The following is a 56,638-nucleotide window of genomic DNA, read 5'->3' on the forward strand; positions in this document are numbered from 1 at the left end:
CGAGGGGGTCTGGTCGTCGACCTCGCCGACGCTGTTTTTCTGTCCTCCAGCGCCATCACCAACTTGGTCCAGACGTCCGAGCATCTGCCGCAACGGGCGGTGGCGCTGGTTTGCGACGCGACCGGTCGTGCTGCGTCCGATCGAGCTCAGCGGCGTAGATCGCTTGATGCAGGCCTTACCTGATCTCGCTTCCGCGATCGCGCACGGCAGCGGCCGGGGGACGAAGCGACCTGATGACCGAACGCAACTCCGATCACCTCGACCGCAGTGGGAACCGCCGTATCGATGACCTGGGCTCTTGACAGAAAGTCGATCGGGCGCACACGCGGTCGGTTTCGAACGTGTGGAACGGGGTGCACTGGACTGTAATTGTGCGGCCGGGTTTCGGTTCTCTTGCTTGATTCTCATGTCATTCGTCGGCGTTCGGTCCGAAAAGTGCCGCTTGGTTCTTTTTGCGGCATGCTGACAACTCGAACATTGTTCACTCGACGAAGAGGATTGCGATGCGATCGATCAACCGGTTCCTGCTCGGTGCATGTGTCTGCGCCCCCGTGCTATTGGCCATTCCCGCGACCGCGTCGGCGACGGGAGCATCGGATGTAACCTACCAATTCGCGGTTGACGGGTCGACGGTGACCAACACGATCACCAACAATTCCGGTAGCACTCTGACTTGCGCTACTTCGCTGGCTGCCGCACCAGGCGGTGTACTACCCCCGGTCTGGGAGATCGTCGGCAGCGGTCAAACGCTGTACTCGAACGAGGACGCTGGACAGAGCGGAGTAAGCACGCAATCGGTCACCGGCATTCCCGCAGGCACGTACGTTGCGCTCGCCACATGCGCCACGGAGAACGTAGACCCCGCCACAGTCTGGGTTTCCGACTATCCCGGCCTCGCAGAGGTCCTGGCCACCACGCCGTGGGTCTCCTACACCGTGCAGCAGGCTTCCCCCATCGTGACGATCGGAGATCCGGCACCGACGGCACCGGATCTCGGTGCACTCCTCGGCAGCGGCAGCGCCGGCTGACGACCTCCGAGCGCTCATGCGGCCGTGAGGTGGCGGATCCCTCGTCGTGCGAAGTCCGTGGGAATCATTGGGCGCAGCAACCGATTACGCGTATCCGTCAGGTGGGCACGCGAGTGCGATGAAGTACGCGCAGCCGTATGACCCGCACAGTGCAGGTGGAGATGAGTTTCGTCTGCCTGTTCTACGGGGGCACCGCTGTCGGCGAGGGTTTGCCTGGGTGAGGTGGTGATCGAGCAGCACGGTCAGGTGTTGCTCGACGTCGTCGAGTGCTGTGAGCGATCGTCGTGCCACGATGCTCAGTGGTGTGCACGCCGACGGGACCATCGTCGGGCTAGATCTGGTCGCCGATATTTTCTTTGCGTCGTAGGGCATCATGAGGCGATGAGCGATCTCGAATACCTGGCCACATTGCTTGCTGGACTGGATGCGGAGATTGCGCGAGTCGCTGCTGCCGAGTCGGGCTCCGATGAAAAGTCGTCTGCCATCGACGACGCGGCCGACGCGGTCCTGCGGTTACGTGCGAAGGTCAAGGCCGGTTACCCCGGCAAGAAGGCCTACTACCTCGCGGCGTCGACCGACCCGAATGGCATCCGGGTCGAGGGCATTTCTGCCCTGCAGGGCAAACGCGCCCACGAACTGGTCCGCGACGGTGGATGGATGCACGTGGATTCCAGCACGGTGCTCGATCTTCTCGACGACGACCAGATCAGTCGGTACCGCGCCGTCGCGGGACGCGGCGTGACGCAGACATTTCGAGACGCACGTGAATACCTCGCAGCAGCAACGGGTCTCGCCGGCAAATAGACTTCAGCAACGTAGATCTGGTCGTCTGCCGCGTTCTGTAGCGTCAGTTTTCGCGATGCGCGAGGATGTGTCGACGTAGGTAGGTCAGGTGCTCGATGATCGCGACCTCGCCTGCGTCGGCATCCTGGTTCTTGATGGCGCGCAGGATTGCTGCGTGCTGTCTGACGGTGTCTCTGCCGACTTCCGGGGAAAGGTCGAGGTAGTGCACCGGCTCGGTGGCGTGGTGCAGTGTGGCGACGAACGAGGCCAACACCCTGTTGCCGGACGCCTGGGCGATGTGCGTGTGAAACTGTCGGTCGAGGTCGGGAATCTCGGGATCGTCGACCGAGGCCGACTTCTGGCGTGCGACTATGTCCGACAGTCGAGCCAGGTCCTCGCTGCTGCGGTTCGCCGCAGCAAGCCGCACGGCGGGTACCTCGAGCTGTTGCCGGACGTCGGCGACCTCCTCGAAGCGGATGCTTCCCAGAGTCATGAGGTTGTCGACGGCTTCGGTCATGACCGTTCCCAGGGATCGGAAGTCGACGGACTGGACGAAGTTTCCGCCGCGAGCGCCGGGCACCTTGAGGATCAGGTGCTGCGAGGACAGGACTCGAAGTGCTTCTCTCAACGTAGTTCGGCTGACGTTGAACTGACGGGCCAGTTCGGCTTCGGGCGGCAGCATCTCGCCGCTCTTGAGGTCGCCCGACAGGATGGCCGATTTGATCGTCTCTTCGACCTGTTGGCGAGGCCGCAGGACTGCTTGCCCTATCGGCTTGCGTGCGACTTCACTTTCGATCGGCATCCGTCAGTTCCCCTTATGCCACTACGGTTAATGTTGGACGTTGGCATCCGTGACGCACGTTACCATTCATCGACCCCATCATTAGGCAGAAGTCCGTGCATCGGCGGGGAACGCAGTATCGCCAGGACGCTGTGGGACATCGTTCGGCACGTGTCGTCGATCGACAGGCCCTGTCCGAATCTGAAGTCCAAGTAGACGCGCTCGTCGAACACCGTGGCCCACAGCAACAGTGCCGTCGGCCGATTCTGGTCGGGGACGATCCCCAGTTCGATCAAGTTCGTCAACACTCGCTCGAACAATGCGTAGTGCTCCGCGATGGCACCGTCGCCTTCGTTGAGCCTCTCCAGGTAACCACGCGAAGACCTGACGACCGACGCAGGCCGTGCCCACGTCTCGTAGTGCTCGACCACCCGTGCGCACACCGCGTAGTACAGGCGAAACCCGGCCGAATTCTCGGCCAAAGCGTCCAATTCCACCAGCAGTCGTGACACGGCGCGCTCGTAGAACTGCCGTCGAAGTTCGATCAACGCGTCGAAATGTCGATACACCGTCGCAGTACTCACCCCTGCCTCGCGAGCGAGGTCCGGCAGCGAGAAGTCCAGCCCTCGTTCCTCGATGAGGCGTCCTGCGGCGTCGAGAAGACGGTCCCGCGTTCGTTGTGTGTCGGCCCGAAGTTTCTTGTCCATGCACCCTCTCGGAGCTTGTGTGGCGTCGGACCTCTTGGTGGCGACCCGACGCTCGCGACCCGCAATGTACCGGTGATTCTCATGTCGGAGCATTCAGTCGGACGTATCGGTCCGAATCGACCCGCAAGATGACACGATGATCTCGTCTTCCGGCGTAACTCGTCAGGCAGGCCGCGAAAACCTGCGGTGGTGGTGTTGTACATATTCGTAAATGTTGGACCTTGCACAATCGGTCTCCTTACGTCTAACGTGACAGCCGTCACCGAATAGACGCCGTCGCGGCCACCTCACAGTGCGGCGAGGCAATCGGCCCCGGAAGGAAATCAATGAGCACCACTTCGCCACCGCCGAAGGCATCGATCACGAAAGTTGCCACGGCGAGTCTGGTCGGTACGACGATCGAGTTCTTCGACTTCTTCATCTTCGGCACGGCTGCCGCCCTCGTCTTCGGCAAACTGTTCTTTCCCGACCTCAGCCCGCTGGTCGGGACGCTGGCGTCGTTCGCGACCTTCGGCGTCGCCTTCGTGGCGCGCCCACTCGGTGCTCTGATCTTCGGACACTTCGGCGACCGGGTCGGACGGAAGCAGATGCTGGTCACCAGCTTGCTGCTGATGGGCGCCGGTACCGTGGCCATCGGTGTGCTTCCCACATTCGACCAGGTGGGAATGTTGGCGCCGATCCTGCTGGTCCTGTGCCGTCTGCTTCAGGGCCTCGCCCTCGGCGGAGAATGGGGCGGTGCAGTCCTGATGGCAGTGGAACACGCACCCAAGGGCAAGCGCGGCTTCTACGCAAGCTGGCCGCAGGTCGGGGTCCCGCTCGGCTTGGTTCTGGCGACCGGCATGTTCTACTTCGTCCAGCAGCTTCCGGAGGAAGACCTGCTTTCCTGGGGATGGCGTGTTCCGTTCCTGCTCAGCTCGCTGCTGGTGCTCACCGGTCTCTACATCCGTCTGAAGATCGAAGACTCACCGGCGTTCAAGGAACTCAAGAACAGCAAGCAAGAAGAGCGTTACCCCGCCGCCGTCGTGTTCCAGCGTGCAGGAAAGGGCGTTTTCCTCGGAGCGCTTTCGATTGCCGCAGCGAACATTCCGTTCTACATGGCGACCGTCTTCGCGCTCACCTACGGAGCAGACGAGGGAGTGGGGCGCAACACCGTGCTCGGCGCAGTCTGCGTTGCCTCGTTCATTCAGATCTTCACGATTCCTTACGTCGGCACCCTCTGTGACCGCTTCGGCCGTCGCCCGATCATGATGGTCGGCGCCGCTGCGACAGCGCTCATGGCATTCCCCTTCTTCTGGCTGCTGGACACGCACAACACGCTGGCGATCTTCTTCGCACTGTTCTTGGCGCTACCGATCTGCCATGCGCTCACCTACGGGCCGCAGGCGAGCTTTCTGCCCGAGATCTTTCCCACCCAGCTGCGCTACAGCGGCGCCGGTATCGCGTACACCATCGGTGGCCTGGCCTTCAGCGCTCCTGTCCCGTTCATTGCCGCGGCACTGCTGGATCACTTCGATGCAGCATGGCCACTGTCGATCTACATCGCCATCGGCGGTCTGCTCACCATCGTCGCCGTCGGACTGTCGCGAGAGTCCAAGAACGACGAAATCAACTGGGTGGAAACACCTGGTGACCACGACCGGGCCGGCTCGGCCAGGGCCGCGACGACCGACAGCGATGTCGCACGCAACGTGTGATCTTCGGAGCCCCAGTGCGCCACGTCGCCACCGGCGTGGCGCACGGCGTCGAACACGTTCGATACACGAAGGACAGATATGAACCTCGAGAACCAGGGCCCGTTGCATGGAGTGACCGTGGTCGACATGACCACTTCGTACGCCGGCCCGACGGCGTCGATGTACCTGGCGGACCTCGGTGCGTCCGTCATCAAAGTCGAGCGCCCAGGCCACGGTGACGATGCGCGGGGGTGGGGGCCGCCGTTCGTCGACGGGACCTCCGCCTGGTTCGCATCGGCCAACCGCAACAAGAAGTCGTTGGTACTCAACCTGCGGACCGAAGAAGGACGCGAAGTCCTCTTTCGTTTGCTCGACAACGCCGATGTCTTCCTGCAGAACATGAATCCTGCGAAACTGGAGCGCATGGGAATCGACGGAGAATCCCTGCGGGCACGCAACTCCAGGCTGATCTACTGTGCGATGTCAGGATTCGGGTTGACCGGTCCGGACAGTAGCTTGCCCGGTTATGATCTTGTTGCCCAGGCGCGTTCGGGATTGATGTCGGTGACCGGCGCAGCGGGTGGGAGCCCGCAGCGCGTGTCCACGGCACTGTCCGACGTCGTCACCGGAATGTGCGCATCCATTGCGATCAACGCGGCACTCGTGCGGCAGGCGCGGACCGGTGAGGGCGAAACCATCGACGTGTCCTTGCTCGACACCGACCTTGCGTTGATGGCGCCGAGGATCGCCGCGTTCCACGCAGGTGAGCCCGAGCCTGCCCCGAGCGGTGGAACCGACTCGGTACTCGCCGTCTATCAGACGTTCGAGGCGTCGGATCGCACCATCGTCGTCGCGATCGGAAACGACTCGATGTGGCAGAGATTCTGCACGGCTCTGGGATTGACCGATCTCGCCGCCGATCCGTCGCTTGCCGACAACGCCGGGCGTCGTGCCGGACGCGCGAGAATCACCGAGCAGGCCGCGGCGAAGCTCCAGGGCCGGACCGCGGCGGAGTGGCTTCGAGTGTTCGGTGAGATCGACGTTCCGGCATCCCTGGTCCAGACGTTGTCGGAAGTGGTCAAGGATCCGCAGGTCGTTGCGCGCGGCTCACTGATGAACGTGCCGGACTCCGCGGACCAGCTGGTGACGGTGCACAGTCCATTTCGGCTTGCGACGGTCCCCCCGCGGAACGAGCGATTCCCCGATCTCGGTGAGCATTCACGGGAGGTCCTCCTCGGGCTCGGTTACGAACCCGACGAGGTCGACGCCTTGATCGCCTCCGACGCGGTTGTCGCTGCATCCACAGCCAAGAAAGCACAGACCATCTCATGAGCGTTGTCACGACCGAGCGATCCGGCTCCGTCACCACATTGACCATCGACCGCCCGGAGGCCTTCAACGCTCTGAACGCGGACGTGATCGGTGCGCTACTGGCCTCCATGAGCGATGCCGCGGCCGATCGCTCGACGCGTGCCGTGATCGTGACGGGCTCGGGCAAAAAGGCATTCAGCGCCGGGGCCGATCTCAAAGAGCTTGCCGGCATGACGCCGGATACGGCGCGGCGGACGATGACCGACGGTCAGCGAGCGTTTCGTCTGATCGAGCAACTTCCGATACCGGTCATTGCCGCAGTCAACGGGCTCGCGCTCGGCGGTGGATTCGAGCTCGCCCTCACCGCGACCTTTCCCGTTCTGTCGACATCGGCATCGCTCGGGTTGCCCGAGTCCGGACTCGGACTCATACCGGGATACGGCGGTACGCAGCGGCTGCCTCGTGCGATCGGTGAACGCACCGCGGCGTACATGATGCTGACCGGTGCCCGCCTGAGCGCCGCGCGAGCGTTCGAGCTGGGGCTCACCCCGATACCGCCGACCAGTCCGGACGACCTTCTGCCCACTGCACTCGACCTGGCGGAGAAAATCGCTGCGCAAGGACCCGACGCAGTACGCAGCATCCTCTCCGCCGTCGGGGCGGGTCGTGACTCCACTCTCGACGCAGGCCTGGCCATCGAAACCGGTCTGGCCGCACTGGCCGTGGCCGGCGACGAGTCCACCGAAGGAATCGGCGCATTCCTCGAGCGCCGCCCGGCGCGGTTCGACAACCCGGAGGCATAGACGATGAGCATCGATCTACTGGCAATGGACACCGATCCCAAAGCCTATGTTGCACTGCATGCACTGCTCGACGAGCCGGCTGCGGACATCTCACTGACAGTGCGTGAGCGCGACATCCGTGCACTCACTCGCGAGGTGGTATCGCGTGAGGTCGCGCCTCGCGCTGCGGAGTTGGACGCGACGCATACCTTCGCGCACGACAGTGTGCAGGCGCTCGCGGCGGCGGGGCTCTGCGGACTGATCTTTCCCGAACACCTCGGCGGCACCGGCGATACCAACGTCGCGTACGCCGTTGCGATGGAGGAGATCACTGCGGGGTGCGCTGCGACCAGTCTCGTGTTCATGACGCAGATGCACGCGGCGTATCCGATTTTCATCGCCGGTTCGGAAGAGCTGCAGCAACAGTACATTCCGGGTCTGCTCGACGCGTCGGCCTACGGCTCGCTCGGTATCACCGAACCCGACGCAGGGTCCGATGTGGCCAGCATGACCACCACCGCGACTCCCACAGCCGAGGGGTGGTCGTTGACGGGACAGAAGACGTTCATCACCACCGGCGATCGAGCCGATGTGATCATCTGCTTCGCCACCGTCGACCGTGCCCGCAAGCGCGATGGCATCACCGCGTTCGTGGTCGAGGGCGGGTGGGACGGTGTGACGGGTGGACAGCCTTTCCACAAGATGGGAATGAACGGTTCGAGTACCGCAGAACTGTTCTTCGATCATGCCTCGATTCCGCGCCGCAACCTTCTCGGAGAAGAGGGCAAAGGGTGGTCGGTGGTGATGGGGTCGGTCGTCAAGAGTCGTATCAGTGCGGCTGCCCAGGGAGTCGGTATCGCACGGTCGGCCTACGCGCGAACGCTTGCATGCCTGAAAATGCTCTACGGCACCAAGATTCCCGACGAGCATGTCTTCGCTCTCGCAGATCTGCGCGGGAAGATCCTGCAGGGTCGGCTGCTGCTGCACTCCACTGCGCGTCTCGTAGACACCGACCCCGGTGTCACCCCGGGGCAGATCGGTGTGATGAAGCAGTCCTGCACGGACCTCGGATTCGAGGCATCGGTCGAGGCCGCTCGAATCCTCGGGCCATACGGGGACCTGGCACACATCGGCGTCGAGCGATGCCTACGCGACGCCAAGATCACCCAGATCTACGACGGCACCAACGAAATTCAACGTCTGCTGATCGGACGCGAAACAACACGCTCGCTGAAGGAGTTGTCATGACCACCACCCCGTTGGCAGGCAAAGTCGCCATCGTCACCGGAGCCGGCCGCGGTCTCGGTCGATCGATGGCCCACGCACTCGTCGACGCAGGAGCTTCGGTGTCGGTTGCCTCGCGGACCGTCAGCGAACTCGACAGCTTCGTCGACGGCGTCAAAGCCGAAGGTGGGCAGGCGCTTGCGTGCCCTACCGATATCACCGACGAGTCGTCCGTCGAACGTATGGTGGAGGCTACCGTCGAGACCTTCGGTAGGGTCGACATTCTGGTCAACAACTCGGGAATCGTGGCATCGACTCCGCTGATCGATCAGTCGGCCGACGAGTGGGATCGCGTCGTCGCCACCAACCTTCGCGGTACCTTCCTGGCAACACGAGCGGCCGGTCGGCATTTCGTGGCGCAGCGTTCCGGCAAGGTCGTCAACATCGCGTCCAACTTCGCGCTGCAGGGCGTTGCCAACCACGGTGCGTACTCGGCGTCGAAAGCCGGGGTCATTGCCTTCACCCGTTCGATGGCAATCGAGTGGGCGCGCCATGATGTGCAGGTCAACGCCATCGCGCCCGGATATTTCGCGACCCCGCTCAACGCCGACATGCGAGAGGATCCTGATTCTCTGGCCCGCGTGGTTCGCGCGATTCCGGCCCGCCGGATGGGACAACCCGACGAACTACGGCCGTGGCTTCTCCTGCTTGCAGGTAGCGAATCGAGCTTCATGACCGGCGAAGTCATCGTCATCGACGGTGGCCAGAGCGTCCGATGACAGACCCAGGAGAAGCAATGAACAACGAGAGCAAGACCGTAGCTGTACTCGGCGCCGGAACCATGGGGTCGGGTATTGCGACCGTCATGGCGCGCGCGGAACACCGAACGATCCTCTTCGACATCGATTCCGCGAACTTGCAGCGCGGCATCGATACGGTGCACGGGTTCTTCGACAAGAGCATCGCGCTCGGAAAGCTCGACGCCGAGACCGGGCAGCGCGCCAAGGACAGGATCGTGGGAACCACCGACCTGAAAGACCTGGCGCCGTGCGAGGTGGTCGTGGAGGCCGTCTACGAGAGCCTGGAATTGAAGAAGGATCTCTTCGCCTCGCTCGACGACATCGTCTCGGAATCGACTCTGTTCCACACCAATACGTCGACACTGTCGGTCACCGGTATCGCCTCGGGGTCGAAGCATCAGGAACGAGTGGTCGGGACGCACTACTGCAACCCGGCGCCGCTGATGAAACTGGTCGAGGTCGCCGACGGACGCCACACGGCGACGTGGGCGCACAAGGCGACGATCGAGTTCATGGCGTCGCTGGGCAAGACCAGCGTGGTCACCCAGGATCGTCCGGGCTTCATCGTCAATCGGTTCTTGATTCCGTGGGAGAACTCGTGCATCAGAGCTCTCGACGCCGGTCTGGGAACCAAGGAATCCATCGATGCGGCCGTGCTCGGATCGCTCGGGCACCCGATGGGCCCGTTCCGTCTGCTCGACATCGTGGGAATGGACATTCATCAACAGGTCGCAACGAGGTTGTACGAGCAACTCCGTGACCCGAAGTTCTTCCCGCCCCCGATGGTCGAACGCATGGTCGCCGCAGGCGATCTCGGCCGTAAGACCGGACGTGGATTCTACGACTACGACGACACCCGACTTTTCGGATCCTGAGGAGCAGCAATGAGTGAGTCAACACCGGAATTTCCCACGATCGGCGTCCTCGGGTTCGGCACCATGGGGGCGGGAATCGCCCAGGTCTTCGCGGCATCCGGCCGCACGGTCATCGTTCTCGAGACCGATCGCGAGCGCATCGACGCCGGGTCGGCCTCGATCGCACAGTTTCTCGACGGAGGCATCGAACGCGGCAAGGCCACCGAATCCGAGAAGGACGCTGTTCTGGGGCGGATCGCCGGTACCACGTCGATCGCGGACCTGGCCGAAGTCGACCTGATCCTCGAATCGGTGAGCGAGAACCCCGACGTCAAGAAGGGGCTCCTCGCTTCGGTGGCGGACGTCGTCGGGCCCGCCGTTCCGATTCTGACCAACACCTCGGCATTGTCCGTGACCGACCTCGCTGCAGGCCTTGATAACCCGGAACGGGTCGCCGGATTGCACTTCTTCAACCCGGCGCCGGTGATGAAGACCGTCGAGGTCGTTCGGGCGCTGCAAACCGACGACGATCTGATCGACCGGCTGGTCGAGCTGGTGCACTCGCTGGAGAACAAGAGCCCAGTCGTCGTCAAGGACAGGCCGGGCTTCCTGGTCAATTCACTTCTGTTGCCGTACCTGAACGACGTCATCGGAGAATTCGACAACGAGTTGGCGACCGCGGAGGACATCGACGTCGCCCTCGAGCTCGGCCTCGGATACAAGACGGGCCCGCTGAAAATGCTCGACATCATCGGCCTCGACGTCCATCTGCACGCCACGCAGGCCGCCTACGACGCCACCCTGGACGAACGGTTCGCGCCGCCGCCGCTGCTGCGGCAAATGGTGGCCGCCGGGCGCCTGGGCAACAAGAACGGCCGCGGATTCCGAACCGACGACACGACCCCGAAGGGCCACTGACATGACATACGAAGACATCCTCACGACGGTCGACGGCCCGGTCCTGACGATCACCATCAATCGGCCCGAGGCGGGAAACAAGTTCCGTCATCAGACCTGCCTCGAACTGTTCGACGCAATGCAGAAGCTACGTCTGGACAGATCGTTGCGTGCGGCTGTCCTGACCGGAGCGGGGGAGAAGTTCTTCTGCATCGGTGGTGAGCACGATCCGGTCACCTCGCTGGATCAATCGCAGGTCTTGCCCATCATCGATGTCTACCAAGCCATCGACACCATCCCGAAGCCGATAATCGCCGCGGTCAACGGATTTGCAGTCGGCGGCGGCAACGTCCTGCACACGGTGTGCGACCTGACCATCGCCTCGTCCAATGCGCTGTTCCGGCAGGTCGGACCGATGGTCGGCAGCTTCGACGCCGGCTACGGCAGCTGGTACCTCGAAGACACCATCGGCCGTAAACGTGCCAAGGAGATGTGGTACCTGAACAAGAAGTACACCGCCGATCAGGCGTTGGGAATGGGCTTGGTCAACGAGGTGGTGTCAGCGGAGGAATTGTCCTCCCGTGCCACCGAAGTTGCTCAGGAGATCGCGACGCGCAGCCCCCTCGCCATCGGCGGTATGAAGGGCGCGTTTTCGGCACGCCACAACGGCGTGTCCGGACAGGCCCGGATGGCTCACGATCAGCATCTGAGCCTGTACTTGCAGTCTCAGGAGGCACACGAGATGAGCGAAGCCTTCGGTGCTCGTCGTCAGCCCGACACCGAAAGATTCTGGTCGTGACCGTCAAGAGCAGTTGGTGGGGTACGGAACTGGGGCCCGACGAACTGGACCTTCAGGCCATGCTCGATGCGTTCTCTCAGGCACATGACCTCGTCCTGCACGACGATACGACGACCGTTGCGAACCTGGTCGGTGAACTTGCCGCCCTCGGCGTCTGGACGCTGGGTACAGCCGAGAATGCCGGCGGAGGCGGGGCCGACCGCGTGACGACGTCCGTGGTGTTCGAGCGGCTCGGCCGCTCGTGGCCTGCGCTCGGATGGGCGTCGGTTCAAGCACACGCCGCTGTCGACGTGTTGGCGGGCGACGAACGATTCACCGACCTGTGCACCCGTGTCCACGAAGGATCCGCGGCTGTCGCAGTCGTCGACGAGATGTCGGTGCACGTGCGACTCGGACGCGACGGTGATGGGTTGTCCGGCAGTATCGCCCGTGTGGACGCTGCCCACGAGCACCCCTACGTGGTGGTTCTCGGGACAGAGGACACCGCGCTGGTGATCGAACCCACGGCAATCGACGCCGAGCCATTGCGCCGAACGGGTCTGGGTGGCGCCTTCACACGTGCGCTGGACATCGACGCGGGCGCGGGCGGGTGGCACGAGATCGCAGGCGCCGATGTGGCATCGGCTCGCTCTCGGCTGCGGTGGGGCGCGGCAACTGTCGCCGCCGGCTTGGCAGCGGGCGCAGCGCACGACGCGCTCGAGTACGCGACCGAGCGACGCCAGTTCGGAGACGCGCTGACTGCCATTCCGACTGTGCGGCAGTCGATTCTGGACCAGGCCGCGCACTCGGCGGTCTCTCTTCTCGCGGCGCACGGTGCGGACGGTGAGCTGGCGGTGCTGGCCGCGCTACGAGCTGCGTGTGACACTGCGATCGACGTGGCAGCCAAGGCGCTGCAGTCACACGGTGGGTACGGGTATCTGACCGAGTACAGCGCCGAACGCAGATTGCGTGACGCTGTATCTCTGCGAGCCGCAGCAGATTCGAGCGGCGCAGCTTTGTTCACAGCCAGAAGCCTGGTCGGACTCGCGCCGGTGGCCTCTGCACTACGAAAGGACGCGTGATGAGCGCGGATACGTTCTCGCCGATCGCAGACCTCCTCGACGGTCAATACACCCCGATCGACGAGGAAACAGCAGCGCAGTGGCGCGAGGCCGGGTGGTGGGAGAACCGGTCGATTCGATCACTGCTCACCGACGCCGCATCTCGGTACCCGGACCGCGAGGCTCTCGTCGGACGCAGATCCGACGGTGACCGCGTCACCCGTTCGTACACAGAGTTCGACGCGAACGCCACCCACGCCGCCAGCGTCCTGTCTTCCCTCGGCGTCGGTGTCGGTGATGCAGTGGTACTGATGTTGCCGAACTGGGTCGAGTACGCGGAGTTGGTGTTCGGGATCAACGAGATCGGCGCCATCTACGCCGGCATTCCTGTCGCCTACGGAGAGCAGCAGGCCGCGGCGATCCTGCGACGCAGCAAAGCCAGAGTGCTTGTGATCCCGCGTCGGTGGCGCAGTACGGAGCATCTCGAGCTCTCCCGAGTTCTGCGTGAACAGATTCCGACGCTCGAACACGTCGTGATCATCGACGACGACGCGAGCGATCTACGCGCGGGGGAGTCCCTCTGGTCGTCGTACGCCGACATTCCGACTCGGCGGTTCGCGGACCCGGAGCCCGGCCGGTTGTGCTACCTGGGGTTCACCTCGGGTACGACCGGAGAGCCCAAGGGCGCCATGCACAGTCACGACACGCTGATCTACTCGGCTCGTCGACAGGCCGAGCACGTCGGTGCCGACGTCTGGGGTGATCCGATGGTGCAACTGGTGGCATCGCCGGCCGGGCACCATACCGGATTCGAATGGGGCATCGTCCTGACGACGTTGCTGTGCGGAACCGCAGTGCACGTCGATCGCTGGGATCCGGTGTGGGGTGTTCAGGTCATCCGCGAGGAAGGCGTCACGAGCTTCTTCGGAGCCCCGACCTTCCTGCAGGACATGATGCGGACCAGCCTCGCGGGCGATCCGGACTGTCCGCTGAAGTGCATCGTGGTCGCAGGATCGTCGGTACCACGAAATCTACCCGCCCAGGCGCAGGCTGCACTGGGTGCCTACATCTGCCCGGCATGGGGGTTGACCGAGTGCAGCATCATGAGCTCGTGCACGCCCGATTCACCGTCCGAGATTCAGCGCACCGACGGGTCGCTGTTCGCCGGATCGGCGGTCAAGGTCGTCGATCCCGACGGTGTCGAGGTCGGAGCCGACGAGGTCGGGGATCTGTTGATGCGGGGACCGGGTGTCGTTTTCGGTTATTACGATCGCCGTGACGCGACCGAGGATTCGTACCTCCCGGGGCTGTGGTTTCGTACCGGTGATCGGGCGAGTGTGGACGGCAACGGTTGGTTGTCCCTGCGCGGCCGCACGAAGGACATCATCATCAGGGGCGGGGAGAACATCCCCGTGACCGACGTGGAATCGGCCATTTTCGATCACCCCGAGGTGCTGAACGTCGCGGTCATTGGCATTCCCGACGAGCGACTCGGTGAACGGGTGTGCGCAGTGATCGTCGTCAAGGACGGGTTCGCCGACTTCACCGTGGAGACCCTGTCGGCGTACCTCCTCGAACAGGGCATGTCCAAGCACTACCTGCCCGAACGCGTCGTCAGCATGCCCGAGTTGCCCATGACACCGAGCGGAAAGATCCAGAAGTTCAAGTTGCGGGAGATGGTTCTGTGACCGACACCGATCTGCCCCTCGACGGGGTGAAGGTGCTCGACCTGTCGACGCTGTTGCCCGGCCCGCTCGCGACGCTGTTTCTCGCCGAGGCAGGCGCCGACGTGGTCAAGTTGGAGCGACCCGGTCGCGGTGACGAAATGCGCTCGTACGAGCCGAAATTCGGTGACGCCAGTGCGAACTATGCTGTCCTCAATCGAGGTAAGCGCGCGTACGGTGTCGACTTCAAGGACCCCGCTCAACGGGACCGCGTCGTCGAGCTCGCTGCCGAAGCCGATGTGGTGATCGAGCAGTTCAGGCCAGGTGTCGCGGATCGCCTCGGCTTGGGTTTCGACGCGATCGAATCGGTCAATCCCCGCGTGATCTACTGTTCCATAACCGGATACGGGCCGACGGGCCCGCACGCTGCTCGGGCAGGACACGACCTCAACTATCTTGCGGAGACCGGACTGCTCGGGGTCGTCAGAGACTCGTCCGGATCACCTTCGCTGCCGGTCACGGTGCTGGCGGACATCGCTGCAGGTACGTACCCGGCGGTGGTGAACATCCTGCTCGCACTGCGCCAGGTCGACAAGACCGGCAAGGGCCGCCACATTCAGGTGTCGATGGCCCACAACCTGCAGGTCCTGAGCTACGGATACTTCGCAGCGCACCAGGCCGGCGGGTCCTGGCCACGACCCGGCGCCGAACAACTGACCGGCGGTAGCCCGCGCTACCACATCTACCCGACGAGTGACGGTCGGCATATCGCCTGTGCTGCACTGGAACAGAAGTTCTGGGATCGTCTGGTCGCCCTCGTGGGGCTCGACGAGAAATTCCACGACGACGCCGGAAACGAAGAAGCTGTCATCTCCGCCCTGACCGAAGTGTTCTCCCGGCACAGCGCGGTGCACTGGCGCGAGGTGCTCGACGGTGAAGACGTCTGTACCGTCGTGGTCGCCAGCTGGGACGAGGCGGTCGAGACGTCGCTGGTGGACGTCGATACGCCCGAGCGGGTATCCCAACCGGGCGACCGGCAGGCGTCGTTCGCCACACTGCCGAGTCCGCTTGTCCCCGGGCTGCGCGGCGTCGGTGAGACGGTGCCGTATCCCGCTCTCCAGGAACTACCCGATGGACCACTCTGGGATTGAATCGGTCCGCCCTACACACATTTTCGTTCGAGAACAGGATTGATTCATGCGCGCAGCACTTGTCAAGGAATTCGGCCCGCCGTCGACGCTCGTCGTGGAGGACGTGCCGGACCTGCAGCCCGGGCCAGGCGAAGTGGTGATCGAGATCGGTGCGGTCAGCATCAACTTCCCGGACATTCTGGTCGTAGAAGGCAGCTACCAGAACTTGCCTGATCGTCCGTTCAGCCCGGGTAAGGAGGCCGCGGGACGAGTCATCGCCGTCGGTGACGGGGTCACCCGGCTGTCGGTGGGCGAACGCGTACTGGCACTAGTCGAATACGGCGGTTACGCCGAACAGTTGAGGGTGTCGGCGGAGCTGGTGATGCCACTGCCCGACAGCATGAGCTACGAAGAAGCTGCAGCATTCGGGTTGGTGTATTCGACGGCGTACTTCGGACTGCTTCGACGCGGTCAGATGCGGCCGGGTGAGACCGTTCTCGTCACCGGTGCAGGCGGTGGGGTCGGGTCGGCCGGCGTGCAGGTGGCGAAGGCGTGGGGTGCACGCGTGATCGCCCTCGCCCAGGACGAAGCCAAAGGCGAACTGGCCCGTCGACAGGGGGCCGACGTGGTCCTGACATCGACTCCGGAGACCCTACGCGACGACCTTCTCGCCGCAACCGACGGTCGTGGCGTCGACGTCGTACTCGAAATGCTCGGCGGCGATTTCCTGACCCAGATCATTCGAGCGACCGCGTGGGAGGGCCGTATCGTCATCGTCGGCTTCGCGGCCGGTGGGCAGAACCCGATCAAACCGGGTCATGTCCTCGTCAAGAGCATCAGCATCATCGGTCTGCAGAGCAGTGACTACCGCGATCGCGATCCGGAACTGATGCGCTCGACGATGGCCGAGATGTTCGAGCGGTTCGACAAGGGAGAACTGAACGCGGCGGTCGACTCCACATATTCGTTGGACAAGGTCGGGGACGCAATGCAATACGTCAAGGATGGGAAGGTCAAGGGGAAGGTCGTCGTGACGACCGGATTGGGATGACGTCGCTGTGGTTCGACGATCTGACCGTCGGGAGGTCGTGGTCGAGTCCTTCGCGCACCATCACCGAGGCCGACGTAGGGAACTTCGCCGGTCTCACCGGCGATCATTTCCCGCTGCACACGAGTGAGGAATACGCGAAGACGACGGCCTTCGGCACTCGCATTGCGCACGGCTTGCTGGGCCTGACGTTCGCTCACGGTTTGATGTGGGCCCGCACCGGCGAGCTCGACGAATCGGTGCTGGCGTTGGTGGGGATCGGGGACTGGAGATTTCGAGGTCCTATCCATTTCGGAGACACGATCCGGGTGGAGTATCGAGTGTCGGGCCAGCGACCGGTCTCCGATCGGACGGACCGGGGGATCGTCGATTTCGCGGTCACCGTGCTCGACCAACACGGTGCAACCGTTCAGCAAGGAACGAAAACGCTTCTGATCGCCCGAAGGCCGGCATGACCGGGTGGCGAAGCCGAGTACGCGTAGTCGACTCGGACAACATACGATTCGGATCGGAGAACTGATGACCCTGCCTACGCACGTCGGAGTATTCGGCGGAGGCCGAATGGGCGCCGGAATAGCCCACGCCTTCCTCGTCGCGGGATCGAACGTGACTGTCATCGAGGCCGACTCGGCCGCGGGTGATGCTGCGCGCGAGCGTGTGCGGACCAGCGTTGCCACAGCAGCAGAACGTGGTTCGCTGCACTCGACTCGGGACGAAACGCTCGAGCGACTCACGATTGCGACCGAGGACTCCGCGCTCGCCGGGTGCACCCTGGTGGTCGAAGCAGTGCCGGAGATCGTCGAGCTCAAAGCGTCCGTGTTGGCTCGTGTGGAAGCGGCAGCACCCGACGCAGTTCTCGCTACCAACACCAGTTCGTTGTCCGTGGACGACCTCGCCGCGACGTTGACTCGGCCGGAACGATTCCTCGGACTGCACTTCTTCAATCCCGTTCCCGCCAGCCAACTGGTGGAGATCGTCGTCGGAGCGAAAACGGATGCCGACGTCGTCTCCGGTGCGCAGCTGTGGGTGGAGTCTCTGGACAAGACGGCGATCACCGTGACCGACTCGCCGGGGTTCGCGTCGTCACGGCTCGGGGTCGCGATCGCTCTGGAAGCTATCAGGATGCTCGAGGACGGAGTTGCGTCGGCGGAAGACATCGATACCGCAATGACTTTGGGGTACAAGCACCCGATGGGACCGCTGAGAACCACCGACGTGGTCGGGCTCGACGTTCGGTTGGCGATCGCCGAACATCTGGCGGCCGAAGTGGGCGCACGGTTCGATCCACCGGCGCTGTTGCGCGAGAAAGTCGCCGCAGGACATCTGGGGCGAAAGACGGGACGAGGCTTCTACGAGTGGTGAGCTCTCGACGGAGGCTGCGCGCCTGATCGTTCGAGCCGGCGACCGGCTTCGCGCAGCGACTTCCGCAACCATGCGTGCGCGGGATCGTCGTGCATCGCCGGATGCCACCAGAACGCCTCGACGAGAGGGTTGACCTCCCATGGGCACGGCAGAATGCGAATGTCGGCGGCGTGGCGGAGTCTGTCGGCCAACCGCGCTTGTATCAGTGCGATGCGGTCGGTCCCGGCGATCAGAAAGGGAAGTGCAAGAAAGCTTTCGGTAACCGATCGGATGTCCGGTTCGATGCCGATCGTGCGGAGCTGCTGGACCGCTGGGGTGAATGCCGTCGCGTTGTTGTAGCTCACGATCCACGGCAGGCTTTTCAACTGCTCGAGCGTGACCGAAGCGCCCACGTGTGCATTGTCGCCGGAGACGATGCACACCCAAGTGTCCTCCCACAGCTTGTCGGCCGGAACATCGTGAATGAATCCGTGCGGCAACAATATTCCATCCACACTTCGTAGTGTTTCGGCGGCGTGAGAGACCGCGAATGCGTTGACCTCTCGGAACATCAACCGCACCCCAGGAGCCTGCGCCGCGATGACTCCGGACAGCGAGTCCGCGAAGATCGTCGTGGCGTAATCGCTCATCATGAGCGTGAACTCCCGCTCGGACGAACCGGGATCGAAACTGGGTGCCACGTCGAGTACTCGCTGCACCCCCAGAAGCGCCGGGGCAGTCTGCGTCGCGAGCAGTTCCGCCAGCGAGGTCAGCTCGTATCGGCTGCCGGTGCGACGGAGTAGGTCGTCGCCGAAGTGGCGGCGAAGCCGGGCAAGTGCGGCGGAGACCGACGGCTGAGTGACGCCCAGGCGGCGTGCGGCCCTGGTGACGTTCTTCTCCTGCAGGAGCGCGTCGAGGGTGACCAACATGTTCAGATCGAAGTCCCGCAGGTTGACTCGAGGCATTCCGCACTATAGCTCGTGCCTATTGCTGGCATCGTCGAATCGCTCTTTCCTATGTGATCGAGGTCATGCACAGTGGAGACATCGCCCCACACCACAGGCTGTGTCTCACCAAGCGACCTACCGGCCATCGAACGAGGCGTCGACAGAAGCCCGTCCATATAGGAGAAGTTTCATGAGCAACCGGTTGATCACGCACTTGCGTCACGTCGACTTCGCGGTCCCCGACTACGAGGATCAGGTCGAGTTCTATCGCACCACCTGGGGCTTGACTCAGACCGAGTCGGACACGGGTATCTCGTTCTTCGCCGCAGAAGGTTCGCCCGAGCAGTATGTCGTCCGTCTGCGCAAGGACACCGAGAAGCGACTGGATCTGCTGGCATTCGGTGCCGCCAACGAGGCCGACGTCGACAAGCTCGCCGAGCAGCTCATCGCCAACGGCATCCGCATCGTGTCCGAACCGCAGGCGATGCAGACGCCAGGAGGCGGTTACGGCTTCCGATTCTTCGACATCGACGGTCGCGTGATCGAGGTGTCCTCCGACGTCGCTGCGCGCCGGCACCGAAAGGTCGAAGAGCGAGAAGCCATCCCGGTGCGACTGGCCCACGCGGTGATCAATTCGCCCGACCCGCTGCGCACCCGTGGCTTCTACGAGCAGCAACTCGGTTTCGACCTGTCGGACACGCTCGCTCACCCTCAGGCCGGCGAGATGATGTATTTCATGCGGTGCAACCCGTACCACCACAACTTGGCCATCACGCGAGCGCCGCACGTATCTCTGCACCACGCGTCGTTCGAGATGCGCGGACTGGAAGAGTGGATGCGCGGATCGGGCCGCGCAATGAGGGCCGGGACGGAGAAGGTGTGGGGACCGGGACGCCACATGGCCGGCGACAACGTGTTCATGTACTTCTTGGATCCCCACGGCAACGGTCACGAATACACCTACGGCGTCGAGACTTTGGACGAGGACACCTGGCATCCGCATGTCTACGACATCAGCCAGCCCGAGAATCAAGACCAGTGGGGCACTGCGGACGAAATGGGCGAGCTGATCGCCAAGAAGCTGTTCAACACCCCTGACCCACTCTTCGTCGCGCCGCCGGTCTGATCTTCCGAGCGTCGACCGACACCCTGTGTCGAGTTCTTCCTATCGTCAGTGAATCTCACGTGCTGGACACCCGCCCGCAAACACGACGCGTGGGCCCGGCAGCCACGCAACGATGCGCGTCCGCGTGTCCTTCCCAGGAGAAAACCCATGTCCCGATCCATCAATCGTGTGCTCGTCGTCGGAGGCGGTACCGCCGGCTCCGTCGCAGCACTTGCCATGCGTCGCAATGGCATCGATGTCGTCCTGGCCGAACGCCAGAGCGCCTGGCCTACTCTCGGCCACGGCATCACCCTGCAGGGCAATGCGCTCATGGCGCTCGACCGGGTAGGAGTAGTCGACGACATCCTCGCGGCAGGCTATCCGTGGGATCACGTTCAGTTTCGTACCGCCGACGGGAACCTGATCAACGACATGCCCATGCCGCCGATGGGCGGCCCCGGCTTGCCTCCCGGCATGGGATCGATGCGGTTCCATCTGCAGCGGGTGCTCAGCACCGCCGTCGATGCATCCGGGGTGGACGTTCGAATGAATCTGTGCGTCCAAGGGATCGACGACGACAGCACGAGTGACGGTGTCACCGTGAGGTTCTCGGACGGTTCCGAAGACACCTTCGATCTCGTCGTCGGGGCCGACGGGATCCGCTCCACCGTACGCCGTTCGATCGGCATCGATGCGCAACCGCAGTCGGTCGGGATGTCCATCTTCAGGATGGAAGGTCCACGGCCCGCGGACATGACGTGCTCGCAGATCTTCTACGGCGGCCCGCGGTACAAGGCCGGTTTCACCCCGACCAGCCCGGAGCGCATGTACGCCTACATCATCGACGACGATCTGCCGCTGAGCGATTTCGGCACCGGCTCGTTGCCCGAGATCATGTCCGAACGGACCGAGGGTTACCACGGACTGTGGGACGACATCCGTGCGGACATGGGCCCCGACACGCTGGTCGACTACCGCACCCTCGAAGCGTTGCGCATCGACGGACCGTGGCACCGCGGCCGCGTCCTGCTCATCGGTGACGCCGCACATGCGTGCCCCCCGATGCTCGCACAAGGTGCAGCCATGGCGACCGAGGACGGAGCCGTGCTCGGTGAGCTCCTCGGCCAGGACCACGACGTGGAGACCCTCCTGGACTTGTTCATGCAACGCCGACAAGCCAGGGCCGAGATGGTGGTGGAGAACTCGGTACAACTCGCCCGGTGGGAACTCGAACCGGACACCCCCGGAGCCGACCCGGCAGCGCTCATGGGCGCGTCGATGGGCATTCTCGCACAACCGTTCTGACTCAATTTCGCTCGACACCCTTCAACAGAAAGAGATACATCATGTCGTTCGTCTGCTCCGCAACCTGGACCGCTCAGCCCGGCCAGGAGAGCACCGTGCACGAAGCACTCGTCGAGCTCGCTCCGGCCTCCCGCAACGAGCCGGGTTGCCAGACGTACATCGTCCACCAGGATCCCGAGCAGCCCTCGATCTTCCGCATTTTCGAGGTGTACGACGACGAGGCCGCATTCAAGGCTCACGGTACGTACCCGCACTTCGAGACGTACGCACTCGGCAAGGCCATCCCGGCGCTGGCCAACCGCGAGCGCGCGTTCAGCACGGTCCTCGACGTCTGACCCGAGACGACGCCCATCCTCCCCAGCGCACCGTCGACATCACGTCGCGTCCTGCGGTAGTGCGCCCAACGAAGGTAGAACGGTCATGAAGTACGCCCGTGCACGACACGAGTCCGGAACACGAGTGGCAATCGTGGGGGTCTCACCGGACGGTGAGACCCCCGACCACCTCGAGTTGTTCCCCCTCGGCACAGACCTCCTCGACGTCGCAGTCCGACGCGCCGTTCCGGGTGCCGATGCGCCCCGCGTCGCGCTGACGGACGTGGAACTGCTCCCCCCGATTCACCCCGGGAGCTTCCGTGATTTCGTGGCCTTCGAGGAACACGTCCAAGGCGCGTCGTCGATGAGCCCCGACCCGGCCGCTGCGATGAACGCGTGGGCACAGGCACCGACATTTCTGTTCGGCAACCCCCACGCCATGATCGGCGCCGACGAGCCGGTGGTCCCCCCGTCCGACACCGACAGTCTCGACTTCGAACTCGAAGTCGGCGTGGTGATCGGGCGGGACGGACGTGACCTCACCGCCGACGAAGCACGAGAGTGCATCGCCGGCTATCTCGTGGTCAACGACTGGTCGGCTCGCGATATCCAACGTCGGGAGATGGCAGTCGGTCTCGGCCCTGCCAAGGGCAAGGATTTCGCGACGACGATCGGGCCGTGGCTGGTCACGCCCGACGAGATCGAGGGGTTCCGCATCGGTGATCGACACGATCTGCGCATGCAGGTGAAGGTCAACGACGCGGTCATCGGCGAGGATTCTCTTGCCCACATGGGGTGGTCCTTTCCCGAGCTCATAGCGCACGCATCTCGTGCCGCATGGGTACGCGCGGGGGACCTCGTCGCATCGGGAACCTGTGGGCGCGGCGCACTGTCGGAGTTCTGGGGGCGTAGCGGTGTTCAGGATCCTCCGCCCCTGCGCACCGGGGACGTCGTAACCATGACGGTCGACATCCTCGGCACCGTCTCGAACGAGGTGGTAGCAGCTCGCCCGGATCGGCAGCTGGTTACCCGTGCCGCCGACCTCGACGCACTCAAGGCAGCAAGGGAGGCCCGAGCATGAACGTCGCGACACCTGGTGCGGCAGGACGTATGGCAGGCAAAGTCGTCGTGGTGACCGGTGCTGCCCGCGGGCAGGGCGCAGCGGAGGCGCTTGCACTCGCAGCACAGGGAGCGAGAGTCGTCGCCACCGACATCACCCGCCCCGAGGAGCTCGATCCGCAGCAGTTCGGTGACCTCGGCGGCGCCATCGTCTACCGCCAGCTCGACGTCGGGGATCCCGCGGCATGGGCGGCGCTCGGCGCAGAATTGAGCCAGACGTACGGCGAGGTTCACGGATTGGTCAACAACGCCGGACTCACCCACCGCGCACGCTTGATGGACGTCGAAGTGGCGGACTGGGAACGCATGTTCCGGGTCAATACCACCGGCGCACTTCTCGGTATCCAGACAATGGCGCCGCTGATGAAGTCCGGGGCGTCCATCGTCACGATCGGAAGCGTCGCGGCTGTCACACCCCATTACACAGTCGCGTACACGGCGTCGAAATGGGCAGTACGGGGGCTGTCGAAAGTGGCAAGTCTCGAACTCGGGCCACGTGGTATTCGCGTCAACCTCGTTCACCCCGGTTACATCGAAACCCCGATGGTCGCGAACGCGCCCGCTACCTTCCGCCAGGCCAACATCGACAGCACGCCCCTGGGGAAAGTCGGCAGTGTGGACGACATGGCGAACCTCATCGTCTTTCTGTTGAGCGACGAATCGACCTACATCTCCGGTGCCGAGATCGCCGTGGACGGCGGATTCTCCAGCCAAGGCGGAGTGAAGTTCCTCTCCGACGCAGTCATGCCCCCAGCCGACGCAGTCATGCCCCCAGCCGACGCAGTCATGTCCCAGCCGACTCCCACCGAAGGATTCAAGTGACATGGGAACTCTGACCAGTATCGATCCAGCGACCGGTGATGTCCTGGGTACCTGGAACACCCACAGCGACACCGACATCCAGCGGAGCGTCGACGCTGCGCACGAGGCCTTCCAGGCTTGGCGCACCAGTGATCGGGAGCAGCGCACCGCGATGCTCGTCGCCGTTGCAGATCGCCTGACCGAGCGCCGCGAGGCCTTGGCTGCCCTGGCTACCTCCGAGATGGGAAAACCCACAGCCGAGGCACTGGCCGAGGTCGACAAGTGCGCGTGGACCGCGCGCTTCTACGCGGAGAATGCGTCCGACTTCCTCGCCGACCGCATCGTGGATTCGCCGGCAGCGCAGAGCTGGGTCAGCTACGAACCTCTCGGTGTCGTGTTGGCGGTCATGCCGTGGAACTTCCCGTTCTGGCAGGTCGTCCGCTTCGGCGCACCGGCAATCGCGGCAGGCAACGCAGCGCTCCTCAAACATGCCCCGTCCGTCACCGGATGCGCGCTGGCAATAGAAGAAATCTTTCACGACGCTGCGGAATCGGTGAACGCACCCCGATCGCTGTTCACCACCTTGCTCGTCGACGAGGCGCAGGTGGGTGCGGTGACCACCGCACTGATCAACGACCCCCACGTCGCCGCGGTCACCCTGACCGGTAGCGAACGAGCCGGGATCGCGGTCGCGACCGCGGCCGGGTCCGCACTGAAGAAGACCGTTCTCGAACTGGGCGGATCGGATCCGTTCGTGGTACTCGACGACGCTGATGTGGAGCGAGCAGTGGAGGGGGCGGTTCGGTCTCGGTTCCTCAACAGCGGCCAGAGTTGCCTTGCCGCAAAGCGGTTCATCATCGCCGAGTCGATCGCCGAGGAATTCACGAGTCGTTTCACCGACGCCGTCGCAGCGCTCCGGGTAGGAGATCCCGCCGACCCGCAGACCCAGGTCGGACCGTTGGCGCGACTCGATCAGGTCACGGCGCTCGAAGGACTGGTCGAACGCTCGGTCTCCGGTGGCGCAAAGATCCTCACCGGCGGTGCACGTCGCCCCGGCCCAGGAGCATTCTTCGAGCCGACCGTCCTCGCCGACGTCACCACCGACATGCCGGCGTTCAGGGAGGAGACCTTCGGTCCGGTCGCAGCCGTGATTCGTGCCGTCGACGACGACCACGCCGCACGTCTGGCGGACGACAGCGCCTTCGGACTCGGTGCGAGCGTGTGGTCTGCCGACCTCGAACGAGCCCTGGCGGTCGGACGCCGAATCACCTCCGGCGCATTGTTCGTCAACGCCGTTGTGGCCTCGGACGCTCGCTTGCCCTTCGGCGGAACCAGACGGAGCGGCCACGGTCGAGAACTCTCCGAAGAAGGCATACGCGAATTCACCAACATCCGTACCACCTGGATCGGCGCCTGAGCGCACCAGAAGTAACCAATAGCGAAGGACAAGAACGTGTTCGAATACTTCCCCGGAAATTATGTGTGGAATCTCTCCGTCGTCGCCGCCCTCAACAGTGGCGGAACGATCGACGAGGTCGATCGTGCGTGCCGCCCCATCCGTGACGCCGCAACGCGAGGTGAGGACGCAGGCACCGAGGATTTCCTGCGAGCCTGGTCCACCCTCGTCGACCAGCTGACCACCGATGCGGACGCCGCCGAAGCCGCCGGCCGGCTTCGAACCGCCGGGCAGTTGTATTTCCGGTCCAGCAGCTACCTCTCGGTCGCCGAGCGCATGCTGTCGAACTCCAATCCCGACCGCATTCCGACCTACGAACGAATCCTGGACCTGACCGACAAGGCTCAGCGGTTGATCGATCCGGCCACCACCCGCGTCGAGATCCCCTACACCGCCGACGATGCGGCGCCGGGCGCGTTTCTGCCCGCGTACTTCACCAAAGCCGTACGAGCCGACGGCTCGCCCGCGCCCGTGGTCATCCAGTGGAACGGATTGGACTCGACCAAAGAGCATCAGTACACCTCGGGCTTCTGCCATGAACTGGCCGCGCGGGGTATTTCCACGCTCATGGTCGACACACCGGGGACGGGTGAAGCACTACGGCTGCAGGGACTGGTGGCGCGTCCCGACAGTGAAGTCTTCGCCAGTGCCTGCGTCGACTGGCTCGAAGAACGCGACGACGTGGACGTCGACCGGATCGGTCTCGTCGGATGGTCGCTCGGTGGTTACTACGCCCCCCGTGCGGCGGCATTCGAGAAGCGGTTGGCGCTCGTCGTCGCCTGGGGAGCGAACCACGACTGGGGCGCTGTGCAACGAAGCAGGCTCGAGCGCGAAGGCGAGCGGCCGGTTCCGCACTACTGGGAGCATGTCCTGTGGGTGTGGGGACACGACGATCTCGACACCTTCATCGAGTTCGCCGACCAGATCAACCTCGACGGTGTCGTGGAGAAGATCACCGTTCCGTTCCTGATCACTCACGGCGAGAACGATCGCCAGATTCCGCTGCGGTATGCGCACCGCTCGTACGAGCAGGCAATCAACAGCCCCAAGCGCGAACTACGGGTCTTCACTGCCGAGGAGGGCGGTGCCGAGCACGTCAGCCTCGACCATCTCCCACTCGCGTCGTCGTTCGTCGCCGACTGGATCGACGAGACGTTCACCGCGGTGGACAAGTCATGAGCGTCTCGCTGGACGACTGGACACTCGATCCGGCCGACATCACCTTGACCGGATCGGGCCTGTCCCGACCGGAATGCGTACTCGCCGAACCGTCCGGGGATCTATGGATCGCGGACCTGTCGGGCGGCGTACTGCACATCGACGCCGACGGCCGTCAAGAACTCATCGGCCCCCTCGACGGCGGCGGACCGTTCGCGCCGGAGGTGAACCCGAACATCGACGGAAATCAGGGCTTTTCCCTGCCGAACGGGTTGTGTTTCGACCCCGACGGAAATTTCGTGATCGCCAACTTCGGGACCAACGTGATCGAACACCTCACGCGGGACGGCCATTACACGCTCATCGCCGACTCGGTCCGCTGGCCGGACGGGCGCACGACTCCCATCGGGAAGGCCAACTTTCCGGCGTTCGATTCCGAGGGGCGGCTGTGGTTCTCGGTGACCTCGTCGACGGACACCTGGAGTCGGCGACCGGCCCCTCTCGCGTCGGACGGATACATCGCGGTGATCGACGACTGGAAACCGGGTCGACCAGGATCGGCCCGGGTGGTCGCCGACGGTCTGTGTGGGACCAACGAGATGCGGTTCTCCCCCGACGGTACCGAGTTGTTCGTCGCAGAAACGGGCGCCGATCACATGACCCGCTATCGGGTCGGGCCCGATGCGACACTGACCGACCGTGAGGTCTACGGACCCGATCGACTCGGCGGTGGTCCGGACGGATTCGCGTTCGACGCAGACGGAAATCTGTGGACGACACTGATCGGCGCCGACCGTCTCGTCGCAATCACCCCTCAGGGGCGCGTTGTCACCATCTGGCAGGACGGCGACAACGCGTCGGACGATCTCGAAGACAACGGGATCGGGACCACACTCGCCGCCAAGCCCGGTGACGGTCTGGCCCCGCGCATGGCAAGCATCACCTTCGGCGGGCCCGACCTGCGTACCGTGTACATCGGCTCACTCAACGGAACGTCGTTGCCCACGTTCAGATCGCCGATCGCCGGTGCACCGCTGGCGCATTGGAGTTCGACAAAGCAACCGACGACAGGAAGGGAACTGTAAGAATGGACCTCACTGCACAGATTCGCGCTGTGGTGCTGTCGAAGTTCGTCACCCGTGTGATCAAAGCGCCCAAGCTCGATCTGACCACTCGCCCGGTGGGCAAGCCGGAAGAACTGATGGTGCCGACGCGTCACGGCGAGATTCGCTGTTTCGTCACCCGGCCTGCGTCGGATGCCCCCTTGTCCGCGAACGCAGTTGCGCCTCCCGTGCACATCAACATCCACGGTGGCGCATTCCTGATCGGCAACCCTCGTCAGGACGACCAGATCGTCCGAGCCGTCGCAGGTGACGTGGGCGCCGTGGTCGTCAACATCGACTACACGACAAGTCCTCGACAGCGGTTCCCCCGTGCTCACGAAGAATGCTTCGATGTGTTCGAATGGGTACGTCGCGAGGGCAGTCGCATGGGGTGGGACACCGAGCGTATGTCCATCGGCGGCGGAAGTGCCGGCGCGAACCTCTCGCTCGGGGTGATCGAACTCCTCCGTCGAGCAGGCAAACCGACCGTGCGTACAGCGGTCCTGACAGTCCCACTCGTGGACTCCACTGTTCCACCGGAATACTTCGCCTCTCTACCCGGGAAGCATTTCGTCAGCGAAGCATTGATCCGAACGATCAACGTGAGTTACTTCGCCGACGCTTCGAGCCGATCGGACACTCTCGCCTCGCCGCTTCTGCTGGACGCCGAAGAGCTCGCTGCGCTTCCGCCTCTGCTCGTCCTGGCCGCCGAGAACGACTCACTGCGGTCGCAAGCCGAGAGTTTCGTCGTCAAGGCGCACGCTGCGGGGGCCGATGTGACACAACAGATCGTCCCTGGAGTCGATCACGACTTCCCTGTCATGGCCTCGACAGCGAACGACACTGCTCAACGTAGTGCGGGGAAGTCCATCGTCGAACACCTACTGCACTGGCTGGCCTGATTCGAGACACGCTGCCTTCGATTCAGTTCCCCAACACGATGCCTTCTCGACGAGGATCGGCGCCGCCGGTCCAGCCGTCGTCGGTGCGCTGGAGCGCGCTGAGCCCACTGGATTGGTCCGCTGTGGACACTTGATGTCCCCATTGTTCGAGTTGGCGGACGACGGGGTCGTCAGGTCCGGACACATTGGGGTGCTCACCGCCGTAATTGGTGGCGGGGGAGTTCGCGGCCCCGAAATCCACCATGGAGACGGCCTGTTGGGGGTTCATCCCCCAATCCAGCACGCCGACAAGTGTCTTGACCACGAACTGGATGATCACTGATCCGCCGGGCGAACCCGCGACCAGTGCGAGGTCGCCGCGGCTACCGTCGTCGGTTCGATCGAAGACGAGCGTCGGCGCCATCGAGCTACGTGGGCGCTTACCTGGCTCGACTCGGTTGGCCAACGGCGTGCCGTCGGGCGACACAGGCTCGGCGGAGAAGTCCGTCAACTGATTGTTCAGCAGGAAGCCGTCGACCATGTGGAACGAGCCGAACGCGGACTCGACGGTCGTCGTCATGGATGCGGCGTTTCCATAGCTGTCGACGACGGAGATGTGGCTGGTCCCGTGCTCCTGCTCGGTGGACGACGCGAACTGCACGGGGCCGAAGTCGCCGTGCTCGGCCTTGCCCATGCTGCGCGCAGGATCGATGAGAGCCGCACGCCCGGAAAGGTACTCGGGATCGAGAAGGGCGTCGGGTGAACCACCGGGAAGCGGTACGAAATCCGGATCGGCAACGTAGAAGTCGCGGTCTGCGTAGGCGAGTCGTTCCGCTTCGGAGATCAGATGTACGCCCTCGGCCGTCGGGACACCGCCGTCGGCATCCATGTCGGTGGGCGCGTACTGGCCGAGATCGAAGTTGGACAGAATCCCCATCGTCGACGCGACGGCTATCCCACCGGACGACGGCCCGGGCATTCCGCAGATGTCGTGGTCTCGGTATTCGGTGCAGACGGCGGTTCTGGTCTTCGGCTCGTAGGCGGCCAGGTCCTCCAGGGTCAGTGATCCCGGTGTGCGGCCGGCGGAGGTGTCCGCGGTGGCGTCGACGATCGCTTGCGCGATGTCGCCGGTGTAGAAGGCGTCGGCGCCGCCTGTTGCGATGGCGGACAACGTCTTCGACATCCTGGGATTGGTCAGTACCGTTCCCTCGGCCTTCGGGGACGCGTCCGGGTTCAGGAAGTACTCTTTCGACGACGGGTCGAGCGCGAGCTTCGGCGCGGAATCGGCAATGGACTGTGCCATTCGCGGACTGATCTCGAAGCCGTTGTCCGCGAGCGCGACTGCCGGATCGAAGAGCTCCGCCCAGTCCTGCTTTCCGTGGTCGGCGTGGGCTTGCTCGAGCATACGCATGACGCCCGGCACGCCGATCGATCTGCCGCTGGACCGTGCGTCGGGCTGGGGCACCGTCCTGTTCACGTCGTCGATGTACCGCAAGTAGTCACCGGTTGCTGCCGCGGGTGCGACCTCGCGTCCGTCGTACGCCTGTATGTCACCCGACGCCGCGTCGTAGTAGAGAAGGAATGCTCCTCCTCCGATTCCCGACGACTGAGGTTCCACCAGACCGAGGACGGTCTGCGCGGCGATCAACGCGTCGGCGGCGGTTCCGCCGTCCGCCAGCACCTCGCACGCAGCGTCGGTGGAGATCGGATTGGCCGTCGACACTGCGAAGTCCGTGGTGTCGACCGGTTCCATTCCGGAGCGGTAGCCGGTTGCGATCTCCGGATTGGTGCCGATGTCCCCTCCGGCCGGCGGCGCCGCCTCCACCGTGGTCACCGAGTCCGATGCGGGCAACGTACAGGGCTCGGGCGCGGAGGCGTCGTCCTGTGATGTGGTGCAGGCGGTGATGGGAATCAGCACCAGAGCGCACGCCGCAATCGTCAGTTTCTTCGCACCGAACTCCGAGACACCCATTGCCCGACGCTACCTCACGGTGTGATGGTGACGCGTCGCTTCAGGCGTGATCGTCCCGGCTCACGCCGTTGCAGGGGCTCCTGCGATGCGGTCCGCGGCACCCCGCAGGGCGCTGGAGATCGCGTACATCGCGGGTGTGTACTGGCGGCGAGCAAGCGAGGCGATGTAGATGACGCGTGTCGGAACGTTGTCCTGTGCTCGGAAGCGAACGGTCTGCACATCCGGGCGATGGTGCACCACTGCAAGTCTGGGAACCATCGCGATGCCGACTCCGGCGGCGACCATGGCTTCGATCTCCTGATAATCGTGGGCCTCGTACACCACTTCCGGCTCGAATCCTGCTGCGCGGCAACTGCGAAACAATACCTCGGCGGCCGGGTGGTCGCTGCTACGGATGATCCACCTCGACTTCTCGAGGTCGGACAGGGCAACTTCCCTGTCTGCGTGAGCGTCGGTGATCGGGCGCAGCAGGAGAGTCTCGTCCTCCATCAACGATTCGAGCGACAGCGACCTTTCGGCTTCCTCCGTCCATGCGTAACTCCACAGCAGGGCCAGATCCACTTCGCTGGAGTGAAGCATGTCCAGCAGTTGAGGGCGTACCGCCGACCTGACGCGGACGTCGACCCCCGGCCATCGCGCGTGGTAGTCCTTCAAGGCGTCCGAGAGCAGTGACGCGCTGACGGTGGGGAACGAGCCGAGTCGCACCGATCCACGCGTCAATCCCCGGATTGCTTCGAGATCACCGCTTGCCGCGCGCATCTCACGGCGGAACAGTCGGGCCCTGCTCGTGAGGATCTCTCCTGCTTCCGTCAATTGCACGCCGCGGGGGAGCCGTGTCAGGACCGGCTGTTTGATGCTGTGTTCGAGCTTGGCGATGCGTTGGGACGCAGCGGACGGGGTCATGTTCGCGCGTTCGGCGCCTGCGGTCAGCGAACCCGCCTCGGCAATGTCGAGCAGGAGGAACAGGGTCACCACATCGAAGGAGTGCTGCACGGCCGGTCTGCTTTCAGTTGAGCTAAACGAGTTGGTAGCAGAACGATATTGTTCTGAACGGCACAGGTCAATAATGTGACGTGGACAACGTTCAAGCGCTGAATGTAACCAAGGATCGACCCAGCCACCGAAAGACCTCCCATGACCTCCATCGAGTTACTGCCACTCGTCGCCCTGGTCGCGATGTTCGTGATTGCAACCTTCTTCCCGATCAACATCGGAATCCTCGGCTTCATCGGCGCGTTCGCCGTCGGGTACTTCGCGCTCGGATACGACGACAAGGAAATCCTCACGGCCTTCCCGAGTTCGATCGTCCTGACCATCGTCGGCGTCACCTACTTCTTCGGAATGGCGAAGAAGAATGGCACTATCGACCTATTGGTGAACAGCTGTATCCGGGCCGTTCACGGCCGAGTGACGGTGGTGCCGTGGGTGTTCTTCTTCGCCGCGTCGGTGCTCACCGCGTTGGGGACGTTCAGCCCGGCGGCCGTCGCGTTGATCACGCCCGCCGCGATGGGATTCGCCGCTCGCACCAGGATGAGCCCTCTGGTCATGGGCATCATGGCCATCAACGGCGCTCATGCAGGCGCCTTCTCGCCGATCTCCGTGTCGGGCGTGCTGGTCCGCGACATCGTCGAATCCAACGGGTTGTCCATCAACCCGTGGACCCTCTTCTTCGCCAGCTACGGCATCAACCTGCTGCTCTCGGTACTGACCGTCGTCGGCTACGCCACGGTGGCTCGTGTCCGCGGTCTCGAGTACACCGCCACCGGCACCAGCGAACCCGAGCCCACCAGCGGGTCGCGTGACGGTTCGCCTCGTCTGACTCCCCGGACCGGCGGCGACGGGGGTGCGAGAATCCCGGCCGGCGGTGGTCGTCAGGCCACGCAGGTTCTCGCCAGGCCAGGCGGCACCGCAGTGCTCGGCGCGCCCGAGCCCGTCACGGCAGTGCAGAAGCTGACGTTGTTCCTCATCGGCGCGCTTCTCGTTCTCGTCCTGGTCCTGCATCTGCCGATCAGCTTCATCGCGATCGGCGCGGGCGCCGTCCTGGCCTTCACGGACTTGAAGAAGCAGAGCGAGGCGATCGCGGACATAAGCTGGTCGACGGTCCTGCTGGTTGCAGGCATGGTCACCTACATCTCGATCCTCGAAGAGGTCGGCACCATCGATCACCTGGCCGAGATGGCAATCACGATCGGCGCACCGATCGTCGTCGCGATCGTTCTCTGTTACGTCATCGGCGTCACCTCGGCGTTCGCGTCGTCGACGGCGCTGCTGGCCGCGATCATCCCGCTCGCGATGCCGCTGCTCGGAACAGGCGCACTGCCCGTCGTCGGAGTAGTCGCTGCCCTCGCGATCTCGGCGACCGTCGTCGACGTCTCCCCGTTCTCCACCAACGGCGCACTGGTGCTGGCCAACGCTCAGAACATCGAGCGACCGCGTTTCTACCGCCAGCTTCTCCTCAACGCAGGCATCGTCGTCGCCATCGCACCTGCGCTGTGCTGGCTGATCCTCGTCGTCATCCCGGAGCTGCTCTGATCGCGTTAAGTTCTCCTGAACCTCGCGAACATATTTCGTAATTGTCCTTGACGCGCCGAGAACGCACGCTGGGATCAAGCTTCAGAACATGATCGAAAGGCACATCGGATGTTCACTCTTCGAGGAACCTGGATGCGCGGCGGCACCAGCAAGTGCTGGCTGTTCAATGCCGTGGACATCGACCCCTACATCGCCGACGCCGGGGGACTGGACGCAATCCTGACCGCGGCCTTCGGGTCGGGAGATCCCCGCCAACTCGACGGAGTGGGCGGGGGAAGCTCGACAACGTCCAAAGCGGCGATCGTGCGACGCTCGGCCACCCCCGGCATCGACGTCGACTACCTGTTCGCGCAGGTCGCCGTCGAGAATCGAACCGTCGAATGGGGAAGCAACTGCGGCAACTGCGCCACCGCGATCGGTCTCTACGCGGTGCAGGCGGGACTGGTTCCCGTAGGCAACACGGTCACCGTCGTCCGGATGCGCAACGAGAACACCGGTGCCATTCTCGCCGCGGACATCGCGACACCCGGCGGCCGAGTCCCCACCGAGGGCGACGCCGCAGTGCCCGGCACCACCGCACTCGGCGTCCCCGTCGGTCTGACCTTCACGGACCTCGCTGCCGATCGGGTCTCGCTTCTGCCGACGGGTGAAGCCGTCGACAGGATCGAACTGGACGGGAAGGAGTACCGGGGCACCCTCGTTCGAGCGGGCGCCCCGGCGGCTCTCTTCGACGCCTCGGACCTGGGACTCGGTGGGTCCGAACCCAACGACGTTCTCGGCCTGCATCTGCCGGTTCTCGTAGCGCTGCGCAGACAAGCAGCGCTACGCATGGGACTCAGCGCACCCGACGAGCCGATCACCCACGCGATCCCCAAGGTGGGGGTCGTCGGACCGCCCCGGGACTACCGCACAACCGCCGGTGTCGACGTCGACGCAGCCGACTACGACATCTCCGTCCGCATGCTGTCGATGATGGCGCCCCATCCGGCCATCGGTCTGACCTCCGCTGTCGCCGTTGCCGCCGCAGCCACCGTGTCCGGTGGGGTGGTCGCCACCAATGCCCGTATCGGATGGCCAGGTTCCATCCGAATCGGCACCGCAGCAGGGGTTCTCGACGTCGACATCGCCCTGGACTCGGCCGGACTGCTGCACTCGGTCACGCTGCGTCGGGCGGTTCGCCGCATCGCCACCGCCGAACTGTTCGTGGCCGTACCGTCGCCGATCCTGGCCAAGGTCGGTAGCTGAACGCTACTGCCGGACAGCGACTACGGCTTCCAGTTCCACCAGTGCATTCTTCGGTAGGACGTGCGTCGGCAACGTCGTTCGAGCGTGACGACCCGCAGGTCCCAACACGTCGATCAGGAGCCCCGACGCGGATTCGGCGGCGGCCGGTTGGTCAGTGTAGTCCGCTCCGCTGGCAATCCAGACGTTCAGCTTGAGAACCTGAGCCACGTTCTCGAGGCCGACGGCCTGATCGATTCTGGCCAGCAGATTGAGCGCGGCGACCTCGGCGGCGGCCGCGGCATCTTCGGTGGTGGCGTCCACGCCTGCCTTGCCGCCGAGGATCTCTCCGCTCGGGGTGCGCGAGATCTGTCCCGACAGATACAGCACATCGCGGTGCTGCGTCCAGGCGTCGTAGGAGTAGGCCGGAGCGCCGAGCTCGGGCAGAGTCAAGTTCCGTTCTGCGAGACGCTGCCGGGGATCGATGGTGCTCGTGTCGGTCATGCCGTGGTCCTGTCGCGTCGAGTGAGGTTGTACGTTCCGTTCCGGCCGATGAACCAGAGATCTTCGGTACCGATGGCCACATCTCCGTAACGCCAGGGGATCTCGGCAGCACCGAAGGAACCCACGTCGAGCGCGTGTTTGTAGCCGGGACGCAGCTCGTTGGCGAAGGACTCCTGTTTGCCCATGAGATGGCCGACGTTGCGGCGACGATAGATGGTGTTGAAATCGGTGTCCTCGCCCAGCATTCCGATCTCGATCATGCGGGGGAGGTGCGGGGCCAGGAACTGCAGCGTTCCCTCGTGGACGTCCTCGCACACGACACCCGGGCGGAGTTGACCGATGATGCCCTCCCGTACGACCGTGAAGAAGAACTCGTACGCTTCCTTGGCTGCAGGGGTGCGCGGAAGCGAACGAGCCATGTCGGACGTCGCGACGACGACGCCGTCGATGGTCACCTGTACCCCGGCGTCGAGCTGAATGCACGTGGTGTCGCCGTTGATCGGGAAGTCGACGGGTGGGCCCGGGAACAGCATGCGGTTCGACGAGTGCAGGTTGGTGAAATACGGCTCGACGACGAATCCGATGGAATTCTCGGTCGTGAACTTGTCGATGAAGTCGACGTAGCGGCCATAGATGTCCAACTCGGTGAACTCGTTGCCCGCGTCGATTTCCTGTTCGGCCCAGGCCAGTGCCTCCTCGATCGCGTACACGCTCGTCCGGGCCGCGATGACCTGGAACGGTAGGTCTTCGTGGTCGCGGATGTCGCGCCAGTGCGCGAGATCGATCGACGTGGAAACGAGACTCAACCCGGCGTCCACGAGCTGCCCGGCGATCCCGACGGACATGAATTCTTCCTCGATACCGATTCGCTCGCCGGGTACCAGAGCGGCGACGGCATCGGCGAGGGAGGAATGCTCTCCGACCACGTCGCCGTAGTCGCTTCCACCGGCGGTGGTGATCACGAACACCCGGTCGCTCCCCGGTGCCCACACCGCGACGTCACCGCGGGCGGACTTTCCGGTGAACTCGGAGAAGTTGGGCGGGGCGAGGACGACCAGGCCGTCGACACCGCGTTCGGCAGCAATGGATTCCAGGCCGGCGAATCGCGTGTCAGCGGCGCCGAAGTCCTCGGTCAGTCCCTGCAGGTGCTGGGTGTCGGAGATCAGCTCGGTGGCGACCTCGGCACCGCGTCGACGCCACTCGGTGAACCGGTCGACGATTTCCGACGTCGAGATCGCGTGAACTCGAACAGGACTCGGAGCGAGAGGTTCGGTGGTCACCGTCAGGCTGTCCGAGAGCGTCAACTGATGGCTGTAGACAACGTCGGAGTCGAGGTGCACGGTGTCGTCGCCGGCGAGGTCTTTCACCAGGGTGGTCAGACTCTCTGCGACGGTCACGTCGGCGATGGGACGCGGATCGATCGTGACCCACGGAGCGTAGAACCGGATGCGTTCGGGCGGAACGCCGGCCGAGAGCACGTTGCCCTGTTCCTGCTGACGGACGAGCAGGGTGGTGTCCTGCTCCTCGCCGGATGCGATCAGGGGAGTGACAAGTGGATGAGAGTCCAACCGAATGGCCGAGAACAGCAGGCTTCTACGGGGATGCAGGCCGAACTCGTCGGCCAGCGTGTCGAGATGTGCGGATAGACGCAACATGAAAACTCCTGTCGTTGAAAACTAGTCGAGGTCAGCTGATTCCGGCAGTGACCCCGATGTGCGACTCGACTTCGGTGACGTAGTCGGCGAACGTGGGTGAATAGCGGTGCTCTTTGTCGCGGGGGCGGGGCAAGTCGATCGTGATGTCGGCGATGATCCGACCCGGGCGGTCTCCGACCACGACGACGCGGTCACCCAGCCAGACGGCTTCGGAGATGCTGTGGGTGACGAAGACGACGCTGCATCCTGTCTTCTGCCAGATGCGCTGGATTTCGAAGTTCATCGTGTCGCGGGTCATCGCGTCGAGTGCGCCGAACGGTTCGTCCATGAGGAGCAGTTCCGGATCCGATACCAACGCGCGACAGATGGCCACTCGCTGCTGCATACCGCCCGACAGCTCGTAGGAGTAGCGCTTGGCTTTGTCCTTCAACCCCACCATGTCCAGCAGGTCGAGTGCCCTGGCCTTCGACGCGTTGTCGCGAGTGCCTCGGAACTCCAACGGGAGCAGGACGTTGTCGAGATTGTTGCGCCACGGCAGCAGGACCGGGCTCTGGAAGACCATGCCGATCTCTTCGACACCCGCGGCGATCGGATCGCCCTTGATGAGCACCTCGCCCTTCGTTGCCGCCTGGAGCCCGGAGATGGTTTTCAGAAGTGTCGTCTTACCGCTGCCGGACTGGCCGACGATGGACACGAACTGGCCGTGTTCGACGTCGAAGTTCACGCCGTCGAGTACGACGTTGGTGTCACCGTCACGCGATCGGAACGAGACGCCTACGTTGTTGACTTCAACTGCCTTGTTCATTGTTCTCTCCCGGTCAGGTAGGCGATCATGGTGCGGAGATCTCGTCGGTGGTGGGCAGCGGATCGATGTAGTCGTTGCTGTAGACGTCCGCGGGCGTCAGCGTCGAGTTCGGATCGAGACCGAGAAACTCTCGGGAGACGTCGATCATCTGTTGGACGCCGTCGTCGGTCATGAGGCCGAAGGGCTCCGTCTCCTCACCGAGGCGATTGTTGAGCGCGCACTGTTCGTCCAGGGCCAGTACGACGGTGCTGGTCTCGTACCCCTGCACTTCCTTGTGGAACGAGTCGGCTGCGCCCTCCGGGTTTTCGCAGGACCACAGGTAGGCCTTCTGCAGCGCCCGGTTGAACTTGACGACCCGCTTGGGATTGTTCTCGAGTTGCTCGTTGGAGAAGACGATTCCGTTTCCGTACAGGTCGATGCCGAGGTCGGACCACTTCAACACCACCGGCTCCTTGCCGAGGGCATCGATAGCCGGACCGTCGGATACCGAGAGAGCCAAATTGGCGTCCCACTGGCCCGAGACGAGCCCGGGGATCTTGGCACTGCTGGCCGCGTGGATCACGTTCACGTCGTCGGCGGAGAGGCCCAACTTGCTCAGGGCGTACGGCCACATCGCCGTCATCGCGCCGGCTCCCTCGGTTGCAATGGTCTTGCCCGGCAGGTCTTCCCAGCTGTGGATGTTCCCGTCGGACAGTGCGACCACCGCGTAGGCCGATCGGGCCTGCAGTAGGTCCACCTGCGTCACCTGAGCGCCGCGGCCCTGGTTGAGGACGGTGACACCGAAATCGGCCCACCCGGCGTCGACCTTGCCGGTATCCACGGCGGCGACGGTGTTACCCGATCCGGAGCCGGGCATCACGGTGACGTCGAGCCCTTCCTCCTCGAAGAATCCACGATCCACGGCCGCGAAGAAGGGGGCATGCTTGGGCAGATATCCGACGTCGACCATCAGTGACATCTTCTCGCCCGATCCCGTTGTGCCGCAGGCTGTCAATGGCGCGACGAGAGCGGCGGCGATCATCAACGCCGCAGTGCGTGTCTTACGCATTCTGGTCTCCAGTTCGATCGGTCATTTCGCGTGGGACTTCCAGGGCATGAGCTTCTTGCCGGCGAAGTCGACGACGAAGAACAGAACCAGCGCGATGGCGGCGAGTACGAAGAACGCGGCGAACATGGCGGCCAGATCCACCTGACTGTTGGCAAGCATGATCACGTATCCGAGGCCCTTCGACCCGGCGATGAACTCACCGACCACGGCGCCGCCCACAGCAAGGGAGATGGAGATCTTCGCACCGGAGAAGATCGACGGGAGTGCGTAGATGAACTCGATCTTCGTCAGACGCTTCCACGTCGACGCCTTGTTGATGCGCGCCAGTTCCTTCAGCTCGTGCGGAACCGTGCTGAGACCGTCGAACGTGTTGATGACCAGCGGGAAAAACGCAATGGCCATGGCGACGAACGCTTTCGATTCGAAGCCGAACCCGAACCACACGATGAAGAGGGGTGCCAGAGCGACCTTGGGGATCGTGTCGATCGTGACGAGAGCAGGGTAGAGAAACGTCCTGATCGTCGGTGAGTAGTGCAGCAGGCCACCGCACACGATGCCGAGCAATGTGCCGCCGACGAATCCTGCCAGCGCCTCACCGATCGTGACCCAGGCGTTCGTCGCGAAATAGTCGAAGCGGGAGAACAATTCGGCGAACGCGGCGATGGGTCCGACCAGGATGTACTCGGGCGGCCGGGTAATCGCGACTGCCAGTTCCCACAGGGCCAACAGCCCGAGGATGCCGACGACGGCCTTGCTGCCGGTGATGAGCGAATCGCGACGAGGCCAGGGTCTGCGGGTCGGTACGCGGTCCGTCGGTGCGGCGGGTGCCGGAACACCGGCAGGCGCTGCGCTTGTCTGTATATCGGATGCTGTCATGGCCATTCATCCTTCGGTGAGGGATCGAATTCAGGGCTGGATCGTTGTGACCGAACGACGACTGGGGTTGCCGACACGGTGCGGGCTCGACGAGGGCTGGTGGGTGCAGACACTCCGGTGTGCCTGCACCGCTCGGTGGTGCATCTGCTTCCGATTGCGCGATCGGCAGCGACTACTTCGTCTGCATGAACAGGTTTTCACTTTTTGGTGAACTAGGCGAACCGTACAACGTGATCGTCGACACGTCCAGAGATCGCCGGGAAGGAATGTCGACTCGTTGACCAGCCGAGTTGTGAGTTTCTACTGCTCTACCGGGATCTATACCCCGGTTGAATCGAAGGATGCCAAAAAGAATGCGCGCGGAGCACCCTGTCGCGGCCGTGATCGACGTCTTCGTCCACCATCTTCGGCTGTGCCGTGGTTCACTGTTCGGTGTAAGTCGCCGAACGGGCGTAGGTAACGAGTGGAGACAGCCAGGGGGTTCGACACGATGTCGACAGCGTCCGAGGTCCAGGGCCGCCGAGGTGCACGTGGTGGCGATGTCCGGGGCAACATCTTGACCGAGGCCATGGCGGAATTCGCTGCCAAGGGCTTCACCGGCGCACGAATGGACGACATCGCGCTGCGAACGAAGACGACGAAGAAGATGATCTACTACTACTTCGGCGACAAGAAGGGCCTCTACCGATCGGTGCTGGAGAGCGCGATCGTCAACATTCGCGCCGAGGAGCAGCGGGTTCACGTCGACGAACTCGACCCCGTGGACGCACTCCGGCGCGTCGTCGAGCTGACCTTCGACTACCACGAGCGCAACCCCGACTTCGTCCGTCTGATGGCGAGCGAGAACACGCTCAAAGCCTTCTACCTGGGACAATCCGGGGAGCGAAGCGAACTCGCCGGCCCGGCACTGGATCTACTGTCCGACATCCTCCGACGCGGCCGCGAGGCGAAAGTCTTCAAGGACGGTATCGACGCCGTCGACCTCCACTTCACCATCACCAGCTTCAGTTTCTTCCGCGTCTCCAACCAGTACACCTTCGACTGGCTGTTCCAGTTCGACCCCGTCGCGCCCGAGAACCGGGAGCGCCTTCGAAAAATGCTCACCGACATGGTCATCGGATACGTGACTGTCGGCTGACGCTGCACAGAGTGTGGTCGCGAGACACGAATTGCCCGATACTTCGTCGATTCGGCGGTATTCCGCGAATTCGTGAAGTATCGGGCAATTCGTAATACTCGGTCGTAGTGGCGCCCTATCTGTGACTCGAGCTGCTCGACTGTGTCGCGGGCTGCAGTTGTTCGTGAACTGCCGAGGAGCGCGCGGTGACGGGTTGCGGCTGGTGTTCGAGGACTTCCATGTCGAAGTCGTTCTCGGTGTCGCCCTCGGGAGGGGGAAGTACTTCGCCGGCGAAGACGCGGCGGGCGCGGTCGACGTCGAGTTCATGGTTCCATTTGGCGACGAACAGGGTGGCGACGGCGTTGCCGATGAAATTGACCAGTGCGCGGCATTCGGACATGAACTTGTCGATGCCGAAGATGAGCATGATGCCTGCGGCGGGGATGGTGCCCAGTGTGCTCAATGTCGCTGTCAGGGCGATGAATCCGCCGCCGGCCACTCCTGCCGCTCCCTTGGAGGTGAGGAGCATGACGCCGAGGAGTCCGAGCTGCTGGGCGATCGTCAGGTCGGTGTTGGTGGCCTGCGCGATGTAGAGCGCAGCGAGGGAGAGGTAGATCGCGGCGCCGTCGAGGTTGAAGCTGTAGCCGGTGGGGACGACGAGGCCGACGGTGGTCTTCTTGACGCCTGCGTATTCGAGTTTGCGCATCAACCCCGGCAAAGCGGGTTCGGCGGTTGATGTGCCGAGGATCAGCAGGAGTTCTTCTTTGAAGAAGCCCAACATTCGGAAGATGTTGAGCCGCAGGTACGCCATGACCGACCCGAGTACGACGATGACGAACAGTGCCGAGGTGGCGTAGAAGAGAAGGATGAGGCTGCCGAGGCTGGTGAGCGTGGACACGCCGTACTTGCCGATGGCGAATGCCATGGCTCCGAAGGCTCCCAGTGGGGCGAGCTTCATGATGAAGCTCAGGACCTTGAACACGACCGCAGTGAGTCGCTCGACGGCATCTCGGATCGGATCCGAGATCTGGCCCACCGCATTGATGGCGACGCCGAAGATGACGGCAAGGAAGATGACCTGAAGGATGTCGCCCTCGACGAAGGGGCCGACGACACTGTCCGGGACGAGGTGGGTGATGAATTCCCACCATTCCTTCTCCTCGCCTGCCTTGATGAAACTGTTTGCCGAGTCGGTGGTTTCGAGGGATGCTGCGTCCGCGTTGACCCCGTCACCCAGTCGGAAGATGTTGATGGCCACCAAGCCGGTGAGCATCGCGATGATGGTGCCGACTTGGAAGTAGGTCAGAGCCTTGATGCCGGTCAGGCCGACCTTCTTGAGGTCTGCGACCGAGGCGATGCCGCCGACGATGGTCAGGAACACGATCGGCCCGATGAGCATCTTCATCGCGGTGATGAAGGTGGTTCCGATCGGTTCCATCGCTTCGCCGGTGCTAGGCCAGAGCCATCCGACACCGATGCCGGCGACGATGGCGACGATGACCCAGAAGTAGAGCTGTTTGTACCAGGGTTTCTTCACCGTGGTCGGTTGGTAACTCGCTGTGCTGCTTGTTGTTCCCATGAGATTCACCTCGGGTGAGAGTTCGCATTTTTCTTCGTTGGTGGTCGAGAGTTACCGACCGACGTGGGTGACGCGGTGGATCAGGCGGGTGTCAGGGCGTTCTGCAGTGCATGGACGATGGCCTCGGTGACCTCGTGGGTGTCCGAGGTACCGCCGATGTCGCGCGTCAGTGCGCCGCCACCGGTCGCCGTTTCGATCGCAGCTTCGACGCGGCGTGCCTCCTCGTGCAGCCCGAAGTGATCGAGCATCAACGCTGCGCTGGCGATGGCGCCGATCGGGTTACTGATCCCCTTGCCTGCGATGTCGGGGGCCGAGCCGTGAACGGGCTCGAACATGCTCGGGAAGCGGCGCTCGGGATTGAGGTTCGCGCTCGCGGCGACGCCGAGACTTCCCGCGAGAGCCGACCCGAGGTCGGAGAGGATGTCGGCGTTGAGGTTGGAGGCCACGACGACGGACAGGTCCTCCGGATGCAAGATGAACTTTGCGCTCATGGCGTCGACGAGCACGCTTTCGGTCGTGACGTCCGGGTAGTCGAGTGCGACGCGCTTGAAGACGTCGTCCCACAGCACCATTCCGTACTGCTGAGCGTTGGATTTGGTGACGCTGGAGACTTTCTTCACGGTACGGGTGCGGGCGAGGTCGAACGCGAAGCGCATGATGCGCTCGCATCCCTTCTCGGTGAAGAGTGCGGTCTGCAGTGCGACTTCGTTCCCGGGTCCGCGGCCGCTGAGGTTGCGCCCTCCGAGGCCGGCGTACTCGCCTTCACTGTTCTCACGAACGACGACCCAGTCGAGCTCGGTGTCATCGGCCTTCCGAAGCGGCGACTGGACGCCGGGGAGGAACTTCACCGGACGCACGTTGGCCCATTGGTCGAAGTTCTGCGTGATGTTGAGCCGCAGACCCCACAGGCTGATGTGATCCGGAACGTTTTCCCAGCCGACAGCACCGAAGTAGATGGCGTCGTAGCCCTTCAGGGTGTCCAGTCCGTCGTCGGCCATCATCTTGCCGGTTTCCGCGTAGTAACCGCAGCCCCAGGGGAACTCGTCCCACTGGAAGGCGAACTTGCCGCCGGACTGCGCGGCCAGAACGTCCAATACGCGCTGGCCCGCCTCGACCACCTCCCGGCCGACACCGTCGGCCGGGATGGACGCGATCTTGTACGTGGTGGGTTCGATTGCCATGAGTTCCTCCGTTGTTGTGCAGGTCACATTCTGTCTTGAACCATTAAGGGGTGACAGGGCAATCGGCGTCCAAGACCAAAAGCCGATCCGGCTTATCGGTTTTTCCTAATCGAGTCGGATTTTCGCAGGTAGAGTGCGTGCTCGGGCACCGGCTTCACGGAGCGTCATCACACCCGAGGAGGTTCGACGGATGGACGCGCGGCATCTGAGGTACTTTCTGGCCGTCGTCGACGAAGGGGGCATCAACCGGGCAGCCGAGGCGCTTCTCATCGCGCAGCCGTCTCTGTCTCAGTCGATCGCATCGTTGGAGCGGGAGCTAGGTGTTCCGCTTTTCCACCGCATCGGACGACGCTTGGTCCTGAGCGATGCGGGCGAGACCTTGATCGGCCCCGCGCGGGTGGTGCTGCGAGACCTCGACGACGCGGCCGCCTCGGTCGAGGAGTTGAAGGGTTTGCGTCGTGGACGTGTAGATCTGATCACGATGCCCTCACCGGGTATCGAGCCGTTGACGACCATCCTGACTCGGTTCAGCACGTCGTATCCGTCCGTCACCGTGAACGCCGAGGCTGCCTTCACCCCGGACGAGGTTTTGCACGCAGTGCGAACCGGCGCGTGCGAAGTGGGAATTCTGGGTTCGCCCAGTGACGTCCGTGCCCCCGAGCTGGAGGTCGTGGCACTGGAAAGCCAACCGTTGATCCTCATCTCGGGCGCCGGCGCGAGCACGCCGGACGGCCCGGTCATAGAACGGTCCGAACTGTCCGGACTGAGACTGATCGTGTCCCAGCACGGTTCGTTGATGCGGACACTCGTCGACGAGGTTCTCGCGAGTGGCGTCGACGCCACCATCGCCGCCGAGGTTGCACATCGAACGTCGATCCTGCCGATGGTGCTCAGTGGATTCGGTCAGGCGGTCATGCCGTCGTCGTGGGCGCCGTCGGCGCGGCAGGCGGGCGCCAGAATTCACCGGATCGTCCCGGAGTCGTACCTGCACGTTGCCGCCGTCTGCCGGAAAACCCACCTCACACCGCCCGCGCAGAAACTGATGGACGAAGCGCGATTGTATGCAACAGGGCAGCCGGCGGTCTGGGATCTCGATTGAGACAACGACGGGTACGGACATGGAGACTGCGACGTATCGAACACGGTGCCCTGCGGCGTGGGAAGAGGCAGACGCTTCGGCGCAGGCGCAATATGGACCAGTCCGATGACGGGTGATCCCGATCGATCGTGATTACGGCCCACAGGAGGCGAGCATGCCGGACACTGTTCCCGGGACACACGAGGCAGAACCACACCGAGACATCGGTGGGCGCCTGAACTGGCTGCGTGCCGGAGTTCTGGGTGCCAACGACGGCATCGTGTCGACCGCCGGACTCGTCGTGGGTGTCGCGGCTGCCACCGTCGAGCGTGGGCCTGTGCTCACCGCGGGCGTTGCGGGTCTGGTCGCCGGCGCGGTGTCGATGGCGCTCAGTGAGTACGTTTCCGTGAGCACGCAACGCGACACCGAGCGATCGCTGCTGGACAAGGAACGCCGTGAGCTCGAGGACGAGCCCGAGCAAGAACTGGCAGAGCTCGCCGCCCTGTACGAGGCCAAAGGACTGTCGCCGGCGACAGCCATGACCGTCGCCGAGGAATTGACCGCAAGTGACCCCTTCGCAGCGCACGTCGACGCAGAACTGGGAATCGATCCGGACGCTCTGACCAACCCGTGGCAGGCGGCGTCGTCGTCCGCGGTGGCGTTCGTCAGTGGAGCGCTTCTCCCGCTGCTTGCCATCGTTCTGCTACCGGCGTCGGTTCGTATCCCGGTGACCTTCGTCGTCGTCCTGATTGCACTGGCCGCGACGGGAACGATCAGTGCGCGGCTCGGGGACTCACCTGCTCGACCGGCAGTGACGCGGATCGTGCTCGGGGGTGCGCTGGCCATGGTCGTCACCTACGGCATCGGTCAACTCGCGGGCGTCGCAGGGATCTGACGTACCGGTCTCGAACAGTGACACCTGCATCGGTGTCGCCGGCGACGGTTGCCGGTCCCATCGACGGGTAACCAGTTCTCCCGACGAAAGGACACCGATGGCAGACCAGTTCACCAAACAGGACCCGACCACGTCGTTCCCGATGCCGGAGCGAGCGGACCAGGACGAGATAGCGCACCCCGGCCTGACTGCGGATCTGGTGTCGGCACCGGACCACGGTGAAGCCTCGTACCGCGGTGCCGGACGTCTGGACGGACGTAAGGCTCTCGTGACCGGAGGTGACTCCGGCATCGGCCGCGCGGTCGCCCTGGCGTTCGCACGCGAAGGCGCCGACGTGGTGATCGGCCACCTGCCCGCCGAGGCCGCCGATGCGCAGGTGACGGTGGATCTGATCGAGTCGGCAGGACGATCCGGCGTCGCAGTCGCCTGCGATCTCACCGACGAGTCGGAATGCATCCGATTGGTCGATTCCGCGGTCGACGCACTCGGTGGCCTGGACATCGTCGTCAACAACGCGGCGTTCCAGATGGCCAGGATGGGCGGGATCGCCGAGATCAGCTCCGAGCAGTTCGACCGTGTGCTCAAGACCAATCTGTACGCGCTGTTCTGGATCAGCAAACGTGCCGTCGAGATCATGACCGCCGGAGCGACCATCATCAACACCACCTCGATCCAGGCGTCGAACCCGTCTCCGGAGCTGCTCGACTACGCGACCACCAAGGCTGGAATCGTCGCCTTCACGAAGGGCTTGTCCGGTGACCTCGCGTCGCGGGGAATCCGCGTCAACGCCGTTGCACCCGGACCCATCTGGACTCCGCTGATACCGGCGACGATGCCGGCGGGCAAGTACGAACAGTTCGGTGAGACGGTTCCGCTCGGCAGGCCGGGACAGCCGGCCGAGCTTGCTCCCGCCTACGTGTTCCTCGCGTCGAACGAGTCGAGTTACATCACCGGCGAGACCATTGCCGTCACCGGCGGAACACCGTTCAACTGAGCCGATCCCACCCGCTGGTCCTACATGCCGCGTCGGCGGAACTCGTTGGCGACCCTGATGATCGATCGCTCCAGGGCCGCGACCTGTTCCGCCGACGCGTTCCCACGAATTGCCTCACGCCGTTGTTGTTCGAGATCGCGATGCATCGCATCGAGCTGGTCCACCGATGCTTCCTTGATTGCGTTCACAGCAGCGTCCTTTCCCGACGAAACTACCCGTCGCGGCCTCGATCACCGGTGCCCGCAGGATCGACGCCCGCGATACGACTACATACGCGCACACCGTGTTCGGTTGGCGCGCACGTATTCTCGTGTTCGATTCTATCCGTCCTACTCGGCGTTGGGAAGCGGGCACGTGGTTGACGAAACGACGTTTCCGCGCACGGACGGTTGCTCGCCTGAACTAGGGTGGAAATCATGGGAAACGACCATGCGGCATCGGGACGTGATCTCACTCGTGCGATTGCCGACGCGACGAGATCGTTCTTCGCTCCCACCAGTCTCGAGGACACCCTGCGAGGAGTGACCGAGAGCGCCCGGTCACTGATTCCGGCCGTCGACTGCGCCGATATTCTCGTGGTTCGAGGGCCGAAGAAGTATCAGTCGCACGCTGCAACGAGCGAGCTGCCGGTTCGCCTCGATGCGATTCAGGAGAAACTGGGAGAGGGGCCGTGCGTCGACGCTGCGCGGACCGAGATATTCTTCCGCTGCAACGATTTCCGTAGCGATCCGCGGTGGCCGGCGTTCGGTCCGGCCGCGGTGGAAGTAGGCGTTCACAGCAGCCTGTCGTTTCGCCTCTACGCCGACGGCAACACCATCGGAGCTCTCAACCTGTTCGCACTGACGGCCGATGCCTTCGGTGACGACGACCAAGAACTGGGAGGGGTACTCGCCACCCATGCCGCGGTAGCGCTGTACGCAGCCAACAAGACCGAACAGTTCACGTCGGCGCTTGCCTCACGGGACACGATCGGTCAGGCCAAGGGCATGCTGATGGAGCGGTTCGGCATCGATGCCGTGCAAGCATTCGATCTTCTGGCTCGACTGTCCCAGAACGACAACATTCCAGTTGCAACCCTGGCCGCAGACCTCGTCAGGCGGGGCTCCGAGTCGTCGTCCACGCGCTGATGTCGCGCGGAGGTTTCGAACGAGTCGACATGTGGAAGCCACGCTTGGACGCGACGTCTGCGTCCGTAAGTCGCTGAAACATCCGGCGAGCCCCCTTCACGGTTGAGGGCCGTCCCGTCGGTTGGCCGTCACACCGAAGTCGATCTTTCGGAGTGTGCAATGTCCACGGACCCCGAGCAGCGAATAAGCACCGAAGCGCAATTGTCCGACGTCTGCGCGAAGATCGCGGACCTTGCCCTCACCTACGGTGTCGCCGTCGGTACCGCCGAGTCGCTCACTGCAGGCAACATCGCCGCCATGCTGGGCAAAGCACCGTCGTCAGGGGAGTGGTATCGGGGCGGCATCGTCGCCTACCACGCGGATGTGAAGCACTCTCTTCTCGATGTTCCCGACGGCCCGGTGGTCAGTGAAGACGCCGCCACGGCGATGGCGCGGTCGACGGCGTCGTTGCTGGGTGCGAATCTGACCATCGCAGTGACCGGTGAGGCCGGACCGGAGTGCCAGGAGGACCAACCACCCGGGACGGTGTGGGCCGCGATCTACGATCGTGGAGCCGTCGACACCGAGTGCAAGAAGTTCGACGGGGAACCGGAACAGATACTGGCCCAGACACTGTCCTTCGCGCTGAACAGCCTTCTCCGACACACCCGACAACGCGCACATGCCTAGCGGTTCGTGTGCCGACCCCGCAATCAGATAGGCAGGAGACCATGGATCACGCCGTCAGAACCACCATTCAGCGAGAATTGAATGTCGTACCGTTGATCGAGTCTGCGAGCGAGGTCCGCCGAAGGGTCACGTTCCTTGCCGATTACCTGCAGGTCAGTGGGGCCTCCGGCTTCGTGCTCGGTATCAGCGGAGGGCAGGACAGCACCTTGGTCGGCAAGTTCGCGCAAATGGCGGTGCGTGAGGTCGCGGAATTGGGCGGGAAGGCCACCTTCGTCGCGGTTCGTCTGCCGTACGGAACTCAGGCCGACGAGGCCGACGCCGCGACGGCGCTGGACTTCATCGAACCGGACCGCACCGTCACCCTGGACATTCATGATGCCGTCGTCGCATCTGCTGCGGCGGCGGCCTCGGCGCTCGGCGTCGAGCGACTCGACGACTTCGTGCGGGGAAACATCAAAGCCCGTGAGCGCATGATCGCCCAGTACGCCCTTGCCGGCCAGGAGAACCTACTCGTCCTCGGCACCGATCACGCGGCCGAAGCCGTGACGGGCTTCTTCACCAAGTACGGCGACGGTGGGGCCGACCTCACGCCACTGAGCGGACTGACCAAGAGCCAAGGTGCGCAGCTACTTCGACACCTCGGCGCGCCGGACTCCACGTGGAAGAAAGTGCCGACGGCCGATCTGGAGGACGACAGGCCCGCGCTGCCGGACGAGCAGGCACTCGGAGTCACTTACGCGGACATCGACGCCTACCTCCAAGGTGACCCCGTCGGCGACGAAGCCGCGGCGATCATCGAACAGTGGTATGCCAAGACCCGCCACAAACGCACCACACCGGTGACCCCGGACGATCGGTGGTGGCGCACATGCGTCGACGACGGGACCTGAGCGCCGGTCAGAATTTCGTCGGCGGCCGGTCAGGGGTGATGAGCTGGGCCGAGTCTGGCCGAGGGATGCGTCGGTAGGGGCGCTGCGGTGGTCCGATGCGGTGCTTGCGCCGGGGCGGCTGCTCGGCCTCCGCGATCGTCTCCACTGCCGGAGGTTCCGGGGGCTGTGGTGTCGGTGCCGGTGGTGTCGGTGCCGGTGGTGTCGGTGCCGGCCCGATATCCAACGAGGCACCGGCCAGGGCCCGTTCCTTCGATGTGGTGGCACCCCAGATGCCGTGCGGCTCGGCGGCTTCCATCGCGTAGTCCCTACAGGTGTGCAGTACCGGGCAGTCGGTGCAGATGGCTTTGGCGCGAGCCTCCATGGCCGCGAGCGACCGCCCGCGTGCACTGGTCGGCGGGTAGAACAGCACTGGGTCCTCGTGTCTGCACGATCCACGCAGCTGCCAATCCCACTGCTCGGCGACGGGCTGAGGCAAGCTCGGCGGCAACGAACGGTAGCGCGTGACGGCGGAATGCGGATCGAGCGACATTGTTCTCCTTCACACCGCCGCGTGCTGCGCGAGCGTCTTGTACAGGCCGGCGACGTGCGCGGCCGTGTCGTGTACCAGTTCCGTTGTCCGCGAGGACATGTCCTCGAGGGTGGACGGCCCGGCGGCGATGGAGAAGGCCGCGGTGACCCCGGCGCCGCGTATCTCCTCGGGCGTCAGGACGACCCGTCCGGCGATGACGACGACGGGGCACGAGGGTGGCGCGGCGCGTCGTACACCGGCAACTACCTTGCCTCGCAACGACTGTGAATCGAACGATCCCTCACCGGTCACGATCATCGATGCGTCGGAGCACAGTTCTTCGAATCCGATCGCAGTCATGACCATGTCCGACCCGGGCATCAGCTGCACATCGAGGTAGGCCGCGAGAGCAGCAGGCAACCCGCCCGCCGCACCCATGCCCTCGGTCGTGGTGACGTCGGTCCCGGTGGCGGACTTCAGCACGTCGGCGAGATGCGCCAAACCGGAGTCGATGGTCTCCACGTCCGACGGGGTTGCGCCCTTCTGCGGCCCGAACACCGCTGCGGCACCGCTGTCTCCGAGCAACGGATTGTCGACGTCGACGGCGATTCGAACGGTCACCTCGCCTGCTCGCGGATGCAGGCCGCTGACGTCGATGCTGTCGATGTTCGCCAGGCCGGCGGCACCCGGCTCGACGACACTGCCTGCGCCGTCGAGAAAACGTGCGCCGAGGGCAGACAGGAAACCGGTACCGCCGTCGTTGCTCGCGCTCCCGCCGATGCACAGCAGGATCTCGGAGACACCGTCGTCGAGAAGTTGTCGGGCGAGCACGCCCACCCCGTGACTGTCCGCTCGCAGAGGCTGCAGCGGGGCGTCGGAGACATGGGGGAGACCGTTGGCTTCAGCAGCTTCGATGACGCCGGTCCTGCCGTCGGCGGACACTGCGATCCGCGCGGTTCGGGGTCGTCCGATCGCGTCGACGGTGTCGATCTCGCTGATGCGCGCGTCGAGAGATGCCGCGAGCGCATCCAGCGTCCCCTCCCCGCCGTCGGCCATCGGGCATTCGACGATCCTCGCGTCCGGTCCCAGTACGTCCCGGAAGCCGGCGGCCATCGCCGACGCCACCTCGGCGGCCGTGCCGGAGCCCTTGAACGAGTCCGGGGCAACGACGATCGTGGTGCGTCGCGCGTCGGTTCTGTGCTGTTCCATGACAGTAGGTTAAGTCACCGACTCCGGTCGGGGTATGGGCTTCGTGCACATTGTTCGGTCGGAATCGGCGCCGATATCGGTGCGCGGCGCACACTCATCGGACAAGCTCGTCCGCATCGACTCGTCGGGCCGACGCAAGGGCCAGCTTCATGGCCACGGCGTCGTCGAACACCCGCAGGTCCAGCCCCGTCAGTTGCTCGATGCGGTTCAACCGTTGCACGACGGTGTTCCGGTGGGTGTGCAGAGCAGAAGCCGTCGTCACGATCGACAGATTGTTCTCGATCAGGACTGCCGCGGTCTCGCGCAACGCCTCCGACAGGGGTCCGAGGATTCGCCTCGCAGAGTCCAGCGCGATGGCCTCGGGCTGACGACCGACGAGGATGTCGATGTCGAGTGCGGAGAGCTCGTGGACGATGCCGTCCGGAAGGTGATGCCGGAGCAGAACGTCCATCTGCTGCACGTCGACGACCAGTTCGGGTGTGGACGCTCCCACACGCCCGGTGACGACGGAGGCGCCAGCCGCGCGCAGTCGATCGACGACGACCGCGCGGGTGCTGGCGTCGGACGAACCGACGAGGAGCCATAGTGTGGTGTCGCGTTCCCACGCGACGACGTTGCCGATGCCCACCACGCTGTTGCGGAACCGACCGAGCGCAGCCGGGCCGGGCGACGTACCGCGAGCAGTCACGATCGACCACGGCGGCCGGATCGGTCTGCCCACGTCGCGAAGCCTGGCCACGACGCGAGCCTCGGACACGTGGGAGTCGACGATCATCGCGTTCAGTAGATCGCGCAGCGACGATTCCCTCCACCGCGAGTCGTCGAGGTGCTGCTCCTGCTTCAGCAGAAGCGACACGGTGAGCACGAGGATGCGGGCGAGCGGCTCGACGACGGCGGGGTCGCCGGTGATTCCGACGACCCCCACCGCCTCGATATCCGCTGCTTCGTTCTTCACCGCGCCGGGTTCCGCCCCGTCGTCGCCCAGGTAGAACGGAACGTTCACACCCTCGCGCATGTCCGGATCGGCACCGTCGGCGTCGATCCGCACGACGTCCCCACGCTCGAGCGCCCGCACTGCACCGTCGTGCAGCGTGCCCAGGCGTGCTGGATCGACGGACGCGATGATGATGCCGTGCGCATCCATGATGTTGACGTTGTGTGCCACAACGGGACGCACTTGGTCGACCACGCGCTGGGCGAGTTCGGCGGTCAGCATCGCCCGAGCGTACCCGGGAGCGTCAGACCGAGACTGCTTCCTCGGCCGGGGTGCTGGTGCGAATCAAGTGATCGAACGCGCTGAGCGCTGCCGTCGCACCCGATCCTGCCGCGACGATGATCTGCTTGAACGGCGCGGTGGTGCAATCACCTGCTGCGAAGACGCCCGGTACCGATGTCCGTGCGTGATCGTCGACGATGATCTCCCCGCGCGGGGTGAGATCGACGGTGCCGGAGAGGAACTCGGTGTTGGGCAGCAGGCCGATCTGAACGAACACTCCGTCGAGGTCGACGGTGTGCGCGGTGTCGTTCGTGCGGTCGGTGTACGCCAACCCGGTGACCTTGGAACCGTCGCCGATGACCTGGGTGCTCAGGGTGCTGACCAGGATGTCGACGTTGGGGAGGCTGCGGAGCTTGCGTTGCAGAACGTCGTCGGCGCGCAGTTGCGAGTCGAACTCCACGAGGGTGACGTGCGCGACGATGCCGGCCAGGTCGATCGCTGCCTCGACGCCCGAGTTGCCGCCGCCGATGACGGCGACGCGCTTGCCCTTGAACAGCGGGCCGTCGCAGTGCGGGCAGTACGTGACGCCCTTGTTGCGGTATTCGGTCTCGCCGGGAACGTTCATCGAGCGCCACCGTGCGCCGGTGGACAGGATCACGCTACGTGAGAGAAGCCGTGCGCCGCTGGCGAGTTCGACCTCGACAAGTCCCTGCGGTGTGGCGGCGGGGGTCAACTTGGTGGCGTTCTGGACGTTCATGATGTCGACGTCGTACTGGCGAACGTGGTTCTCCAGTTCGGCGGCGAACTTCGGTCCTTCGGTGTACGCAACGGACGCGAAGTTCTCGATACCCATGGTGTCCAGCGTCTGACCACCGAAGCGCTCGGCGACGACGCCGGTGCGAATTCCCTTGCGCGCAGCATAGAGTGCTGCGGTTGCACCCGCCGGGCCGCCTCCGACGACGAGCACGTCGAACGGGTCCTTCTCGGAGATCGCTGTCGCGGTGCGTTCCGCGGAGCCGGTGTCGAGCTTGCCGACGATCTGTTCGAGGGTCATGCGGCCGGACCCGAAGGGCTCACCGTTGAGGAACACCGACGGAACGGCCATGATGCCGCGGTCGTCGACCTCGTCCTGGAACAGGGCACCGTCGATGGCGATGTGCTTGACGTTGGCGTTGAGTACAGCCATCACGTTCAACGCCTGCACCACGTCCGGGCAGTTCTGGCAGGAGAGGGAGAAGTAGGTTTCGAAGTAGAAGTCGCCTTCGAGGTCGCGGACCTGGGCAAGCAGCGCGGCGTCTTCCTTGGAGGGGTGGCCACCGACCTGCAACAGCGCGAGCACGAGAGAGGTGAACTCGTGTCCGAGCGGGATACCGGCGAACTGGACCTCGATGTCGGTGCCGATCCGACGGATGGCGAACGACGGCTTGCGCGGGTCGGTGCCGGTGCGGGAGTGGGTGACCGAGTCCGACAGTCCGGCGATCTGGTCGAGAAGTTCGCCGAGTTCGACGGATTTGGGTGCGTCGCCGAGAGAGGACACGAGCTCGATCGGCTGCGTCACGTTCTGGAGCAGGGTCTTCAGTTGATTGGCGAGTGCGGCGTCGAGCATGAGGTGTACTCCTGAGATCGGAAGGAATGGTCGTGGATTCTCAGCTCGGGCCGAGTGATCCGAACGTGGGGGATGCGCAGGCGGCACAGGGCTTTGACGCTCCTGTGCCGCTGCGCATCGATCCGAACGAATCAGATCTTGCCGACGAGCTCCAGCGACGGTGCGAGGGTGTCTTCGCCCTCTTCCCACTTCGCCGGGCAGACCTCACCCGGGTGGCTGCGCACGTACTGTGCGGCCTTGACCTTGCGGAGAAGCTCGGATGCGTTGCGGCCGATACCTTCTGCGGTCACCTCGGTGAACTGCACGACGCCGTCCGGGTCGACCAGGAAGGTGCCGCGGTCGGCGAGGCCCTGGTTCTCGCGGAGAACCTCGAAGTCCGTGCTGATCTTCAGCGTCGGGTCACCGATCATCGTGTACTTGATCTTGCCGATCGTGTCGGACGACGCGTGCCACGCCTTGTGGGTGAAGTGGGTGTCGGTCGAGACCGAGAACACCTCGACGCCGAGGCGCTGCAGCTCGTCGTAGTGGTCGGCGAGGTCGCCGAGCTCGGTGGGGCAGACGAATGTGAAGTCGGCGGGGTAGAAGTAGAAGACCGCCCACTTGTCCTTGATGTCCTCGTCGGAAACGGTAACGAAGGCACCGTCTTTGAAGGCCTCAGCGGTGAACGGCTTGATCTTCTTGTTGATGAGCGACATGTACGGCCTCATTCGTATTCGGGTGCGTTGGTGTCGGTTGACGACCCTAATGACCCTGGATTGATCGGGCCAATCGATGATTGCTCAGATCTCGATAGCTCGAGCTTATCGATCCAGCGTGGGCTTTCTGGACTCGATCAAACCTAGGTCCGGGCGTGACGGACTACACAGCCTCCCGCGATCAGTGCGCGCGTTCCGCAGCCAATCGCTCGATCCGGGGGAGCGCAACGGCCATGATCGTCAGATACGCGGGCGCCCAAATCGGTACGCCGAAGCTCACCACGCAGCCCTCGCCGTCGGGGATCACCTCGTGCCGAGTCGCCGGCACACCCGCCACCCGCCACGCCCAGAGTCGGCCGTCCTCGAACTCGGTGATGCGGAACGGCAGAGGCACTCCGACCGGGGTGAACACCCGGCCTCGGGAACCCAGGGCAAGCGGACCGGGTCGGTCCAGTTCGGCGCCGGCCACCGTCGGACCCCACACCGGCCATGCCGTCAGGTCCACCAGAACCTCCCATGCCGCGGCAGGCGGAACGGACATGGGGAGTTCGACGACGGGCATCCCGCGACGAAGGTTCAGGCGCATGCGGTGTGAGTAGCCGTTCACGGCGAATCGAAACGGTCGCCGCCTGTCGCGATGTTCAGCAGAGCGTCCACCCGAGGCATCTCGCGGTAGGTGCCGAACCGGTGATGGGTGATGCTGATGGACTGCTCGCGCAGGAACGGCAGCATCTCGACGCGACCCGCTTCGGTCACGGCGCCCGACCACACTGCGGCCGACGGCCCGGTGGGCACGTCGGTTCCGGACCCGACGACGCGGGTTCTGTCGGCCCCGCCGTGCGAAACCGCACGCGCCCAGTCCGTTTCGGTGTCGACCGACACGCCGTTGGTGGTCAGGAACCCGAGCACGCCCTCTCCGAGGGCGACGGACGCGTGCACGGACAGGCGCAGAGTGGAACGGGCACGCAATCCGGCTGCGACGACGCGCAGAACCTCCACGGGGCGAGCGTCGGCCTCCGCTCGCACGGTCACCGGGGCAGGAAGGTAGCGCAGCACGTTCGCCTCCACCCCGAGATTCGATACGTCACGGGTGACGCCGAACTCCGTGTCCCACGCCACGAGATCGCTTGCCAGAGAACGCCGTAGAAAGTCGAGGTCGTCGCCGACAAGCGCGGTCTCGCGCAGGAACTTCTCCGCCCACGCGTCGACCACGCAGCCGACGGTCGTGCCGGACGCGGGCGCAGGAGACCAGTCGGACAGACCCACGAGGTAGTTCGGTCCTCCTGCCTTGCTCCCCGTGCCGACCGTCGACTTCTTCCACCCGCCGAAGGGCTGCCGTCGCACGACGGCACCGGTGATGCCCCGGCCCACGTAGAGGTTGCCCGCGGCGACCTCCTGGATCCACTGCGCCTGTTCGGCATCGTCGAGGGAATGAAGGCCTGCGGTGAGCCCGTAGTCGACGTCGTTCTGCACCTCGATCGCCTCGGCGAGAGTGGCGACGGTGATGATGCCGAGGATCGGACCGAAGTACTCCGTTCGATGGAACTCGGAACCAGGAGACACGCCGACGCGTATCCCAGGCGACCACAGCCGGCCCTCGTCGTCCAGTGCACGGGGTTCGAGCAACCACGACTCACCAGGGTCGAGGTGGGTCAGACCCCGGAGAACCTTGCCGCTCGCAGGTTCGACGAGAGGGCCGATACGCGATTCGGGGTCCGTCGGGTACGCAACCTTCATGGACCGGACGGCGTCGACCAGCTGGCCCAGGAAACGATCCGACGTACCGACGGATCCGACCAGAATCGCCAGGGACGCTGCGGAGCACTTCTGGCCTGCGTGGCCGAAGGCAGACCTCGCAAGGTCCTTCACCGCCAGGTCCAGATCGGCTGCGGGTGTGACGACCACGGCGTTCTTGCCGCTCGTTTCCGCGAACAGTCGAATGTCGGGGCGCAGCCGGTGGAACAGCTCTGCCGTCTCGTAGCCACCGGTGAGGATCACCTGATCGACCCGCGGATCCGCGACGAGGGTGCCGGCGAGGGACGCCTCGTCGACGTGCATGAGGCGCAACACCTCTCGCGGCACGCCAGCCCGCCACAGAGCGTCGACCATCACCGACCCGCAACGCTTCGCCTGCGGCGCAGGCTTGATCACGACGGCAGAACCCGCAGCGAGTGCAGCCAGCGTCGATCCGGCCGGTATGGCCACCGGGAAGTTCCACGGCGGTGTGACGACGGTCAGACGCCTCGGCCGATGGAGTGCGCCGTCCACCCGTGAAAGCTCCTCGGCGAGTTCGGCGTAGTACCTGGCGAAGTCGATGGCCTCGCTGACCTCGGGGTCGCCCTCCTCCAAGGTCTTGCCACATTCCGCGGCCATGACCTCGAGCAGGTCCGCACGTGCGCTGGACAGCTCGCGCGCCGCGGACCTCAGGATGCGTGCTCGCTCGGTCGGCGGGAGCGAACCCCAGCCCGCCCCTGCGTCGCACGTCTGCTGAATCAGCTCGTCGAGGCGGACGGGATCGTCGACGGTGTACTCGGTGACGAGCTCCACCCCGATGTCCGACGCCTCGGCGCGCTCGAGGATGCCGCGGCCCCACCGTCTGTTGGCGGCCACGGAGGGATCGGTGTCGGGAGTGTTGGCGAACGGTACTGCGACATCGGCGCTGTCGGCGCTGTCGGCGCTGTCGGCGCTGTCGGCGCTGTCGGCGCTGTCGGTGCTGCCGGTGTTGTCGGTGGTGCGGTTCTGGATCCGTCGCGGCGCGGGAACGGAGTCGTCGAGCGCGGTCAGCGACGCACGGAATCGATTCTCCTGCATCGTGAACTGCGGGGTCGGGTGCCCGCTCGCGGTGGTCAGTTCGAACATCGAGGGCATGAAGTTCTCCGGCGCTGCTCCTTCTTCCAGCCGGCGGACGAGGTAGGCGATCGCGACGTCGAATTCGTCGGCGCCGACAACGGGGGTGTAGAGAAGCATCCCGCCGGTGTCCTCGGCGATCACCTGTGCCGTCGCCGACGCCATGCCCAGCAGCATCTCGAATTCGTATCCGGAGTCGATGCCGCGATGTTCGGCGAGACACCGTGCCCAGGCGAGGTCGAACAGGTTGTGCCCGGCAATGCCGATGTGCACATTGCGGATTCGATCGGAGTCGAGCGCGTAGTCGACGATGCGCTTGTAGTTGGTGTCGGTGTCCTGTTTGGACGACCACGTGGCCAGGGG

General features: G+C 64.2%; 55 protein-coding genes (2 of these 55 running past the window's edge). 35 read left to right on the plus strand and 20 right to left on the minus strand.

Annotated elements, in window-relative coordinates; all coding sequences use genetic code 11:
* The 3 genes from ACFULT_RS05170 to ACFULT_RS05180 form a co-directional block, all read left to right on the plus strand.
* Positions 1-183: the 3' portion of a hypothetical protein gene (locus tag ACFULT_RS05170; RefSeq protein WP_378480836.1), read on the plus strand. Its footprint begins 141 nt before the window's first position; only the last 183 of its 324 coding nucleotides appear in the window; the start codon falls outside the window, past its left edge; it ends in the stop codon at positions 181-183.
* Positions 184-503: 320 nt separating this feature from the next.
* Positions 504-1,028, plus strand: coding sequence for a hypothetical protein (locus ACFULT_RS05175; RefSeq protein ID WP_378480837.1), 525 nt, complete (start codon positions 504-506; stop codon positions 1,026-1,028).
* A gap of 381 nt (positions 1,029-1,409) precedes the next feature.
* Positions 1,410-1,832 (plus strand): phosphate acetyltransferase, encoded by a 423-nt coding sequence (locus ACFULT_RS05180; protein ID WP_378480838.1) that lies wholly within the window; start codon positions 1,410-1,412, stop codon positions 1,830-1,832.
* A 43-nt stretch (positions 1,833-1,875) separates the two neighbouring features.
* Here ACFULT_RS05180 and ACFULT_RS05185 read toward each other — a convergent pair whose 3' ends face one another.
* Both ACFULT_RS05185 and ACFULT_RS05190 read right to left on the minus strand, forming a co-directional pair.
* Complete coding sequence (locus ACFULT_RS05185) at positions 1,876-2,613, minus strand: FadR/GntR family transcriptional regulator (RefSeq protein WP_037108285.1); 738 nt, start codon at positions 2,611-2,613, stop codon at positions 1,876-1,878.
* Positions 2,614-2,672: 59 nt separating this feature from the next.
* Positions 2,673-3,299: a TetR/AcrR family transcriptional regulator gene (locus ACFULT_RS05190; RefSeq protein ID WP_052059224.1), complete on the minus strand. Its 627-nt coding sequence runs from the start codon at positions 3,297-3,299 to the stop codon at positions 2,673-2,675.
* Positions 3,300-3,625: 326 nt separating this feature from the next.
* Here ACFULT_RS05190 and ACFULT_RS05195 point away from each other — a divergent pair, with 326 nt between their 5' ends.
* The 14 genes from ACFULT_RS05195 (at position 3,626) to ACFULT_RS05260 (ending at position 17,883) form a co-directional block, all read left to right on the plus strand.
* On the plus strand, positions 3,626-4,993 hold the full coding sequence (locus ACFULT_RS05195; protein ID WP_037108282.1) for an MFS transporter: 1,368 nt from the start codon (positions 3,626-3,628) through the stop codon (positions 4,991-4,993).
* A gap of 78 nt (positions 4,994-5,071) precedes the next feature.
* A complete protein-coding gene (locus ACFULT_RS05200; RefSeq protein WP_094719614.1) occupies positions 5,072-6,304 on the plus strand; it encodes a CaiB/BaiF CoA-transferase family protein in 1,233 nt (410 codons plus the stop codon).
* A complete protein-coding gene (locus ACFULT_RS05205) occupies positions 6,301-7,086 on the plus strand; it encodes an enoyl-CoA hydratase/isomerase family protein (protein ID WP_378480839.1) in 786 nt (261 codons plus the stop codon). The genes ACFULT_RS05200 and ACFULT_RS05205 overlap by 4 nt, the downstream gene beginning before the upstream one ends.
* 3 nt (positions 7,087-7,089) lie before the next feature.
* Complete coding sequence (locus ACFULT_RS05210) at positions 7,090-8,313, plus strand: acyl-CoA dehydrogenase family protein (protein WP_037108273.1); 1,224 nt, start codon at positions 7,090-7,092, stop codon at positions 8,311-8,313.
* Positions 8,310-9,068 carry an SDR family NAD(P)-dependent oxidoreductase gene (locus ACFULT_RS05215; protein WP_037108270.1) on the plus strand — a complete coding sequence of 253 codons (759 nt, stop codon included), beginning with the start codon at positions 8,310-8,312 and terminating at the stop codon, positions 9,066-9,068. The genes ACFULT_RS05210 and ACFULT_RS05215 overlap by 4 nt, the downstream gene beginning before the upstream one ends.
* Before the next feature lie 17 nt (positions 9,069-9,085).
* Positions 9,086-9,964, plus strand: coding sequence for a 3-hydroxyacyl-CoA dehydrogenase family protein (locus ACFULT_RS05220; protein ID WP_037108779.1), 879 nt, complete (start codon positions 9,086-9,088; stop codon positions 9,962-9,964).
* A 9-nt stretch (positions 9,965-9,973) separates the two neighbouring features.
* The gene (locus ACFULT_RS05225; protein ID WP_378480840.1) at positions 9,974-10,861 is read left to right on the plus strand and encodes a 3-hydroxyacyl-CoA dehydrogenase family protein; all 888 of its coding nucleotides are present in this window, start codon (positions 9,974-9,976) and stop codon (positions 10,859-10,861) included.
* Between the two features lies 1 nt (position 10,862).
* Positions 10,863-11,639: an enoyl-CoA hydratase-related protein gene (locus ACFULT_RS05230; RefSeq protein WP_094719610.1), complete on the plus strand. Its 777-nt coding sequence runs from the start codon at positions 10,863-10,865 to the stop codon at positions 11,637-11,639.
* The gene (locus ACFULT_RS05235) at positions 11,636-12,700 is read left to right on the plus strand and encodes an acyl-CoA dehydrogenase family protein (protein WP_378480841.1); all 1,065 of its coding nucleotides are present in this window, start codon (positions 11,636-11,638) and stop codon (positions 12,698-12,700) included. The genes ACFULT_RS05230 and ACFULT_RS05235 overlap by 4 nt, the downstream gene beginning before the upstream one ends.
* Complete coding sequence (locus ACFULT_RS05240) at positions 12,700-14,367, plus strand: AMP-binding protein (RefSeq protein ID WP_378480842.1); 1,668 nt, start codon at positions 12,700-12,702, stop codon at positions 14,365-14,367. The genes ACFULT_RS05235 and ACFULT_RS05240 overlap by 1 nt, the downstream gene beginning before the upstream one ends.
* On the plus strand, positions 14,364-15,494 hold the full coding sequence (locus tag ACFULT_RS05245) for a CaiB/BaiF CoA transferase family protein (RefSeq protein WP_378480843.1): 1,131 nt from the start codon (positions 14,364-14,366) through the stop codon (positions 15,492-15,494). The genes ACFULT_RS05240 and ACFULT_RS05245 overlap by 4 nt, the downstream gene beginning before the upstream one ends.
* Before the next feature lie 46 nt (positions 15,495-15,540).
* Positions 15,541-16,524, plus strand: a complete 984-nt coding sequence (locus ACFULT_RS05250) for an NADPH:quinone oxidoreductase family protein (RefSeq protein WP_094719607.1) — start codon at positions 15,541-15,543, stop codon at positions 16,522-16,524.
* Positions 16,521-16,976, plus strand: a complete 456-nt coding sequence (locus ACFULT_RS05255) for a MaoC/PaaZ C-terminal domain-containing protein (RefSeq protein ID WP_378480844.1) — start codon at positions 16,521-16,523, stop codon at positions 16,974-16,976. Before ACFULT_RS05250 ends, ACFULT_RS05255 begins: the two co-directional genes overlap by 4 nt.
* A 64-nt stretch (positions 16,977-17,040) precedes the next feature.
* Complete coding sequence (locus ACFULT_RS05260) at positions 17,041-17,883, plus strand: 3-hydroxyacyl-CoA dehydrogenase family protein (RefSeq protein ID WP_094719605.1); 843 nt, start codon at positions 17,041-17,043, stop codon at positions 17,881-17,883.
* Here the strand turns inward: ACFULT_RS05260 and ACFULT_RS05265 are convergent.
* On the minus strand, positions 17,871-18,827 hold the full coding sequence (locus tag ACFULT_RS05265) for a LysR family transcriptional regulator (RefSeq protein ID WP_037108246.1): 957 nt from the start codon (positions 18,825-18,827) through the stop codon (positions 17,871-17,873). The two genes, ACFULT_RS05260 and ACFULT_RS05265, sit on opposite strands and share 13 nt — an antisense overlap.
* Before the next feature lie 172 nt (positions 18,828-18,999).
* Here ACFULT_RS05265 and ACFULT_RS05270 point away from each other — a divergent pair, with 172 nt between their 5' ends.
* The 9 genes from ACFULT_RS05270 (at position 19,000) to ACFULT_RS05310 (ending at position 28,072) form a co-directional block, all read left to right on the plus strand.
* Positions 19,000-19,935: a VOC family protein gene (locus tag ACFULT_RS05270; RefSeq protein WP_037108244.1), complete on the plus strand. Its 936-nt coding sequence runs from the start codon at positions 19,000-19,002 to the stop codon at positions 19,933-19,935.
* 147 nt (positions 19,936-20,082) lie between these two features.
* Positions 20,083-21,219 carry an FAD-dependent monooxygenase gene (locus ACFULT_RS05275; RefSeq protein ID WP_094719604.1) on the plus strand — a complete coding sequence of 379 codons (1,137 nt, stop codon included), beginning with the start codon at positions 20,083-20,085 and terminating at the stop codon, positions 21,217-21,219.
* A 41-nt stretch (positions 21,220-21,260) separates the two neighbouring features.
* Complete coding sequence (locus ACFULT_RS05280; protein WP_094719603.1) at positions 21,261-21,554, plus strand: putative quinol monooxygenase; 294 nt, start codon at positions 21,261-21,263, stop codon at positions 21,552-21,554.
* 85 nt (positions 21,555-21,639) lie between these two features.
* Positions 21,640-22,614 carry a fumarylacetoacetate hydrolase family protein gene (locus ACFULT_RS05285; RefSeq protein ID WP_080732921.1) on the plus strand — a complete coding sequence of 325 codons (975 nt, stop codon included), beginning with the start codon at positions 21,640-21,642 and terminating at the stop codon, positions 22,612-22,614.
* Entirely contained in the window at positions 22,611-23,474 is an 864-nt protein-coding gene (locus ACFULT_RS05290; RefSeq protein ID WP_094719602.1) for an SDR family NAD(P)-dependent oxidoreductase, read from the plus strand. Before ACFULT_RS05285 ends, ACFULT_RS05290 begins: the two co-directional genes overlap by 4 nt.
* 1 nt (position 23,475) lies before the next feature.
* Entirely contained in the window at positions 23,476-24,870 is a 1,395-nt protein-coding gene (locus ACFULT_RS05295) for an NAD-dependent succinate-semialdehyde dehydrogenase (RefSeq protein ID WP_378480845.1), read from the plus strand.
* Positions 24,871-24,906: 36 nt separating this feature from the next.
* Positions 24,907-26,088, plus strand: a complete 1,182-nt coding sequence (locus ACFULT_RS05300; RefSeq protein ID WP_037108236.1) for a S9 family peptidase — start codon at positions 24,907-24,909, stop codon at positions 26,086-26,088.
* Positions 26,085-27,152, plus strand: coding sequence for an SMP-30/gluconolactonase/LRE family protein (locus ACFULT_RS05305; protein ID WP_037108233.1), 1,068 nt, complete (start codon positions 26,085-26,087; stop codon positions 27,150-27,152). The genes ACFULT_RS05300 and ACFULT_RS05305 overlap by 4 nt, the downstream gene beginning before the upstream one ends.
* A gap of 2 nt (positions 27,153-27,154) precedes the next feature.
* Positions 27,155-28,072 carry an alpha/beta hydrolase fold domain-containing protein gene (locus ACFULT_RS05310; RefSeq protein WP_037108231.1) on the plus strand — a complete coding sequence of 306 codons (918 nt, stop codon included), beginning with the start codon at positions 27,155-27,157 and terminating at the stop codon, positions 28,070-28,072.
* 22 nt (positions 28,073-28,094) lie between these two features.
* Here the strand turns inward: ACFULT_RS05310 and ggt are convergent, their stop codons facing one another.
* Both ggt and ACFULT_RS05320 read right to left on the minus strand, forming a co-directional pair.
* Positions 28,095-30,023, minus strand: coding sequence for a gamma-glutamyltransferase (ggt, locus tag ACFULT_RS05315; protein WP_378480846.1), 1,929 nt, complete (start codon positions 30,021-30,023; stop codon positions 28,095-28,097).
* 60 nt (positions 30,024-30,083) lie between these two features.
* The gene (locus ACFULT_RS05320; RefSeq protein WP_037108226.1) at positions 30,084-31,016 is read right to left on the minus strand and encodes a LysR family transcriptional regulator; all 933 of its coding nucleotides are present in this window, start codon (positions 31,014-31,016) and stop codon (positions 30,084-30,086) included.
* Positions 31,017-31,157: 141 nt separating this feature from the next.
* Between ACFULT_RS05320 and ACFULT_RS05325 the strand changes: the two genes are divergently transcribed.
* Together ACFULT_RS05325 and ACFULT_RS05330 are read left to right on the plus strand one after the other, a co-directional pair.
* Positions 31,158-32,555 carry an SLC13 family permease gene (locus ACFULT_RS05325; protein ID WP_378480847.1) on the plus strand — a complete coding sequence of 466 codons (1,398 nt, stop codon included), beginning with the start codon at positions 31,158-31,160 and terminating at the stop codon, positions 32,553-32,555.
* Positions 32,556-32,663: 108 nt separating this feature from the next.
* On the plus strand, positions 32,664-33,800 hold the full coding sequence (locus tag ACFULT_RS05330) for a PrpF domain-containing protein (RefSeq protein WP_378480848.1): 1,137 nt from the start codon (positions 32,664-32,666) through the stop codon (positions 33,798-33,800).
* A 3-nt stretch (positions 33,801-33,803) separates the two neighbouring features.
* Here the strand turns inward: ACFULT_RS05330 and ACFULT_RS05335 are convergent, their stop codons facing one another.
* From ACFULT_RS05335 to ACFULT_RS05355, 5 genes are read right to left on the minus strand one after another with little or no spacing between them, the layout of a single operon-like run.
* A complete protein-coding gene (locus ACFULT_RS05335; protein WP_378480849.1) occupies positions 33,804-34,280 on the minus strand; it encodes a RidA family protein in 477 nt (158 codons plus the stop codon).
* Positions 34,277-35,935 carry a M24 family metallopeptidase gene (locus ACFULT_RS05340; RefSeq protein ID WP_378480850.1) on the minus strand — a complete coding sequence of 553 codons (1,659 nt, stop codon included), beginning with the start codon at positions 35,933-35,935 and terminating at the stop codon, positions 34,277-34,279. Before ACFULT_RS05340 ends, ACFULT_RS05335 begins: the two co-directional genes overlap by 4 nt.
* A 31-nt stretch (positions 35,936-35,966) precedes the next feature.
* Complete coding sequence (locus tag ACFULT_RS05345; protein ID WP_037108212.1) at positions 35,967-36,740, minus strand: ABC transporter ATP-binding protein; 774 nt, start codon at positions 36,738-36,740, stop codon at positions 35,967-35,969.
* Positions 36,741-36,765: 25 nt separating this feature from the next.
* Entirely contained in the window at positions 36,766-37,788 is a 1,023-nt protein-coding gene (locus ACFULT_RS05350) for an ABC transporter substrate-binding protein (protein WP_378480851.1), read from the minus strand.
* Between the two features lie 21 nt (positions 37,789-37,809).
* On the minus strand, positions 37,810-38,664 hold the full coding sequence (locus ACFULT_RS05355; RefSeq protein ID WP_170945167.1) for an ABC transporter permease: 855 nt from the start codon (positions 38,662-38,664) through the stop codon (positions 37,810-37,812).
* A gap of 490 nt (positions 38,665-39,154) precedes the next feature.
* Between ACFULT_RS05355 and ACFULT_RS05360 the strand changes: the two genes are divergently transcribed.
* Entirely contained in the window at positions 39,155-39,802 is a 648-nt protein-coding gene (locus ACFULT_RS05360) for a TetR family transcriptional regulator (RefSeq protein WP_037108205.1), read from the plus strand.
* A 115-nt stretch (positions 39,803-39,917) separates the two neighbouring features.
* On the opposite strand, the gene dctA is transcribed toward ACFULT_RS05360, so the two are convergent.
* Positions 39,918-41,360 carry a C4-dicarboxylate transporter DctA gene (gene dctA / locus ACFULT_RS05365; RefSeq protein WP_378480852.1) on the minus strand — a complete coding sequence of 481 codons (1,443 nt, stop codon included), beginning with the start codon at positions 41,358-41,360 and terminating at the stop codon, positions 39,918-39,920.
* A gap of 80 nt (positions 41,361-41,440) precedes the next feature.
* Positions 41,441-42,541 (minus strand): tartrate dehydrogenase, encoded by a 1,101-nt coding sequence (locus ACFULT_RS05370; RefSeq protein ID WP_037108199.1) that lies wholly within the window; start codon positions 42,539-42,541, stop codon positions 41,441-41,443.
* Positions 42,542-42,731: 190 nt separating this feature from the next.
* On the opposite strand from ACFULT_RS05370, the gene ACFULT_RS05375 reads away from it, so the two are divergent.
* The 3 genes from ACFULT_RS05375 to ACFULT_RS05385 all read left to right on the plus strand — a co-directional run bounded on the left by ACFULT_RS05375 (position 42,732) and on the right by ACFULT_RS05385 (position 45,508).
* The gene (locus tag ACFULT_RS05375; RefSeq protein ID WP_094654122.1) at positions 42,732-43,640 is read left to right on the plus strand and encodes a LysR family transcriptional regulator; all 909 of its coding nucleotides are present in this window, start codon (positions 42,732-42,734) and stop codon (positions 43,638-43,640) included.
* Positions 43,641-43,794: 154 nt separating this feature from the next.
* Positions 43,795-44,514 carry a VIT family protein gene (locus ACFULT_RS05380; protein ID WP_378480853.1) on the plus strand — a complete coding sequence of 240 codons (720 nt, stop codon included), beginning with the start codon at positions 43,795-43,797 and terminating at the stop codon, positions 44,512-44,514.
* 97 nt (positions 44,515-44,611) lie between these two features.
* Positions 44,612-45,508 (plus strand): SDR family oxidoreductase, encoded by an 897-nt coding sequence (locus ACFULT_RS05385; protein ID WP_378480854.1) that lies wholly within the window; start codon positions 44,612-44,614, stop codon positions 45,506-45,508.
* A 20-nt stretch (positions 45,509-45,528) separates the two neighbouring features.
* On the opposite strand, the gene ACFULT_RS05390 is transcribed toward ACFULT_RS05385, so the two are convergent.
* Positions 45,529-45,696 (minus strand): hypothetical protein, encoded by a 168-nt coding sequence (locus tag ACFULT_RS05390; protein ID WP_155290464.1) that lies wholly within the window; start codon positions 45,694-45,696, stop codon positions 45,529-45,531.
* 228 nt (positions 45,697-45,924) lie between these two features.
* On the opposite strand from ACFULT_RS05390, the gene ACFULT_RS05395 reads away from it, so the two are divergent.
* The 3 genes from ACFULT_RS05395 (at position 45,925) to nadE (ending at position 48,194) form a co-directional block, all read left to right on the plus strand.
* Positions 45,925-46,635, plus strand: coding sequence for a GAF and ANTAR domain-containing protein (locus ACFULT_RS05395; RefSeq protein ID WP_378480855.1), 711 nt, complete (start codon positions 45,925-45,927; stop codon positions 46,633-46,635).
* 159 nt (positions 46,636-46,794) lie between these two features.
* Positions 46,795-47,304, plus strand: coding sequence for a CinA family protein (locus ACFULT_RS05400; protein ID WP_378480856.1), 510 nt, complete (start codon positions 46,795-46,797; stop codon positions 47,302-47,304).
* A gap of 41 nt (positions 47,305-47,345) precedes the next feature.
* Positions 47,346-48,194: an ammonia-dependent NAD(+) synthetase gene (nadE, locus tag ACFULT_RS05405; protein WP_378480857.1), complete on the plus strand. Its 849-nt coding sequence runs from the start codon at positions 47,346-47,348 to the stop codon at positions 48,192-48,194.
* A 7-nt stretch (positions 48,195-48,201) separates the two neighbouring features.
* Here the strand turns inward: nadE and ACFULT_RS05410 are convergent, their stop codons facing one another.
* The 7 genes from ACFULT_RS05410 to ACFULT_RS05440 all read right to left on the minus strand — a co-directional run.
* On the minus strand, positions 48,202-48,723 hold the full coding sequence (locus ACFULT_RS05410) for a WhiB family transcriptional regulator (RefSeq protein WP_378480858.1): 522 nt from the start codon (positions 48,721-48,723) through the stop codon (positions 48,202-48,204).
* A gap of 9 nt (positions 48,724-48,732) precedes the next feature.
* On the minus strand, positions 48,733-49,911 hold the full coding sequence (locus tag ACFULT_RS05415) for a glycerate kinase (RefSeq protein WP_378480859.1): 1,179 nt from the start codon (positions 49,909-49,911) through the stop codon (positions 48,733-48,735).
* 94 nt (positions 49,912-50,005) lie between these two features.
* Positions 50,006-51,127: a CdaR family transcriptional regulator gene (locus ACFULT_RS05420; protein WP_378480860.1), complete on the minus strand. Its 1,122-nt coding sequence runs from the start codon at positions 51,125-51,127 to the stop codon at positions 50,006-50,008.
* A 22-nt stretch (positions 51,128-51,149) separates the two neighbouring features.
* A complete protein-coding gene (gene ahpF / locus ACFULT_RS05425; RefSeq protein WP_094719589.1) occupies positions 51,150-52,733 on the minus strand; it encodes an alkyl hydroperoxide reductase subunit F in 1,584 nt (527 codons plus the stop codon).
* Positions 52,734-52,864: 131 nt separating this feature from the next.
* Positions 52,865-53,428, minus strand: a complete 564-nt coding sequence (ahpC, locus tag ACFULT_RS05430; protein ID WP_037114445.1) for an alkyl hydroperoxide reductase subunit C — start codon at positions 53,426-53,428, stop codon at positions 52,865-52,867.
* Positions 53,429-53,609: 181 nt separating this feature from the next.
* Positions 53,610-54,014 carry an SRPBCC family protein gene (locus ACFULT_RS05435; protein ID WP_019663745.1) on the minus strand — a complete coding sequence of 135 codons (405 nt, stop codon included), beginning with the start codon at positions 54,012-54,014 and terminating at the stop codon, positions 53,610-53,612.
* A 17-nt stretch (positions 54,015-54,031) separates the two neighbouring features.
* A protein-coding gene (locus tag ACFULT_RS05440; RefSeq protein ID WP_378480861.1) for a proline dehydrogenase family protein crosses the window boundary here: on the minus strand, positions 54,032-56,638 show its 3' portion. The gene runs 912 nt beyond the window's last position; 2,607 of the gene's 3,519 nt are visible here — the last part of the coding sequence; its start codon lies beyond the right edge, outside the window; the stop codon is at positions 54,032-54,034.

Origin of the sequence: Rhodococcus sp. NPDC057297, from assembly GCF_042667435.1 — a bacterium.
Taxonomy (GTDB): domain Bacteria; phylum Actinomycetota; class Actinomycetes; order Mycobacteriales; family Mycobacteriaceae; genus Rhodococcoides.

Excerpts from the sequence above, each read along its gene's own strand:
- ACFULT_RS05175 (WP_378480837.1), top strand. The coding sequence starts at position 504 with ATGCGATCGATCAACCGGTTCCTGCTCGGTGCATGTGTCTGCGCCCCC.
- ACFULT_RS05180 (WP_378480838.1), top strand. The coding sequence starts at position 1,410 with ATGAGCGATCTCGAATACCTGGCCACATTGCTTGCTGGACTGGATGCG.
- ACFULT_RS05185 (WP_037108285.1), bottom strand. The coding sequence starts at position 2,613 with ATGCCGATCGAAAGTGAAGTCGCACGCAAGCCGATAGGGCAAGCAGTC.
- ACFULT_RS05190 (WP_052059224.1), bottom strand. The coding sequence starts at position 3,299 with ATGGACAAGAAACTTCGGGCCGACACACAACGAACGCGGGACCGTCTT.
- ACFULT_RS05195 (WP_037108282.1), top strand. The coding sequence starts at position 3,626 with ATGAGCACCACTTCGCCACCGCCGAAGGCATCGATCACGAAAGTTGCC.
- ACFULT_RS05200 (WP_094719614.1), top strand. The coding sequence starts at position 5,072 with ATGAACCTCGAGAACCAGGGCCCGTTGCATGGAGTGACCGTGGTCGAC.
- ACFULT_RS05205 (WP_378480839.1), top strand. The coding sequence starts at position 6,301 with ATGAGCGTTGTCACGACCGAGCGATCCGGCTCCGTCACCACATTGACC.
- ACFULT_RS05210 (WP_037108273.1), top strand. The coding sequence starts at position 7,090 with ATGAGCATCGATCTACTGGCAATGGACACCGATCCCAAAGCCTATGTT.
- ACFULT_RS05215 (WP_037108270.1), top strand. The coding sequence starts at position 8,310 with ATGACCACCACCCCGTTGGCAGGCAAAGTCGCCATCGTCACCGGAGCC.
- ACFULT_RS05220 (WP_037108779.1), top strand. The coding sequence starts at position 9,086 with ATGAACAACGAGAGCAAGACCGTAGCTGTACTCGGCGCCGGAACCATG.
- ACFULT_RS05225 (WP_378480840.1), top strand. The coding sequence starts at position 9,974 with ATGAGTGAGTCAACACCGGAATTTCCCACGATCGGCGTCCTCGGGTTC.
- ACFULT_RS05230 (WP_094719610.1), top strand. The coding sequence starts at position 10,863 with ATGACATACGAAGACATCCTCACGACGGTCGACGGCCCGGTCCTGACG.
- ACFULT_RS05240 (WP_378480842.1), top strand. The coding sequence starts at position 12,700 with ATGAGCGCGGATACGTTCTCGCCGATCGCAGACCTCCTCGACGGTCAA.
- ACFULT_RS05250 (WP_094719607.1), top strand. The coding sequence starts at position 15,541 with ATGCGCGCAGCACTTGTCAAGGAATTCGGCCCGCCGTCGACGCTCGTC.
- ACFULT_RS05255 (WP_378480844.1), top strand. The coding sequence starts at position 16,521 with ATGACGTCGCTGTGGTTCGACGATCTGACCGTCGGGAGGTCGTGGTCG.
- ACFULT_RS05260 (WP_094719605.1), top strand. The coding sequence starts at position 17,041 with ATGACCCTGCCTACGCACGTCGGAGTATTCGGCGGAGGCCGAATGGGC.
- ACFULT_RS05265 (WP_037108246.1), bottom strand. The coding sequence starts at position 18,827 with ATGCCTCGAGTCAACCTGCGGGACTTCGATCTGAACATGTTGGTCACC.
- ACFULT_RS05270 (WP_037108244.1), top strand. The coding sequence starts at position 19,000 with ATGAGCAACCGGTTGATCACGCACTTGCGTCACGTCGACTTCGCGGTC.
- ACFULT_RS05275 (WP_094719604.1), top strand. The coding sequence starts at position 20,083 with ATGTCCCGATCCATCAATCGTGTGCTCGTCGTCGGAGGCGGTACCGCC.
- ACFULT_RS05280 (WP_094719603.1), top strand. The coding sequence starts at position 21,261 with ATGTCGTTCGTCTGCTCCGCAACCTGGACCGCTCAGCCCGGCCAGGAG.
- ACFULT_RS05285 (WP_080732921.1), top strand. The coding sequence starts at position 21,640 with ATGAAGTACGCCCGTGCACGACACGAGTCCGGAACACGAGTGGCAATC.
- ACFULT_RS05290 (WP_094719602.1), top strand. The coding sequence starts at position 22,611 with ATGAACGTCGCGACACCTGGTGCGGCAGGACGTATGGCAGGCAAAGTC.
- ACFULT_RS05295 (WP_378480845.1), top strand. The coding sequence starts at position 23,476 with ATGGGAACTCTGACCAGTATCGATCCAGCGACCGGTGATGTCCTGGGT.
- ACFULT_RS05305 (WP_037108233.1), top strand. The coding sequence starts at position 26,085 with ATGAGCGTCTCGCTGGACGACTGGACACTCGATCCGGCCGACATCACC.
- ACFULT_RS05310 (WP_037108231.1), top strand. The coding sequence starts at position 27,155 with ATGGACCTCACTGCACAGATTCGCGCTGTGGTGCTGTCGAAGTTCGTC.
- ggt (WP_378480846.1), bottom strand. The coding sequence starts at position 30,023 with ATGGGTGTCTCGGAGTTCGGTGCGAAGAAACTGACGATTGCGGCGTGC.
- ACFULT_RS05325 (WP_378480847.1), top strand. The coding sequence starts at position 31,158 with ATGACCTCCATCGAGTTACTGCCACTCGTCGCCCTGGTCGCGATGTTC.
- ACFULT_RS05330 (WP_378480848.1), top strand. The coding sequence starts at position 32,664 with ATGTTCACTCTTCGAGGAACCTGGATGCGCGGCGGCACCAGCAAGTGC.
- ACFULT_RS05335 (WP_378480849.1), bottom strand. The coding sequence starts at position 34,280 with ATGACCGACACGAGCACCATCGATCCCCGGCAGCGTCTCGCAGAACGG.
- ACFULT_RS05340 (WP_378480850.1), bottom strand. The coding sequence starts at position 35,935 with ATGTTGCGTCTATCCGCACATCTCGACACGCTGGCCGACGAGTTCGGC.
- ACFULT_RS05345 (WP_037108212.1), bottom strand. The coding sequence starts at position 36,740 with ATGAACAAGGCAGTTGAAGTCAACAACGTAGGCGTCTCGTTCCGATCG.
- ACFULT_RS05350 (WP_378480851.1), bottom strand. The coding sequence starts at position 37,788 with ATGCGTAAGACACGCACTGCGGCGTTGATGATCGCCGCCGCTCTCGTC.
- ACFULT_RS05355 (WP_170945167.1), bottom strand. The coding sequence starts at position 38,664 with ATGACAGCATCCGATATACAGACAAGCGCAGCGCCTGCCGGTGTTCCG.
- ACFULT_RS05360 (WP_037108205.1), top strand. The coding sequence starts at position 39,155 with ATGTCGACAGCGTCCGAGGTCCAGGGCCGCCGAGGTGCACGTGGTGGC.
- dctA (WP_378480852.1), bottom strand. The coding sequence starts at position 41,360 with ATGGGAACAACAAGCAGCACAGCGAGTTACCAACCGACCACGGTGAAG.
- ACFULT_RS05370 (WP_037108199.1), bottom strand. The coding sequence starts at position 42,541 with ATGGCAATCGAACCCACCACGTACAAGATCGCGTCCATCCCGGCCGAC.
- ACFULT_RS05375 (WP_094654122.1), top strand. The coding sequence starts at position 42,732 with ATGGACGCGCGGCATCTGAGGTACTTTCTGGCCGTCGTCGACGAAGGG.
- ACFULT_RS05380 (WP_378480853.1), top strand. The coding sequence starts at position 43,795 with ATGCCGGACACTGTTCCCGGGACACACGAGGCAGAACCACACCGAGAC.
- ACFULT_RS05385 (WP_378480854.1), top strand. The coding sequence starts at position 44,612 with ATGGCAGACCAGTTCACCAAACAGGACCCGACCACGTCGTTCCCGATG.
- ACFULT_RS05395 (WP_378480855.1), top strand. The coding sequence starts at position 45,925 with ATGGGAAACGACCATGCGGCATCGGGACGTGATCTCACTCGTGCGATT.
- ACFULT_RS05400 (WP_378480856.1), top strand. The coding sequence starts at position 46,795 with ATGTCCACGGACCCCGAGCAGCGAATAAGCACCGAAGCGCAATTGTCC.
- nadE (WP_378480857.1), top strand. The coding sequence starts at position 47,346 with ATGGATCACGCCGTCAGAACCACCATTCAGCGAGAATTGAATGTCGTA.
- ACFULT_RS05410 (WP_378480858.1), bottom strand. The coding sequence starts at position 48,723 with ATGTCGCTCGATCCGCATTCCGCCGTCACGCGCTACCGTTCGTTGCCG.
- ACFULT_RS05415 (WP_378480859.1), bottom strand. The coding sequence starts at position 49,911 with ATGGAACAGCACAGAACCGACGCGCGACGCACCACGATCGTCGTTGCC.
- ACFULT_RS05420 (WP_378480860.1), bottom strand. The coding sequence starts at position 51,127 with ATGCTGACCGCCGAACTCGCCCAGCGCGTGGTCGACCAAGTGCGTCCC.
- ahpF (WP_094719589.1), bottom strand. The coding sequence starts at position 52,733 with ATGCTCGACGCCGCACTCGCCAATCAACTGAAGACCCTGCTCCAGAAC.
- ahpC (WP_037114445.1), bottom strand. The coding sequence starts at position 53,428 with ATGTCGCTCATCAACAAGAAGATCAAGCCGTTCACCGCTGAGGCCTTC.
- ACFULT_RS05435 (WP_019663745.1), bottom strand. The coding sequence starts at position 54,014 with ATGCGCCTGAACCTTCGTCGCGGGATGCCCGTCGTCGAACTCCCCATG.